Here is a 54,070-nt window from a genome sequence, read left to right on the forward strand (position 1 = left end):
TGGACGATCTTGACGACCATCTGGCCCGGCTTGATCGACTTCAGGATCTCGGCGCCGACGGCCTTCTCACGCACGCGGTCGGTGAAGGAACGCACGACGTCGAGCGCGACGTCGGCCTCCAGCAGCGCACGGCGAACCTCGCGCAGCGCTGCGGAAACATCGGCTTCCGAAAGCGCGCCACGGCCTGTCAGTCCATTCAGAATGGATCCAAGACGGTCCTGGAGGTTTTCAAACATCGGCTCTTCCTTGATACGTTTCGGGCGGGTTGGATGCCCGGAAACGTCGTGCTTTTCCGTGACGAAAACAAGACGCAAAGCCAAAAAGCACCCGAGGGCGCATCGCGCTGTCGGGTGTTGACCTCCGGGATCTCGAAGTCCCGGTCGGCGGCTCGGAGTCTTGCGGCTCGTCGCGGATTGGGCGCGATAAACAGGAAAGTGGCGGGAAAGTCAAGGCGGACGCATGGAATGACTACATGGCGGACGGTCCGGAAGCCTGTGTGACGCGCATCGCCAGTCAAAATTCCGGCTGGCGGCCTGAATTCGCTGGAGGAGCCAGTTGCAAAATATTCCACTTATGATTCTACTTTCTACTTAAGTGCATCCTGTGAAATGATTCGTAAATATCCTTGATGCCGGATGATCCGGCGGAGATATCGAATGATAAGTCATGATATTGAGAGCTGGGCACTGGCACGGGCCCACCATATTGTCCTGAACGAAGGCCTTAGTCTTGCCAAGGCGGCACAGGATCTTGATCGCAAACGGTCCCGCTCGCTGGTCTACGAGCTGAGAAAGGTCATCACCGCCGCCATCGTCGAGGCGCATGCGGCGTCTTTCGCTTCCGACGGCGCTGAGCGGTAAAGCCGGACCGGCTCGAAGCAAGCGTCTGCCCGGCACCCACTGGTAATTCCTTCGCGTTTCCGCCATATACAGCGGAAAGACGGACGGAATGATATCATGAGCGCAACGGTCGAATTCGCAAGGATGAATGGGCTTGGCAACAAGATCCTGGTCGTCGATATGCGCGGCCGGCCTGATAAGGTGACGCCCGCGGCGGCAATCGCGCTCAATGCCGATCCGCAGACCGAGTTCGATCAGATCATGGCGATCCACGATCCGAAGGCCGATGGTACCGATGCCTTCATCGATATCCTGAATTCCGACGGCTCGAAGGCGCAGGCTTGTGGCAACGGCACGCGCTGCGTCGTGCAGGCCCTTGCCGCCGAGACCGGCCGCAAGGCTTTTACCTTCCAGACGGTCGCCGGCATCCTCAACGCTGTCGAGCATGAAGACGGGACGATATCCGTCGATATGGGCCGACCGGTCTTCGACTGGGACAAGATCCCGCTGGTGGAAGAATTTCACGACACCAGCCGCATCGAACTGCAGATCGGCCCGATCGACAATCCGGTGCTGCATTCGCCCTCGGCAATGTCGATGGGCAATCCGCATGCGATCTTCTGGGTGGACCGGGATGTGATGTCTTACGATCTCGCCCGCTTCGGCCCGCTGCTCGAAAACCATCCGATGTTTCCCGAGCGCGCCAATATCACCCTGGCGCAGGTGACCTCGCCGACATCGATGACGACGCGCACCTGGGAGCGCGGCGCCGGACTGACGCTTGCCTGCGGCTCGGCTGCCTGTTCTGCCGCGGTCAGTGCTGCACGCACCGGCCGCACCGGCAGGATGGTGACGATCAATGTGGCGAGCGCCAAGCCGCCGGCGACACTTTCGATCGAATGGCGCGAGCGTGACGATCACGTTATCATGACCGGCCCGGCCGAATGGAAATGGTCGGGCAGGCTCGATCCGTCGACCGGTCTCTGGTCGCGCGATGGTACCCAAGAGGCGGGGGCGCGGTGAGCGGCGTCGAGGTCATTACCTGCGGCTGCCGCCTCAACACATATGAATCCGAAGTGATGAAGGCGCAGGCTGAAAAGGCCGGGCTCAACAATGCCATCCTGGTCAATACCTGTGCGGTGACCGGCGAGGCCGTGCGTCAGGCCCGCCAGGCAATCCGGCGGGCACGGCGCGATAATCCGCATGCCCGCATCATCGTCACCGGTTGTGCCGCGCAGACGGAAAAACAGACCTTCGCGGCGATGGCGGAGGTCGACGCGGTGCTCGGCAACGAGGAGAAGCTTTCGAGCGCCTCCTATCGCAGCCTGCCGGATTTCGGCGTTTCGGCCGAAGAGAAGCTCCGCGTCAACGACATTATGAGCGTCAAGGCGACGGCGCCGCAGATGGTCCGGCACATCGACGGCCATGTGCGCGCCTTCATCCAGGTACAGAACGGCTGTGATCATCGCTGCACTTTCTGCATCATCCCCTATGGCCGCGGCAATTCCCGCTCCGTCCCGATGGGAGCGGTCGTCGACCAGGCGCGCAAACTCGTCGACAGCGGCTATCGAGAAATCGTGCTGACGGGCGTCGACGCCACCAGCTATGGCGGCGATCTGCCGGGCGCGCCGACGCTCGGGCTTCTGGCGAAGACGCTCCTGAAGCAGCTCCCCGATATCCGCCGCCTCCGGCTTTCCTCGATCGACAGCATCGAGGCCGATGCCCATCTGATGGATCTGATCGCCGATGAGCCGCGCTTCATGCCGCATCTGCATCTGTCGCTGCAGCATGGCGACGACATGATCCTGAAACGCATGAAGCGCCGGCATTCGCGCGCCGATGCGCTGCATTTCATCGAGGATGCACGCCGGCTTCGCCCGGAGATGAGCTTCGGCGCCGATATGATCGCCGGTTTTCCCACCGAAACCGAAGAGATGTTCGACAATGCCGTCCGGCTCGCCGAACAGGCTGGCATCGCGCATCTGCACGTCTTTCCCTATAGCCCGCGTCCGGGCACGCCCGCTGCCCGCATGCCGCAGCTCGACCGGTCGCTGGTCAAGGATCGCGCGGCAAGGCTGCGCGCCACTGGCCATAGGCTGCATCAATCCCATCTCGACGGCATGATCGGCACCCGGCAATGGCTGCTTGTTGAAAACAACGGCCTGGCGCATACGGAAAACTTCACGCTGGCCGCAGCCCCCGGCCTTTGTCCCGGCGAACTTGTGCCGGCCACGATCACCGGCCACAATGGCAAGCATCTCGACATGCAATTGACTGCCGCAGCCGCGGCCTGACTTTCACGGAATCCCCATGGCGCTCAGTTTCATCAAAAAGGTCTTCACCTTCGGCAAGCCGGCTGAACAGCCTGTGCCTGTGGCCGTGGAAAAGGAGCTGGAGCCACGCTCGCGCGATGAAGATCTGCCGGTCGCCGACGATCCTGTTCTTCCCGAGGAAATGGAGACGGCCGGCGGCCCTGCGGCTGATATTGACGAGGACGACCTTGAGGAGGTTGTCGAAGCAGAGGATGTGGAATCACAGGTTCTGCCAGCTGCGGACCAGTTGAGCGAAATGGGCATCGTGCCACTTTCATTGCTGGAGGCCGAGGCTGTCGCGGAAGTGCAGGCCGAAATCCAGACGCCCGTTGAAACGGTTGCGGAAATATCCCCCTCTGTCCCTCCGGGACATCTCCCCCGGGGAGATCGTTCGGAGCTCGAGGCGCCGGCTTCGATCGAGGAGACCGCGGAAGCCGCAGACGCACTTCCGGGAGAGATTTCGCCTGAGCTTGATGTGGAGCACGAGATCGCCGTTCAGCTGATCTCCCCCCCTGTGGGGGAGATGCCCGGCAGGGCAGAGGGGGGTATCACACCCGCCGAGCCTGCCGAGACGACCGCGGAACGGCCGAAACCTGAATCTCCCATCCTCCCCAAAGGCTTCGCCACCGGCCCTGCGATCGTCGAAGCGCAGCCCATTGTCCCGCAGCCGAGGCTCAGCTGGTTCCAGCGCCTGCGCAATGGTCTCGCGCGCACTTCCTCGCAGCTGACCGGCCAGATCACCGCGCTCTTCACCAAGCGCAAGCTCGATGACGAGACGCTGCAGGAGCTCGAAGACCTGCTGATCCAGGCCGATCTTGGGGTTGAGACTGCGTTGCGCGTCACCGATACGCTCGCTTCCGAGCGCTACGGCAAGGATGTCACCGGCGAGGATGTCAGCCGGATCATGGCGTCCGAAATCGCCAAGGTTTTGAAGCCCGTCGCCAAGCCGCTGCAACTCGACCTCTCGCACAAACCGCATGTCATCCTCGTCGTCGGCGTCAACGGCACCGGCAAGACGACGACGATCGGCAAGCTGGCGGCCAAGCTTTCCGGCGCCGGGCTGAAGGTAATGCTGGCCGCCGGCGATACGTTCCGCGCCGCGGCGATCGAGCAGCTGAAAATCTGGGCCGAGCGGACCGATTCCGAATTCATCGGCACCAAGCTCGGCGCCGATGCCGCCGGCCTTGCCTATGATGCCTTCGAACAGGCGAAGGCCCGCAAATGCGACGTGCTGATCGTCGATACCGCCGGACGCCTGCAGAACAAGGCCGAGCTGATGGCTGAGCTCGAAAAGATCGTGCGCGTGCTCGGCAAGCTCGATCCCGATGCGCCGCATACCGTGCTGCAGACGCTCGACGCGACGACGGGACAGAATGCACTGAGCCAGGTCGAGATCTTCCGCAATGTCGCCGGTGTCAACGGCCTGATCATGACCAAGCTCGACGGCACGGCACGCGGCGGCATCCTCGTCGCCATTTCCGCCAAGCACAGACTGCCGGTCTATTTCATCGGTGTCGGCGAGGGGGTCGACGATCTCGAGCCGTTCGAGGCCGAGGATTTTGCGCACGCCATTGCCGGGCTTCCCCAATGATGCCACAGATAAGCCGCCGAAGCCTGCAAGGCGCGGCCGGCATGCAGGTTTCCAGTAGAACAGGTTTGAAGAAGGCATGAGCACCGAAAGCGATATCACCCCATCCGCGGCCGACCGGCATCATCCGCTGCTGAAGCTGGCGTTGGAACTCGGGCCGCTGTTAATCTTCTTCTTTGCCAATCTGCGCGGTCCGTGGCTAGTGGAGAAGTTTCCGGCTCTTTCCGAGCTCGGCGGTCCGCTGTTCGTCGCAACCGGGCTGTTCATGGCGGCGACGATCCTTTCGCTTGTCGTTTCGAAGATCGTGCTCGGTCATCTGCCGATCATGCCCTTCGTCTCCGGCATCGTCGTTCTGATCTTCGGCTCGCTGTCGATCTGGCTGCAGAACGAGACCTTCATCAAGATGAAGCCGACCATCGTCAATGCGCTCTTCGGGGTGACGCTGCTCGGCGGGCTCGCCTTCGGCCGGTCGCTGCTCGGCTATGTCTTCAACGCCGCCTTCCAGCTCGATGCCGAGGGCTGGCGCAAGCTCACCATCCGCTGGGGCATCTTCTTCCTCTTCCTCGCGGTGCTGAACGAAGTCGTCTGGCGCAATTTTTCGGACGATACCTGGGTCGCCTTCAAGGTCTGGGGCACGATGCCGATCACCATCATCTTCACGCTGGCGCAGATGCCGCTGGTGCTCAAGCATAGCGTCAACCTGGAAACGGACGGCGAGAAGTGAGTGCTGCGGACGTCGAATATCGTGTGAGACACCAGACCTACTGGTTTATCGCCTGCCTTGCGGTGCTGGTCGCCCAGATCGTCGCCGAATATCTGATGGGGCGCGTGCCGATCTGCGCCTGCGGTTATGTCAAACTGTGGGAGGGCGGGGTCAATACCAGCGGCAATTCGCAGCATCTGTCGGACTGGTACACGCCGTCGCATATCATCCACGGTTTCCTGTTCTACGGGCTCGGTCATCTCGTGCTGCGCCGCAAGCCGATGGCGGCACGGCTGCTTCTGGCGCTCATCATCGAATCCGGCTGGGAGCTGCTGGAGAACTCGCCTCTGATCATCGACCGCTACCGCACGGCGACGATCGCGCTCGACTATTACGGCGACAGCATCCTGAACTCGGCGATGGACACCGTCTTCATGTGTGTCGGCTTCTTCTTCGCATCGCGTGCGCCGGTGGCGCTGACCGTGGCGATCGCCCTCTTCTTCGAGATTTTCACCGGCTATGTGATCCGCGATAATCTGACGCTGAACGTGGTGATGCTGATCTGGCCGGTCGAGGCGATCAAGGTCTGGCAGGGCGGGCTTTAGACTTATGAAGCCGGCTTGCCCAGCGCCTTTTCCATCGCCGGAAACAGGCCTTCCTTCAGGCTGATATCGTCGAAGGGGCCGACGCGCTTGTAGAGGATGGTGCCGTCGGGACCGACCAGGTAACTTTCCGGAATGCCGTAGACACCCCAGTCGATTGCCGCTTTGCCGTTCGGATCGATGCCGATCGCCTGAAAGGGATTGCCGAGCTCGCCGAGGAAACGCAGGGCGTTGTCGTTCTGGTCCTTGTAGTTGATGGCGACGATGTTCAGCCGCCCGTCTTTTGCCAGTTCTTTCAAAACAGGATGTTCGTCCCGGCAGGGGACGCACCAGGAGGCGAAGACATTGACGAGAGTCAGCTTGCCCTTGATCGCCGCATCGGTCAGCGCCGGCAGGTTGGCGCCGTCGAGCGGCGGCAGGTTCAGCGCCGGCGCCTTGGTGCCGATCAAGGCGGAAGGAATTTCGGTGATGTTCTTGCCGTGAAAATCCTGGTCGTAGAGCATCTTTGCGGCGGTTGCCGCAATGCCCCCGAAGACGATCAGCGGCAGAAGCGCCAGCACGTAGCTGCCGCGCCCACGCAGCTTGGTGGTCGTGGTTTCCGGCGCCTCGCTCATTCGCCATCCCTCGTGCGTGCCGAGCGGCGGCGAATGCCGGCAGCTTCAAGGCTCGCGAGTTCTCGCCGGCGCGCCCGGCCGTCAGCCCAGGTCCAGAGCGTGACGGCGACCGTCACGAGGGCAGCGAAACCATAGGAGGCGTAGACGTAGAAGGCATGCGTCATCACCTATTCCTCGCGGCTGGCCATGCGGGCGGCGAGACGGCGTTGGGCGGCGATGCGGCGCCGCCAGATTTCGTTCCTCATCGCCATGATGTGCAGGGTGAAGAAGAGCAGGGTGAAGGCAATCGCCATCACGAAGAGCGGCCGCAGGAATTCCGGATCGATCGCCGGGCCGTCGAGGCGCATCACGCTTGCCGACTGATGCAGCGTGTTCCACCATTCCACCGAGAATTTGATGATCGGGATATTGACGAAGCCGACGAGGATGAGCACGGCGCTGACGCGCGCGGCCTTCGACGGATCGTCGATGGCGCGGTTGAGCGCAATCAGCCCGAGATACATCAGGAAGAGAATGAAGACGGAGGTTAGCCGTGCGTCCCAGACCCACCAGGTGCCCCACATCGGCTTGCCCCAGAGCGAGCCGGTGACGAGGGCGAGCAGGGTGAAGGCGGCGCCGAGCGGGGCTGCTGATTTGGCCGAGACGTCGGCCAGTGGATGGCGCCAGACCAGCGTGCCGATCGCCGAAATGCTCATGATTGTGTAGCACATCATCGAAAGCCAGGCCGCGGGCACATGGATATACATGATGCGCACGGTCTCGCCCTGCTGATAATCGCCTTCGGTGGCGAAGCTCAGATAGAGGCCGGCCGCGAAACAGAGGGCGGTGATCCCCGCCAGCCAGGGAATGGCGCGCGCCGCCAGCGCCAGAAACCGGGTCGGGTTGGCGAGATCGCTGAATTTGCTGATGGCAAGGCTCGTTTCGCTCATGACCGCTTCCTTACCTTGATCCGGCTTTTCCCGCAATCGAATGGCCCATCAATCCGCCGTGTTTCGCAGCGCCAGGGCGGCGGCAGCCGGGCCGATGACGGTAAAGAATAGCGTCAGCGCGATCAGGATGAGAAAAGGCGGGAGGAACGGGGCGGGATCCTCGACCGCGGCATAGGTGGCGCTGACGCCGAAGATTAGCACCGGGATGGTCAGCGGCAGCACCAGGATCGAAACCAGCAGGCCGCCGCGGGGTAGCGCCACGGCGACGGCGGCGCCGACGGCGCCGATGAAAGTAATAGCCGGTGATCCGACGAGCAGCGTCAGCGCGGTCGCGCCGATCGCCGTCTCGTCCATATTCATGAACAGGCCGAGCAGCGGTGAGGCGATGACCAGCGGCAGGCTGGTGGCCGTCCAGTGGGCAAAACATTTGACCAGCACAGTGAGGACGAGCGGCGTTTCCTGCATCAGCATCAGGTCGAGCGATCCGTCGTCGCGCTCGGCCTGGAACAGGCGGTCGAGGCCGAGAAGGGCGGCCAGCAGCGCGCCGATCCAGACGATGGCGGGACCGATGCGGGAGAGAAGCTTGAGATCGGGACCGACGCCGAAGGGGATGACGGCGACGATCGTGAGGAAGAACAGCACGCCGATCAACGCGCCGCCGCCGGCGCGGATCGAGAGTTTCAGGTCGCGGAGGAAGAGGGCGGTCATGCGGGGCGGCTCTCTGCATGGGCGGTGGACGGGGCGATACCCCCCTCTGCCCTGCCGGGCATCTCCCCCACAAGGGGGGAGATCGGCTGGGGGGACCCTCTTGCCCAAATCAAACACCGCAGGTGATCTAGGCCGCTCGGCGCACGTCCAAGATTTCGGGAGGCGGGCGCGTCTTGCCGATCTCCCCCCTTGTGGGGGAGATGCCCGGCAGGGCAGAGGGGGGTAGCCACACCACAAACCATCACCCCCACACTCCCTGATCCACGCCGACAAAACCCGTCATCTTCAATTCCTGCACATTCTTCAGCCCCAGTGGTTGATGCGTCGCCGCCAGTACGATTCCGCCCTTGGCCAGGTGCGCCTCGATCAGTCCTGCAAACAGCCGGTCGGCGCTCGCGTCCAGTGCCGCTGTGGGTTCGTCGAGGATCCAGACGGGGCGGTGGGCGACGAGCAGTTTGGCGAAGGCGAAACGGCGCTGCTGGCCGGCGGAGAGATAACCGAAGGGAAGATGGGTGATGCCCGAGAGGCCGATGGCTTCGGCGGCGTCCTCGATGGAGAGGCCGGGGGTGTCCGGACTGCCGAGAAAGCCCCGCCAGAAATCCAGATTTTCTGCAACCGTAAGTTCATTCTTCATTGCATTTTTGTGGCCGAGGTAGTGACTGGCCTCACCGGGATGGCGGCCTTCCCGGCTCTCTCCGTCATGGAAGATGACCGTGCCTTTTTCCGGCCTCAGGAGACCGGCGACAACGCGCAGTAAAGTGGACTTTCCCGATCCATTTCTCCCCGTCAGCACAAGCGCCTCGCCGGCTGCCAAGTGAAAGGAAATATTAGCGAAAATTAAATCCTCACCGCGCCTTGCAGCCAGATTTTCGGCGGTGAGATGCATGCGTCGGCTCTTTCTTGGTTTCGGCTCGCGGGAGGGTCAAAAAATCTCCGGTTTTGACCGTGCTCGGGTATGGCAAGTTTTTAGGAAATTATCTATAAGACCCGCAACCACGCCAGCGGTCGGCGTGAATTTCATCCTTGCGCCGAACTTGGAGCATTCGTTCCACGTGCGGACAGCGGAAATGGCCGTACCCGCATCCTGATGTGCATTAAGTGCATAGGCGTTCGCACGACTGTGTTGGCTATCAGAAACGGGGTCTCTCGTGTCTAAATCTCTTGACAGTTTCAATTGTCGTTCCACGCTTTCCGTTGGTGGAAAGGACTATGTCTATTACAGCCTGCCCAAGGCTGAAGCAAACGGTCTGCCCGGCGTCTCGAGGCTTCCCTATTCGATGAAGGTGCTGCTGGAAAACCTGCTGCGCTTCGAAGACGGCCAGTCGGTCACCAAGGAGCACATCCTGGCCGTTGCCGAATGGCTGAAGAATAAGGGTGCGGTCGAAAACGAGATCGCCTATCGCCCGGCGCGCGTGCTGATGCAGGACTTCACCGGCGTTCCCGCCGTCGTCGATCTTGCCGCGATGCGCGACGCGATGGTGTCGCTCGGCGGCGACCCCGAGAAGATCAACCCGCTCGTTCCCGTCGACCTCGTCATCGACCACTCGGTCATCGTCGACGAATTCGGCACGCCGCAGGCATTCGCGAGGAACGTCGAGCTGGAATACCAGCGCAACGGTGAACGCTACCGCTTCCTGAAATGGGGCCAGCAGGCCTTCAAGAATTTCCGCGTCGTGCCTCCCGGCACCGGTATCTGTCACCAGGTCAACCTCGAATATCTCGGCCAGACCGTCTGGACAAAGGAAGAGGACGGCGAGACGATCGCCTATCCGGATACATGCGTCGGCACCGACAGCCACACAACGATGATCAACGGTCTCGGCGTTCTCGGCTGGGGCGTGGGCGGTATCGAAGCGGAAGCGGCGATGCTCGGCCAGCCGGTCTCGATGCTGCTGCCTGAAGTCATCGGCTTCAAGCTGACCGGCAAGCTCAAGGAAGGCGTCACCGCGACCGACCTCGTCCTCACCGTCGTGCAGATGCTGCGCAAGAAGGGCGTCGTTTCGAAATTCGTCGAATTCTTCGGGCCCGGCATGGACAACATGCCGCTCGCAGACCGCGCGACGATCGGCAATATGGGCCCGGAATACGGCGCCACCTGCGGCTTCTTCCCGGTCGATGGCGAAACCATCAACTACCTCACCATGTCCGGCCGCACACATGACCGGATTGCTCTCGTGGAAGCCTATTCGAAGGCCCAGGGCATGTGGCGCGACGGCGACGGCTCCGATCTCGTCTTCACCGATACGCTGGAACTCGACCTCGGCGACGTCGTGCCGTCGATGGCCGGTCCGAAGCGTCCGGAAGGCCGTATCGCGCTGGAGAATATCGCTTCCGGTTTCGCCGGTTCGATGGATGCCGATTACAAGAAGCCGGGCCAGATCAACAACCGCTATGCGGTCGAAGGCACGGATTTCGATCTCGGCCATGGCGACGTGGCGATCGCCGCCATCACCTCCTGCACCAACACCTCCAATCCGTCGGTGCTGATCGCTGCCGGCCTTCTCGCCCGAAACGCCGTTGCCAAGGGCCTGAAGACCAAGCCGTGGGTCAAGACCTCGCTGGCACCGGGATCCCAGGTCGTCGGCGAATATCTTGCCAAATCGGGCCTGCAGGCCGATCTCGACAAGCTTGGCTTCAACCTCGTCGGCTTCGGCTGCACCACCTGCATCGGCAATTCCGGCCCGCTGCCGGCGCCGATCTCGAAGACGATCAACGACAAGGGCCTGATCGTATCGGGCGTACTCTCGGGCAACCGTAACTTCGAAGGCCGTATTTCTCCGGATGTTCAGGCGAACTATCTGGCTTCGCCGCCGCTCGTCGTCGCCTACGCGCTTGCCGGCACGGTGCAGACGGATCTGACCAAGGAGCCGATCGGTGAAGACCAGAACGGCAACCCGGTCTATCTCAAGGATATCTGGCCGACCTCGCACGAGGTGCAGGAGTTCATCCAGAAATACGTCACTCGCGAACTTTACGAGAGCAAGTATGCCGACGTCTTCAAGGGCGACGTCAACTGGCAGGCCGTGCAGGTTCCCCCGGGACAGACCTATGCCTGGGACGACGATTCGACCTATGTTCAGAACCCGCCCTACTTCGTCGGCATGGGCAAGAAGGGCACCGGCGTTTCCGACATCAAGGGCGCCCGCGTCCTTGGCCTGTTCGGCGACAAGATCACCACCGACCACATTTCCCCGGCCGGTTCGATCAAGGCGGCTTCGCCGGCTGGCGCCTATCTGATCGACCACGCCGTCGCCGTGGCCGACTTCAACCAGTACGGCACGCGTCGCGGCAACCATGAAGTGATGATGCGCGGCACCTTTGCCAATATCCGCATCCGCAACCACATGCTTGGCCCGAACGGCAAGGAAGGTGGCTACACCATCCACTACCCGTCGAAGGAAGAGACCTCGATCTACGACGCCGCCATGCAGTACAAGGCCGAAGGCGTGCCGCTCGTCATCTTCGCCGGTGTCGAATATGGCAATGGCTCCTCCCGCGACTGGGCTGCCAAGGGCACCAACCTGCTCGGCGTCAAGGCCGTGGTCGCCCAGTCCTTCGAGCGTATCCATCGCTCGAACCTGGTCGGCATGGGTGTCATCCCCTTCGTCTTCGAAGAGGGCACGACCTGGCAGAGCCTCGGCTTGAAGGGCGACGAGCTCGTCACCATCGAAGGCCTCGACAAGATCAAGCCGCGTGAGAAGAAGATCGCCAGGATCACCTATAGCGACGGCACCGTGAAGGACGTTCCGCTGCTGTCGCGCGTCGATACGCTCGACGAGGTGGTCTACCTCAACAATGGCGGCATCCTGCAGACGGTTCTGCGCGACCTCGCTGCCTGATTGTTAATAGCCTCGCATGATAATGGCCGCCGGAGAGCAATTTCCGGCGGCTTTTCTTTACGGGCGACGGTTTCGAGGGGCTCACGATGATTTGTTTTCCGCGCCTTCCGATGGCGCTGCGTCTCACCCGTTCGTGACTTTTCGTTTGGACCCGGAAGGATTATTCGTACGTTCATATGTCAGAGCTTCCGTTCCAACCCGCCGGCGGCGCTGAAAAAGAGGTGCAGGTGAATGTCCCCCCGTTTCTTGATTCCGCTGATCGCCGGTGTTGTTCTCGCAGGCTCGTTGCAGGCCGAAGACGGCACGCCGAAAGGCGTCGTCGAACTCTTCACCGCGCAGGGCTGCTCTTCCTGTCCTCCTGCTGACGCCGCTTTCCGCAAGCTGGTGAGCCAAGGCGATGTGATCGCGCTTGCCTACCATGTCGATTACTGGAACTACCTCGGCTGGGCCGATACGCTGAGCTCCAAGGAAAATACCGAGCGGCAATACGGCTATGCCAGAACGATGGGCCGCAGCAACGTCTATACGCCGCAGGCGATCGTCAACGGCCGCGGCCATCTGGCCGGCGCCGATCTCAGCGGCATCAACGGCAAGATCGATACTTATAGCGGCGAAGGCAACGGGCTGACCGTTCCGATCAGCGCGGCGATGCGCGGTGACGAGCTGGAGATCAAGATCGGCGCGGGACAGGGCAAAGCCAATGTGGTGATGGTCTATTTCGACAAGGAAAAGACGATCGAGGTCGAAAAAGGCGAGAACAGCGGAAAGAAGCTATCCTATCTGCACAGCGTCACTAATGTCGAAACGGTCGGCATGTGGGACGGCAAAGCGACCAGCCTGACACTTCCGGCCAGCGTGTTGCAGCGGCCGCAACTCGAGGGCTGCGCGATCCTGCTGCAATCGGCGACCGACAATGGTGATCCGGCTGCGATCCTTGGCGCGACCGTTGTGATGGCTGGAAAAAATATCTGAGATTTCATCCGCTTGCGGATGAAGTACCGGGCGGCCCGGCTGAGCGTATTCGGGGCTGGGGTTAAGGTCGATACGCTCCGCCGGGCCCTTTGGCGCGCTGGCGCCAAACCGGGATTCATAATTCCCCTGCAAATGAGGCGCTGTTTTGACTGAAATGCGGCGTTGCCGAGAAAGCGTCAGCGCTCCTCTGGGCATTGTACGATGCGCAGATTCAAAGTGCCGCAGCATCCTTTGCGCGCCTCGGCAGACGCGCGGCGCTGTCAGGCGCGGCCGAATGTAACGGCCGGCACTCTTGCAATTTGCGGCGGCTCGGGCACACTGTCACCCTCCTGTCACACGCAGAGGCCTTGGAGACTGAATGACAGATCAGCCGGATTTACGACACGGCGAAAGCCGTTCCGTCGACAAGAATTCTTCAGTCGTCGTCGATCTCAGGGAATACAAGCAGAGCAAGGACCCGCTTCCGGTGACCTTTCATCGGCGCGAACTGGATGCGATCCTCTGGATCTACGGCCGTATGGTCGGTGACGGCGAATGGCGCGACTATGCCATCGATCACCTGAAAGACAGGGCGGTCTTCTCTGTGTTCAAACGCTCCGGTGAAATGCCACTCTTCCGCATCGAGAAAAATCCCAAGCTCGCCGCCAAACAGGGCGCCTATTCTGTGATCAACGTCCACGGCACCATCCTGAAGCGCGGTCACGAGTTGAACCAGGTGCTGAAGGTGTTCGACAAGGCGCTGAAGCTCGTCGACAAGTAGGCCCTATCGGCCGTTAGAGCGCCGCGCGTCTAGCAAGACGCGCTGAGGACGCTCTAATACTTTGAATTTGCGCGTAGTCCTTTCCGAAAATCGATTCCGATTTGTCGGTTATGCGCTAAACAGCGTGCCGGGATAGGCGGAGGGATCCGGATCGGTCGTCATGCCGTCGCCGAGGGTGCGCTGCATGAGCATCGTATCCAGCCAGCGGCCGTGTTTGTAGCCGGCGCCCCTCATCAAACCGACCTCCACAAAGCCCGCCTTGAGATGAAGCGCGATCGAGGCGGGGCTGGCGCCGCCGATGACGGCGATCATCTGGCGAAAACCGAGACCGGTGCAGCGGTCGATCAACTCGGTCATCAGCGCTTTGCCGATGCCGCGGCCGCGGGCCTCGGGCGCCAGATAGATCGAATCCTCGACCATCCATCGATAGGCCGGGCGGACGCGAAAGGCCGAGGCATAGGCATAGCCGAGCAGGCCTCCATCCGCACCGGCTGCAGTGATATAGGGATAGCGCTGGCTGACGATTGCCGAAAAACGCTGCGCCATCTCGGCCTCGGAGGGCGGCGTGATCTCGTAGCTCGAGGTGCCGTTCAGGACGGATTCCCGGTAGATACCGGTAATGGCGGGAATATCGGCTTCAGAGCCATCGCGCAGGAGAAAGGACATTTCGGCGGCGGGTCCATCAGGAGGCAAGCCCCTCTAAAACCATCTGAAGAAAATCAGCGCAATAAAAAAGGCGGCCGAAGCCGCCTTTTCGATCTCAGTCCGTCCTGTTATTTGCGGTTGCCCATGAACTGCAGCAGGAACATGAAGAGGTTGATGAAGTCGAGATAGAGCGTCAGCGCACCCATGATCGCCTTGCGGCCGGCCACGGCGACGTCATCGGCTTCCAGGTACAGTTCCTTGATCCGCTGCGTGTCGTAGGCGGTGAGGCCGGCGAAGATCAGAACGCCGATCACCGAGATCGCAAACTGCATGGCCGACGAAGCCAGGAAGATGTTGACGATCGAAGCGATGATCAGGCCGAAAAGACCCATGATCAGGAACGAGCCCATCGCCGACAGGTCACGCTTCGTCGTGTAGCCGTAAAGCGACAGCGCGCCGAAGGAGGCGGCGGTGACGAAGAAGGTCTGAACGACGCTCTGGCCGGTGTAGACCAGGAAGATCGACGAGAGCGACAGGCCGACCAGTGCGGCATAGACCCAGAAGGTCGTCTGTGCGGCGGCCACGCTCATGCTATTGATGCGGAAGCTCAGGAAGAAGACGGCCGCAAGGGGCGCAAGGATGACGACCCAGCGCAAGGGCGACTGGAACAGGAGTACGCCGAACTGGGTGAGTTGGCCGTCCTGAACAGCGAAGTTGAATCCGAGATATGCGGCCACACCGGTGATCGCCAGACCCAGCGCCATCAGGTTGTAAACCTTGAGCATATAAGCGCGCAGGCCTTGATCAATCATCTCGCCGGTCTGAGCGCGGCTTTGATAGTTACGAAGGTCAGCCATAGTTTCCTCTTACAAGCTCCGATGGAGATACGGTGTCGGGGTTTTCGACCCGGGCGCCGCTGCGGAGCTCCAGCATGCCTGCAAACAATATGAGGCTTTCGCCTCTTGCAAACAAGAGGGTTGCGAAGGCCCGGCCGGTTAAATCGCCGTAAGGTGAAGGGTTTGAGCGCCGTTCTCCGGTCAAAGCTCGCGCAGGACGGGCGCGGCCTTCTGCCCGAGGATGCGCCAGGTGCCGATCAGGCCGATGCCGACGGTCAGCACGAGGGCGGTCAACAGCGTCAGCCCCGCCACATCGGGCAAGAAGGTCGAGGGCAGGCGCATGATGCGGGCGACGATGAACCAGGCGGCGACACCGCCGGCGATCAGCGCGAAGATGGCGGTCGCCAGCCCCAGGATCAGATATTCGTAGCTGAAGGCGCGAATCAGCATGGCGCGGGTGGCGCCGAGCGTCTTCAGCACCACGGCATCATGGGTGCGCGCCCGGTTTCCGGCAGCAAGCGCCCCGGCGAGGACGAGGATCGAGGCGATGAGGGCGACGGAAGCGGCGGCGCGGATTGCGGTCGCCAGCTGCGCAACCAGCTGGTTGACGATGTCGATCGCGTCCTTGACGCGGACACTGGTGATCGTCGGATAGGTGTTGGTGACGGATTTCAGGATCGCCGCATCTTCGGCCGGTGTCGAGAAGGGATCCGTCAGCGTCGCCAGCCATGCATGCGGGGCGCCGCTGAAGGTGTTCGGCGAAAAGACCATGACGAAATTGATCGATAGCGATTCCCATTGGACGCGGCGGAGATTGGCGATCTTTGCGGTGATGTTGCGGCCGAGCACGTTGACGGTGACCTTGTCGCCGATCTTCAGGCCGAGTTCGTGCGCCTCTTCCGAGGAAAAGGAGACGAGCGGCTCGCCGCTGTAATCCTTGTCCCACCAGCTGCCTTCGGTAAGGGCGGCATTTTCCGGCAGGGTATCGGCATAGGTGATGCCGCGGTCGCCGTTCAGCACCCAGCGGCCGGCGGCCGGCACGTTCATTTTGCTGACGTCCTCACCGTTAAAAGCGACGATCCGGCCGCGCAGCATCGGCACTTCCATGAGCTTGCCCTTCGGCGCCTGCGCCTGGACGAGAGCACGGAAAGCATCGACCTCGGCGCTCTGGATATCGACGAAGAAGAAGTTCGGCGCGCCCTCGTTCATGCGGCCGGTGAGCTGCCGGCGCAGGTTTCCGTCGATCAGGGTCAAAGTTACCAACAATGCCAGGCCGAGGCCGAGCGAGAGCACGACCGAGGGCGTCAGCGCGCCGGGGCGGTGGATGTTGCCGATCGCAAGCCGCAATGCCGGCGAGTTGACGCGCGGGCTGCGGCGCGCAAGCCAGGCGATCAACGCCGCGACGAGGCGCAGCACGACGAAGGCGAAGACGATCGCACCGACGAAGACGACGGCGATGAACCGGTCATAGGCGGTGACGACGGCAAGGCCGGCAAGGGCCGCCATGAACAGCGCGGCCAGCAGGATGTAGGGCCAGGAGGGAAGGCGGCGGGCCTCGAAGCCCTGTTCGCGGAAGAGTGCGGTGGCGGGCACTTCGCGGGCATGGCCGAGCGGCAGGATGGCGAAGGCGAGTGTCGTCAGGATGCCGAACAGCGTCGCCAGCAGCAAGGCGCCGGGATAAAGCGTCGGCGTCGTCGAGACCGGCAGGAATTGCGCTAGGAACTGGGCGGCGAAGATCGGCGACAGGGCGCCGATAACGAGGCCGATCAGGATCCCGCCAAGGGCGATGATGGCGATCTGGAAGAGATAGATCAGAACGACGACCTGCGCCGGTGCGCCGAGACATTTGAAGGTGGCGATTGTGGTGCGCTTGCCGTCGAGGAAGGCGCGAACGGCATTGGCGACGCCGACGCCGCCGACGATCAGTGCGGTTAGGCCGACCAGCGTCAGAAACTGCGAGAATCGGGTGATGTTTTCGGTGAGCGAGGGCGCAGCGCGGTCGCTGGTGCGAACGGCCCAGCCGGCGGAGGGAAATTCCTTGGTCGCGCGCGCTTGGATGCCCGACATCGCACCCTTGTCTTCCAGCCGGATCTTGTAGGCATGCTCGACCAGGCTTCCCGTCTGGATCAATCCGGAGGCTTCCAGTGCCCGGCGGCTGACAAGCAGACGCGGCGCAAAGCCGAAACCTTCCGACAGCGCGTCCGGCTCGGTTTTGACGGTGCCGGTGATGCTGAGCTTAACATTGCCGAGCAGCAATTCATCGCCGACCGCAAGCCCGAGCCGATCGAGAAGCAGCGGGGCTGCGACGGCGCCATAGGTGCCGCCCTGGCCTGAAAGCAGGGCTGCGAGCGGGTAATCCGGCTTGGCCACGAAGCTGCCGTAGAGCGGGTAGGCATCGTCGACGGCCTTGACCTCGACCAGCGCCTGATCGGAACCGTCAGGCTTGCGCGCCATCGAACGCAGGCCCGTCGACACCGAAACGCTGCCCAGGCCTTCGAGGAAACTCATTTCCTCAGGCGTCGCTTCGCGGTTGTTAAGTTCGAAGCGGACGTCGCCGGCCAGCAGTTCCTGCCCCTGCGTGGCGATCGTATCGGTGATCGACTGCGAAACGGAATTGACGGCGGCAATCGCACCGGTGCCGAGGGCGATGCAGGCGAGAAAAATGTAGAAGCCGCGGATGCCACCGCGCAGCTCGCGCAGCGCCAGGCGAAAAGCGAGCGAGACGCGCGGCGTGATCACCCTCATGCGATCGCCGCCTCGCTGTGACGGGCGGCGCTGTCGCCTTCGATCCTGCCGGAACGGACACGGATCTGGCGCGAGCAGCGATTGGCCAGCGAGACGTCATGGGTGACGAGAAGCAGGGTCATGCCGCGTTCGGCCTGCTTGGAAAACAAGAGGTCGGCGATCTGGCGGCCGGTCTCGGTATCGAGATTGCCTGTGGGTTCGTCGGCGATCAACAGGGCGGGCGAGGGAGCGAGCGCCCTTGCGATCGCCACGCGCTGCTGTTCGCCCCCGGAAAGCTGGCCGGGATAGTGGTTCAGCCGTTCGCCGAGGCCGACCGATTTCAGCTCGCGATGGGCAATCTCGAAGGCGTTGGGAACATTGGCGAGTTCGAGCGGCACGGCGACGTTTTCCAGCGCCGTCATGTTGGCGATCAGGTGGAAGGACTGGAAGACGATGCCGATGTTGCGGCCGCGGAAATCGGCCACCTGATCCTCGCTCAGCGCGTGGATCGGCGTGTCGTTGATATTGATTTCGCCGCTGTCGAGCTTCTCCAGCCCGGCAAGCACCATCAGCAGGGTCGACTTGCCGGACCCGGACGGGCCGACAATGCCGACGGATTCGCCGGCATCGATATCGAGATCGATCCCCTTCAGCACGTGCACGGAAGCGGCCGCACTGCCAAGGGTCAGATCGGCGCCCTTCAACTCGATGATGGTTTTTGCCAACAGAAATCGCCCTATATAAATCCATAATCGAATGGCCGCATCACGGCACTTCGCCAATCTAGGGAAGCCAGAATGAGATTTAAAGTTGCCGCGCTTCAATTCACCGTCATTGCCGTCTCACTGATCTTTACCGCCGCAGCGAATGCCCGGACGATCAATCTCGTCGGTTTCGGGGACAGTTTGATGGCGGGCTATCAATTGCCTCCCGGCGACGGCTTTCCGGAAAAGCTGCAGTCGGCCCTCAAGGCGAAGGGGCTCGACGTCGCCGTCGCCAATGCCGGGGTGTCCGGCGACACGACGACAGGGGGGCTTGCGCGGATCGACTGGTCGGTGCCCGACGGTACCGACGGCGTCATTCTGGAGCTCGGCGCCAACGACGCGCTGCGCGGCATCCCGCCGGAGGTGAGCGAGAAGAACCTCGATCAGATGATTGCCCGGCTGAAGCAGCGTGGCATCGATGTGCTGCTCGTCGGCATGATGGCGCCGCCCAATATGGGGGCGGATTATGCCGCACGCTTCAATCCGATTTACCGGAAACTTTCTGAGAAACACGGAGTTCGGCTTTATGCCTTCTTCCTGGACGGCGTGGCGCTCGATGCGGCGCTGAAACTCGAGGACGGCATGCATCCCAATGCGAAAGGCGTCGACATTATGGTCGGGAAGATGGAAGCCGATGTCACAAATTTCGTCGGAACGATTTCTACTGTGAAGAAATAGGGACTTGCGCGCTCATTGATTGCGTGATTCCGTGTAAGCACCTGCAAAAGATTCGGGGAGTGCTCGTTATGCCGAGACTGTTTACCGCCCTCGAAATTCCGCGCAATGCGGCGATGAGCCTTTCATTGCTGCGCGGTGGCCTCCCCGGAGCACGATGGATCGATGTGGAAAATTACCACATCACCCTGCGCTTCATTGGCGATGTCGACGGCCGCACGGCCGATGAAATCGTAGAACGTCTCGACCGCATCGACCGGCCGGAATTCCAGTTCCGGCTCGAAGGCATCGGTTCCTTCGGCTCGAAGAAACCGCATTCGGTCTGGGCCGGCGTTTCGCAATCGCCTGAAATGTACGCCCTGCAGGGCGAGATCGAGCGCATCTGCCAGCGTATCGGCCTGCCGCCGGATCCGCGCAAATTCATGCCACATGTGACGCTGGCGCGGCTCAAATCGTCGCGGCTCGACGATGTCGTGCAATATCTGGCCGGGCGCGGCAACTTCCACACATCGACCTTCACGGCGCCGCGCTTCGTGCTGCTGTCGTCGCGCGAATCGGTCGGCGGCGGGCCTTACCTCACCGAGGAAGTGTTCCCGCTGCATGAGGCACGCTCGACGCCCAGCGTTTCGAGCAAGCTGCTGCAGCCGGTCAAGAGCCTGGTATAGACCAGCTCGAAACCGTCCGGGCCGCCATAATAGGGATCGGGGATATCCTCTCCGGTTCTGAGTGCGGCATCGCCGAAAAGACGGATGTTCGCCTCGGGCGGCGCGATTTCGGCGAGCGCCGCCACATTGTCGCGGTCCATGGCGAGGACGAGGTCGAAACCCCTGAAATCTCCCGGTCGGATGCGGCGGGCACGCTGTGCCGATATATCGATGCCGTGGCGTTGCGCGGTGGCGATCGAACGCCGGTCGGGCGGCTCGCCCTCGTGCCAGCCGCCGGTGCCGGCCGAATCGACCGTAAACTGGCCAGTCAAACCCGCCTCGGCGACGAGGTGACGAAGAATTCCCTCCGCGAGCGGAGAACGGCATATATTGCCCATGCAGACGAAGAGGATGCTGATGCGTTTCATCGGTAGACCTGTCGACAGATGAAAGGACGATCGCATGAAAATGGAAAAACTGGAACGGACGGCGGTCGAGGCGCAACTGGCCGGGCTTGCGGGCTGGACACTGAATGAGGCGGCCTCCGCGATATCGAAGACATTCAAGTTTTCGAATTTCATCGAGGCGTTCGGCTTCATGACGGAGGCAGCGATCACGGCCGAGAAGCTCAACCACCATCCCGAATGGTTCAACGTCTATTCCCGGGTGGATGTGACGCTGAACACGCATGATGCCGGCGGGCTGACGGAGCTGGATTTCAAGCTCGCCAAGGCCATGGAGAAGGCTGCGGCGCGACGTATGGTTTGAAAGCGGGGCCATTTGAAAGGCGGGCCGCCATCACCATATGTTCGCTTGGACAAAAGGGATGCAGGGATGGATGAGGTCAAATTCGGGGAAATCCTGTTGCCGGGCGACGAGGACACCCAGAGCCGACGGGAAAAGACCGTAAGGCAGAAATTCTGGCCGACCTTCCGGCGGGCTGTGCGGCAAATTCCCTTCTCCCGCGATGTCGTCGCCGGTTTTTATTGCGCGCTCGACCCGCAGACGCCGACGAAGGTGCGCGGCGTGCTTCTCGCAGCGCTCGCCTATTTCGTCATGCCGATCGACATGATCCCGGATGTCTTCGCCGTCATCGGCTTTTCCGACGATATCGCCGTCCTGTCAGCCGCGTTCGCCATGGTGCGCGGCCATATCCGCCCAGGCCATTATGAGGCCGCCGATCGCGTTCTCGCCGACTCGTCTGAGGAAACGATGAAGACGATTTAGGCGGTTTCGCGCTCCAGCACCTTCCTCAGTTTGCCAAAGGCAAGCCGAATGCGCGATTTCACCGTGCCGAGCGGCAGCCCGGTCGATTCGGCGATTTCCGAATGCGATTGACCGAGGAAGAAGGCGGCGCGCAGCATGTCGCGCTGCTCCTCCGGCAATTGGCCGACGGCGGCGCGGATCTTGGCATCGCGATCGTCATTGGCGATGATGTCTTCCGCGCCGATCTCGGCCGGCGGCTGCAGGGCCGGGTCGGTCTCATCGAAGATGCGGGTATTGATGCGGCGCTGCAGGTCGATGCGGCGGTTGCGGGCAATGCGGAAAAGCCAGGTGGAGAGCGAAGATCGCGTGGAATCGTAGAGATCCGCCTTATGCCAAAGCACGATCATGATCTCCTGGACCAGTTCCTCGGCCTCGCCTGATGTCATCTTCTGGCGCATCAGCCAAGCCTTCAGCCGGGGTGCGAAATAGTCGAACAGGATGGAAAAGGCCTGCTGGTCGCGATCCCTGGCGACGGCCTTTGCGAGGGCAGCGAAACGCTGTCTTTCCTCGGCATCCATGTCCCCTCACGAGCCCCCTGCGGCGAAATTTTCGGACCGAATTTCCAAGCTTTACTGAGGTACAACGGAATTCTGAAAGGTCAAACTCTTGCCTGAATCTTTGTGTCTTAAATTCAGCCGAACGGACGGCCGGTGCCATCGGGTCACGGTGTCACGGCCATTACCGTCAAAGGGCGAAAATTGTTACCCGAGCTGAAATGACACAGGCAGATACAAATCGCAGCCATTGTTGACCATTTGGTAACCTGAATTAAGTCAAAATAAAGCAGATCGTGATTATGCGGCGCCCGCAATGATCGCTTCGGGCCTTGATCGCAAGAACCGGCAGGAATCCATGTTTGTAAAAAGTATCGTATCCGCTCTCGCACTCACCCTTGTCATGGCCGGAGTTGCGGCAGCGCAGCAGGCCGCGCCGAACCGCATCCAGCAGTTCCAGGCATGGGGCGCCTATTCCTACAAGTCGGGCAACAGCACCGTCTGCTATGTGCTGTCGGTTCCGACGGCAAAGCAGCCGGCAAGCGTCGACCATGGCGACAACTTCTTCATCGTCTCGCAACGTCCGGGCCAGAACATCTCCTATGAGCCGCAGGCGATGATGGGCTACACGGTGAAGGAAAATTCGAAGATCAACGTCGTCATCGACAACAAGACCTTCGTGATGTTCACCAAGGACAAGGCCGGCTGGGTCGAGAATGCGGCGCAGGAGCCCGCTCTGGTCGCGGCGATGAAGACCGGTCATTCGATGACGGTCAATGCCGTCTCGCGCAAGGGTACCGGCACCTCTTATAGCTATTCGCTCTCGGGCATCTCGGCTGCGCTGAAGCAGATCGAAAGCTGCAAGTAAGCGGCTTTTCGCCCGCAAAAATCTCACGGGCCGGCCTTGCGCCGGCCTTTGTCGTTTCCATCTCCAAGCGTATCGCATCACGCAACACGCTTGGATCTTTGACGTTATGCATGTCGTTGTCCCAAAACCGCTGCACACTTTCGGGCGACATGCATTAGTGACGCGCGGGCAAAATGATGCTAAAGGCCGCGCCAACAGCGGACAGATCGCGATATCAATCGCCGCTCCGCCATTCAATTTCTGCCCATGTGCCGCCATGTGCTCGCAAGTCTTCCGGTCTGTCCTGAAGTCCGCGGGCTTGTAGGGCGGTTATATGTTCGAATTCGGGATGAATGCCTATGTCCGTCATGGAAGCGATAGATGTCACCAAGCCGCAGGCGCGCACGTCCACCAGCCTCGAAAAGCCGTCCTTGATCGGGCTGTCGCGCGAGGAGATGGCGGCGGCACTCCGGGATAAGGGCGTAGCCGAGAAGCAGATCAAGATGCGCGTCGCGCAGCTCTGGAACTGGATCTACGTGCGCGGCGTCTCCGATTTCGACCATATGACCAACGTCGCCAAGGACATGCGCGAGATGCTGAAGCAGCATTTCACCATCGCGCGTCCGGAGATCGTCGAGGAGCAGGTTTCGAATGACGGTACGCGCAAATGGCTGCTGCGGTTTCCGCCGCGCGGCGCCGGCCGCCCGGTCGAGATCGAAGCCGTCTACATTCCGGAAGAGGGCCGCGGCACGCTCTGCATCTCCAGCCAGGTCGGCTGCACGCTGACCTGTTCCTTCTGTCATACCGGTACGCAGCGCCTGGTGCGCAACCTGACGGCGGAGGAAATCCTGTCGCAGCTGCTGCTTGCTCGCGACCGGCTCGGCGACTTCCCGGATCGCGAAGCGCCGCAGGGCACGATCATGCCTGCTGAGGGCCGCAAGGTCAGCAATATCGTGATGATGGGCATGGGCGAGCCGCTCTACAATTTCGATGCCGTCAAGCAGGCCTTGCTGATCGCCACGGATGGCGACGGCCTATCGCTCTCCAGGCGCCGGGTGACGCTTTCGACCTCCGGCGTCGTGCCGGAGATTTTCCGCACCGGCGAGGAGATCGGCGTCATGCTGGCTATTTCGCTGCATGCGGTGCGCGACGATCTGCGCGACATTCTGGTGCCGATCAACAAGAAGTATCCGCTGAAGGAATTAATCGAGGCGTGCAAGGCCTATCCCGGCCTTTCCAATGCGCGGCGCATCACCTTCGAATATGTGATGCTGAAGGACGTCAACGACAGTTTGGAGGACGCCAAGGGGCTGATCAAGCTCCTGAAGGGCGTGCCGGCGAAGATCAACCTCATTCCCTTCAACCCCTGGCCCGGCACCAATTACCAATGTTCCGACTGGGAGCAGATCGAGAAGTTCGCCGATTTCATCAACTCGGCAGGCTACGCCTCGCCGATCCGCACGCCGCGCGGCCGCGATATTCTGGCAGCCTGCGGCCAGCTGAAATCGGAATCCGAACGTATGCGCAAGACCGAGCGCCTGGCCTTCGAGGCGATGATGATCGCCAATCACGGCGCCGACGACTGATCAGCAAGTTTGATCCTCGCTACAATTCTCCTGCATTGATTTAAGCATGCGCTTTTCCTAATAGTGCCGCCAAAATCAATCAGGAGGATATAATGCGCCCGATTCTGCTCGCTCTTGCCGCCACTTTGGCGCTTTCGCTGCCTGCAAAGGCCGATGACGTGACCGTTGCCGTGACGGCGATCGTCGAGCACCCGGCGCTGGACGCTGCCCGCAAGGGCGTTCTCGATGCGCTGACGGCCGCCGGCTACAAGGAAGGCGAGAACCTGAAATTCGTGTTCGAGTCGGCGCAGGGCAATCCGGCGACCGCAGCCCAGATCGCCCGCCAGTTCGCCGGCGACGAGCCGGATGTGATCGTGCCGATCTCCACACCCTCGGCTCAGGCCGTCGTCTCCTCGACGCGCGACATTCCCGTCGTCTTCACTGCGGTCTCCGATCCGCTCGGCGCTCAGCTTGTCAAGAACATGGACAAGCCCGGCGGTAACGTCACCGGCCTTTCCGACATGTCACCGGTCGCCGAGCACCTGGCGCTGATCAAGGAAATCCTGCCTGATGTGAAAACCGTTGGCTATCTCTACAACTCAGGCGAGGCCAACTCCGTTTCGCTCCTCGCCGTGCTGAAGGCCGAGGCCGAAAAGGCCGGCCTGAAGGTGGTGGAATCCGCCGCCACAAAATCGGCCGAGGTCCAGGGTGCGGCTCGCGCCCTCGTCGGCCGTGCCGATGCGATCTATATCCCGACCGACAACACGATCATCTCTGCGCTCGAAGGCGCCGTTGCCGTTGCCGAAGAGAGCAAGCTGCCGCTCTTCACCGCCGATACCGATTCGGTTTCGCGCGGTTCCATCGCTGCCCTCGGATTCAACTATTACGATGTCGGCAAGCAGACGGGCGACATTGTCGTGCGTGTGCTGAAGGGCGAGAACCCGGGCGATATCGCAGTCAAGACCGCCGCCGGCAGCGATCTCGTCGTCAACAAGGCGGCGGCTGCCAAGATGGGCGTCACCTTGCCGCAGAGCGTGCTTTCGCGCGCCAACAAAGTCATCGAATAGACAGCGCGGCTGCCGCCGCCGGTCAAGTTTTACAGCCGCTCTCGTTCCACACGAGGGCGGCTGATGCTATTGGAAGCCTAAATGTTTCGCAGGCATGCGGAACGGAAACGGAAAAAGGGGCTGAAAGCCTTGAGCCAAATCGCATTCTGGGGGGCCGTCGAACTCGGACTGGTCTATTCCTTCGTCGCCCTTGGGGTCTATCTCGCCTTCCGCATTCTCGACTTTCCCGATCTGACGGTCGACGGCTCCTTTCCGCTCGGTGCGGCGGTGACCGCCGTGCTGATCATTGCCGGCGTCAATGCCTGGCTTGCAGCTCTGATCGCGATGGCTGCCGGCGCGGGCGCGGGCATGGTGACGGCGCTGCTCAACGTGCGCTTCAAAATCCTCAATCTGCTCGCCTCGATCCTGACGATGATTGCGCTGTTTTCGGTCAATCTCAGGGTGATGGGCAAACCGAATGTCGCTCTCATCAATGCCGATACGATGATCAGCCCGTTCTTCGGCCATGGCCTTCGCGATTTCTATGTGCGGCCGCTCTTCGTCGGCGTTCTTGTGATCGTCGCCCTCATCCTGGTCTGGCGCTTCCTCGAAAGCGATGCCGGGCTGGCCATGCGCGCGACCGGCGCCAATGCGCGAATGGCGCGCGCCCAGGGCGTCGATACCAGCCGGCAGATCTATCTCGGCATGGCGATCTCGAATGCGCTGGTGGCATTCGGCGGCGCGCTGTTTGCCCAGACGAACGGCTTTGCCGACGTCACTTCAGGCGTCGGCACGATCGTCGTCGGGCTTGCCGCCGTCATCATCGGCGAGACGCTGCTCGGGCGCCGCGGTCTGCTGATCGCACTGATCGGCTGCGTGCTCGGCTCGATCCTCTACCGCATCGCGATCCAGTTGGCGCTGTCGAGCGACGTCATCGGCCTACAGGCTTCCGACCTCAATTTCGTGACGGCGGTGCTGGTAACCGTGGCGCTCATCCTTCCCCGTCTTCGCGGAGGTGCCGCATCGTGATCAGCGTTAAGGATATCAAGGTTGTTTTCGGGCGCGGCACGCCGCTGCAGAAGCAGGCGCTGAACGGCGTCAGCCTGACCATCGAACAAGGCTCCTTCGTCACCGTCATCGGCTCCAACGGCGCCGGCAAATCGACGCTGCTCGGTGTGCTCGCCGGCGACGTCCTGCCGAGCGAGGGACAGGTGCTGATCGGCAAGAGCGATGTGACGCGCAAGTCGACGGCATCACGCGCAGGTCTGGTAGCGCGGGTGTTCCAGGATCCGCTGACGGGAAGCTGCGGTTCGCTGTCGATCGAAGAAAATCTTGCTCTGGCTGCCCGCCGGGGCGAAAAGCGCGGGCTTGCGCCGGCATTAGGCGGCAAACGTCGGGATTATTTCAAGGAGCGGATCGCGGAGCTGAATCTCGGGCTGGAAAACCGGCTGAAGGACCGCATGGATCTGCTCTCCGGCGGGCAGCGGCAGGCCGTGTCGCTTGTGATGGCAACGCTTGCCGGTTCCGAAGTGCTGCTGCTCGACGAACATACGGCCGCCCTTGATCCCGGCATGGCCGAGTTCGTGATGAACCTGACGCAGAAGATCGTTGCCGAGCGCAAATTGACGACGATGATGGTGACGCATTCCATGCGCCAGGCGCTGGATTACGGCCACCGCACCATCATGCTGCATGGCGGCGAGATCGTTCTCGACGTGGCGGGCGACAACCGAAAGAACCTGCAAGTCGAGGACCTGATCGCCATGTTCCGCAAGATGCGCGGCCAGACGCTCGACGACGATGCTTTGCTGATTGGCTAAGGCAACAGCGTGCTGATCGGTTAACCGACAGCGGATCCGCTGATCATCTGGCCTGGGTGAGCAGGATCTTCGCGGCGAAGATCGAGAAGACGCCGGCGAAGGTATAGTCCATGCCGCGCAGCACCTTCCTGTTGTTCTGCAGCCAGGAGGCCAGCCAGTCGGCAGCAAGGACCACGCCGGCATTGACCGGCATGCCGAACAGGATGAAGCAGAAGCCCAGGAAAAGCAGCTTCTGCGTCACGGCCGGGTCGCCGGCGCTGACGAATTGCGGCAGGAAGGTCATGAAGAAGATAATGACCTTCGGGTTCAGAAGATTGACCCAGAAGCCCGACGAGATGTTCGCAAGCGCCGTGCCCTTCTGCGCCTCGACCCTGGCGACAGTGAGCTTCGAACCGAAGCGGATCGCCTGCACCGCCAGCCAGAGCAGATAGGCGGCGCCGCCGGTCTTCAGGAACAGGAAGGCGGTCGGCGAGGCCGTGATCAGCGCCGAAATTCCGAAGGCGACCAGCATGGTGTGGACGACGATGCCGAGGCTGGTGCCGATGACGACGAAAAGAGCCGCTTTCTTGCCCTGGGCTAGCGCACGGCTGATCGACAGCGTCATGTCGGGACCCGGCGTCGCGGCGAGCAGCAGGGTCGCGGCGGCAAAGGCCAAAAGAGTCGACAGGCTGGGCAGGAAATCCATGACACGCTCTGAAAGCCGGGAAGATCGGAGGATTTTTTACCCGGCTTTCAGAAAATTACCAATCAAACCTTCGAATGCGCGTCGCATTAAACTTGATCCATGCCACGCTCATTCGCTGTTGTTTTATGCATGTCATTATCCCGGAACCGCTGCACACTTCCGGGCGACATGCATGAGTGCCATTATTTCTGTTCGAGGAAGGCCTTGAACTTGTCGGCATAGTCCTCGTGCCAGCGTGACAGCGGCGGGCGATTCTCGATGATGTCGCCAGCAGCCCAGGCCATGCGGCGCTCGTCGACCGGGCGGGCCACGTCATTGTCGGGGCACAGGATATAGAAATCGCCGCGCTTGAGGCTCTCGACCATGAAATCCACAGTCTGCTCCGGCGTCCAGGCGCCGGCCGGCTTTTCCGCGCGGTCGCCCTTGGTGAGGCCGGTGAAGACGAAGCCGGGGATCAGAAGATGCGCGGAGATTTTCGCGCCTTCGATGTTGCGAAGCTCGTGCTCGAGCGCTTCGGTAAAGACCTTCACCCCGGCCTTTGAGATATTGTAGGCGGGATTACCGGGCGGCGTGGTGATACCCTGCTTCGAGCCGGTGTTGATGATCAGCCCAGGCTCGCCATGCGACAGCATCTTCGGGCCGAAGGTGCGCGTACCATTGATCACCCCCATCAGGTTGACGGCGAAGATATGGTCCCAATTCGCCTGCGGGCTGAAGATCGAGGTTTCCGGGCCGATGCCGGCATTGTTCATTAGCACATGGACGCGGCCGAAACGCTGGAGCACGGCGCGTTCGAGCGCCTCGAGGGAGTCCCGGCTGGCGACGTCGGTCTCGACCGCCATCACCTCTTCCTCGCCGGCAATGGCCTTGAGTTCGTCTGCGGCGCCCGCCAGCCGGTCGCCGCCGAGATCGGCGATGACCACGCTCATGCCGGCCTTGGCAAAGTGTCTTGCGGCAGCCAGGCCGATGCCGGACGCGCCGCCGGTGACGACTGCAACATTGGATTTCTTGAAAATGTCTTGAATATTCGTCACGGGGAGCCCCTCCTCGGTCGTTGCTCTGACGTTGGCGAATATGGGCTCCGCTTTCGCGCTGTCAACGCTATCGCGCCGGCGGTGCCGCACTTGCCCTTGCGTCACGCGTCAATCTCGCTAAAAGTGCCGCGATACCGGGTTTTCGCCGGCCTTTTATGCAACGGACCTCATCATCATGGCATCATATAAAGACGTGAAGAAAGTCGTGCTCGCCTATTCCGGCGGCCTCGACACCTCGATCATCCTGAAGTGGCTGCAGACCGAGCTCGGCGCCGAAGTCGTCACCTTCACCGCCGATCTCGGCCAGGGCGAAGAGCTGGAGCCGGCGCGCAAGAAGGCCGAGATGCTCGGCATCAAGGAGATCTATATCGAGGACGTGCGCGAGGAATTTGTGCGCGATTTCGTTTTTCCGATGTTCCGCGCCAATGCCGTCTATGAGGGTGTCTATCTGCTCGGCACCTCGATCGCCCGGCCGCTGATTTCCAAGCATCTGATCGATATCGCCCGCAAGACGGGCGCCGATGCGATCGCCCATGGCGCGACCGGCAAGGGCAACGACCAGGTTCGTTTCGAATTGTCCGCCTATGCTTTGAACCCCGACATCAAGATCATCGCGCCGTGGCGCGACTGGGCGTTCAAGAGCCGCACCGACCTGCTCGCCTTTGCCGAACAGCACCAGATCCCGGTTGCCAAGGACAAGAAGGGCGAGGCGCCGTTCTCCGTCGACGCCAACCTTCTGCATTCTTCTTCCGAGGGCAAGGTTCTCGAGGACCCTGCTCAGGAGGCGCCGGAATATGTGCATATGCGCACGATCTCGCCTGAGGCTGCGCCCGACAAGGCGACGGTGATCAAGGTCGGCTTCCGCAAGGGCGACGCCGTCTCGATCAACGGTGTCGAGATGTCGCCGGCGACGCTGCTCGCGACCCTCAACAATTACGGACGCGATAACGGCATCGGCCGTCTCGACCTCGTCGAGAACCGTTTCGTCGGCATGAAGTCGCGCGGCGTCTACGAGACGCCCGGCGGCACGATCCTGCTTTCGGCGCACCGCGCCATCGAATCGATCACGCTCGACCGGGGTGCGGCCCATCTCAAGGACGAGATCATGCCGCGTTACGCCGAGCTGATCTATTACGGCTTCTGGTTCTCGCCGGAGCGCGAGATGCTGCAGGCGCTGATCGACAAGAGCCAGGAGCATGTCGAAGGCGAAGTGACGCTGAAGCTCTACAAGGGCAATGTCATGGTCATCGGCCGTGAAAGCGAAAAGTCGCTCTATTCCGACAAGCTCGTCACCTTCGAGGACGACCAGGGTGCCTACGACCAGAAGGATGCGGCCGGCTTCATCAAGCTCAATGCGCTGCGCCTGCGCACGCTCGGCAAGCGCAACCTCGTCAAGTAATCACGCTTCGCTTTTCGAGTTGAATAGGAGCCCGCCGGCATTGCCGCGCGGGCTCTTTTTTTGCCGTGGCTCACGCGGCGGCTGCATCCATACGCAGCCTGACATCGCCGCGACGCGGTCCCCAGCTTTCGGCCCAGAGCGGCAGGCCGGCAAGATCGGCTATCTCGGACGCCGCTTCGGCAGGATCAAGCCGGATGGCCTCGCCGTGATCCGTGATGGCAAACCCATCTTCGGCCTGATCTAGACAGGTGACGGCCAGTCCGCCTCTGATTGTTATGCCGCCGCGATCCAACGTCAGATCGCGGGCAATGGCCTGGCGCAACGTGTCGAGATCGAGCGGAGCGAGCCGCAGAGTACCTTGCCACTCGTTCGGTGCGTTGGTGGGGTCGACGATATTGATGCCTGATAGTGCGGGAACTTCCCCCTTGAGGGGACCTGCGCCGTGCCGGGTGGTGTAGCAGCGCGTCGCATATGTCGCGGCCAGCTCTGTGATGCCGGCCTCGACTGAGATCGCGAGCATGTTCGCGAGCCCGGTATTCGAACGGGTGACGTGGGGAAACACGCCGCGGTCCTGATCAAGCTCCAGACCCTGTGCCGCTTCGAAGATGACAGGGCCGCGTTCGCACAGCCGCCGGTCGGGCCAGAGCGCGGCGCGGTCGAGATAGGCGGCGCAATCGGCTTCGAAGCGGGCGGTGGTGATGTCGTCAGCCAGTGCGGCGGCCAGTTCCGCGGGCAGGGCGGTGATGCCGAGCGCGGCCAGCCGGACGGGCACCCAGGCATCGCGAATGGAAACAAGCCGGGCATGCAGATCGGGGCGAAACAGATCCTTCGTCGAGAGAGCGAATTCCGGGCGCAGATTGCGCTCGATGGTCTCGCCGAAGCCGAGGCCGCAACTGCCGTGACGGGCAGTGCCGCGCGCCAGCTCCAAGGCCTGGTTGATGATGACGTCGAAGGGTGTGGTGACCGGGGCACGCGGGTCGCTGCTGATCTCGGGCTCCACACCCAGCTGGCCGAGGGCGGTCAATTCATCGAGCAGCAGCATCGGATGGGCGACGAAGAAGCGGCTGAAATGGGTGGCAGCGCCGGCAAAGCTGCCCGCGCCAATGTGGTGAAAGACATGGCGCACCCCGGCGGGATCGACCACGGTATGGCCGGCCTGAGCACCGCCATTGCTGCGAACCACCACGGCTCCCGGCGTGGCTGCAGCGAGCCGATCGACCATCAGCCCCTTGCCTTCGTCGCCATAAAGCGCGCCGATCACGGCTTGTGCCTGGGTGCTCATGTTCTGCTCCTCAAAATGGGTCCCGGAGGGCGCCGGGGCTTTTGTACTGGAAGATATGGGCAGAGCGGTTCAGCTCTTTATGGCAGCTCAGAACCGCTCCAACCTTTGGTTTTAAATAACCGGGGAAAGCGCGCAGCACTGTCCTGGATTAGAAGAACGGCAGCAGGTGCCGCTTCGGGCGTTCGCCGATGGCTTTGGCGACGACTGCAGCCGCCGAACCCGGCCAACTGGCGGCTACGTCGTCGGCGTCACGACCCTCGGTGATTTCGATGATTGAACCACCAGCTCGGCAATGCGCCTGTGATCATCGAGCACGAAGGTGCGACCGGGCAGCAGCGGCTGCCAGCTTTCGAGCACCCGGCCGAGCCTCCTGGCCGCATAGCCCTCGCGGATGACGATGTGGAAGACCTCATAGGATCTTTGCGCCATCGCCAGGCATTCCCGGGCGCTCAGACCGCGCGGCGGTGCGATGCCGAAGATGCGGGCAATCTGAGGGGCGGTCAGGCCATTGTGAACCGGCTCGTCGCCGATGGTGAAGAGATAGCCCTTGCGGCCGCGTCTTTCGAAGGCATCGGTCGAGGTTTTGAGCGCTGCCAGAAGGTGGGCGGCGCTGTAGCTCTCGCCGTCATTGCCACCGCCATTGCCTTCCAGCCACAAGGCGCGGATCTGGCTGGCAAGCGAGATGTCGGCCTCGAACTGGGTAGCCTGCAACGGTGCCACATCAGTATCCGCATCTCCGACCGCCGCCACCATGATATGCGGATCGGATACCGGACGGCGGTCGTAGATCTCCGATGTCAGGGTGATGAGCCCGCCACGCATCAGTTCGTGGGCGATCATGCCCATCGAGCCGGTCACATCCGAGGCCAGAATAATCGGGGTCGATTGTGGATTGTAGGGGCTGTCGCGGCTCTCGCGGGTGGAAAAGCGCGCCGGGTCCAACTGCGGATCGATGCCGGTGGCCCCGAATACTTCCGACCGGCTGCGGCCATCCACATGGCGTGCATTGTAGGCCGCCCAGTCGGTTGTGCTGAAACGTCCCATACCCATGGTTTCACTCCTTTGCTGTTGCCTTGGCGATCAGGCTCAGGCGTTTGCCTACTGCCCTTCGTCATCACCTATATAGACTTGCAAAGTGCATGTTGCAAGTTGCTATTTGCAAATTGTCATTTTTTCCGATGGCGCGTATGAGAGCCGGAGAACGCGAAAGCGCGTTGTGTCGCCAACCCGGAATCGCTGCACATTTCCGGGTGTGCATTAACCAGGAAGATGCTGATGGCAGAGGCTGAATTCGCACGGCCGATCGTGACGGTCGACATCGTCCTGCTGACGCTGCACGAAGGACGATTGTGCACCGCGCTGCTGCCTCGGTCCGCCGAGCCGTTTGCCGGCGTTCCGGCGCTGATCGGCGGCTATCTGCACATCGATGAGGACGCCGATGCCGAGGCGGCGGTGCGGCGTATCCTCAGCGTCAAGGCGGGGCTCGGCGGCATATTCTTCGAACAACTCGCAACCTTCGCTTCGGCGCGGCGCGACCCCCGCGACTGGTCGGTATCGATTGCGTATTTTGCGCTGGTCCCACAGGGAGCCTTGGAGGGCGGCACAAGTCCTCTGGAATTGCGGCCGGCCGAGGCCGCCGGCAAACTGCCTTTCGACCACAATGAGATCCTCAAAGCGGCGCTGGAGCGGTTGCGCGGCAAGGGCGCCTATTCGACCATTCCGGCAAGGCTGCTTCCCGAGATCTTCACAATGTCCGAACTTCAGGCCATCTATGAAACGGTGATGGGCGAGCGACTGGACCAGAGCGCCTTTCGCCGCAAGATCAACGATCTTGAGCTGCTCGAAGTCGTCGAGGGCGAAAAACGGCAGACCGAGCGGGCCCGGCGACCGACGACGCTCTATCGGCTGAAGACGCCGGTGGCTGTGTTCGATCGGCGAATTTGAGCGACCAGAAGGACGCGCCTCTTCCTGGCTCTGCATTCGGCAGATCATTCGTGCGCAAGCAATGTCTTTCCCGATGCAAATTGGCGATCATAGAAAATCCGCACTGACAGAACGACGCCGGCGATCAGGACAACCACGCCAGCGACTTCGATCGGGGTTGGCCAACGAGCATGCACGACAAGTCCCCCAATGACACCGAAGGCTGTTTCCGAAACGATCAGTTGCGCCGCCAGGGCGACGGGCAGGCTCCGTGACGCAATGTTCCAGGCCCAGACGCCGCCTACGGTTGCCAGCAGCGCGAACGATGCACCCCAGATATACAGGTTGCCGGCGGCACTCCAGCCGAACCCCAATGCTGGAAGCTGGAAGAGGCCGATCTCGGCACCGACGGGATAGAAGGCCAGCATCAAGACACCACCTCCGACCAATATCAGCGCCGACCACACACTGGAGGGCATGTCTGGTCGGGCGGCGAGTGCAGCCTGATTGGCGAGCGCGAACGAGACCCAAAGCCCCACGGCAGCAAGCGCTAGCGGCACGCCAACCCACAATGATTCGACGGAGCTCAATCCTTCAACCGTGAATGCCGTGCCATTGACGAGAACAAGGCCGACCAGCACCAGCGCCAAAGGCATCATCAGGGATCGCCACGGCAATGATCCCTGACGCTGGTTGCCAATGACCATCAATACGATCGGTACCAGACCGAGAAAGGCCGGAGCGATTACCGGGCCGGCAAAGACGGCCGCTCCGGTCACCGTCAGGAAGTAGCCGACATATCCGACGAAGGCGAGCCAGATGGCCTGCAAACAGTTCCGAAGCGTGACGTGGCGCATTACACGCTTCTCCGAAAACAGAATGTAGAACCCCACCAGACCCGAGACAACATGACGGATGAGGGCAAAATCAAAGGTGGAATAGTCACCGATGATGAAGGGCACAACAAAGTTGAGCGAAAAGGCAAAGGCCGCAAAGAGAGCGGCTGACACGCCAACATGGAAGAGTCTGTCCATAATGTTCACCCTCTTGAAGTTGCGTCGCTGAGCCTTGACTCCGGTGACGCCGACAGTCGGTTCGCTATCAAGGGAAACCCTTGATCGAATGGGCGAAAGTTACTTGCCGAAAGCCCTGACCGGTAGCCAGCGAAAATGAGAACCACCCTCTCGACGCTCATCCAGGCAATCGCCAATCAGTTCTGCTCCGAAGCCGAGTTGAACGGCAGGAGGCCTATCCGGCGCGATGATGGTGCAATGCCCCGACCATTGCTCCCCGCTTCTCGAGCGTCGCCTGCAGCGATGTGGCCGCGACACTTCTGGGGCAACCGCGCTGTGCCGCCTATTCACCGGAAGCGATTCCTCATATCCTCAAATATCAAGGCTTCTAATTGTCGGGGCGTTATGGATCGGCTTGATGCAATGCGGGTTCTGCTTGCCGTAGTTGACGCCGGGAGCTTGTCGGCGGGCAGCCGGAAGCTGAACGCACCGCTGCCGAGCGTCAGCCGCAAGGTTGCCGATCTGGAGCGATATTTCGGCACAAACCTTATCATCCGAACAAGCCGCAACCTGCAACTCACCGATGCCGGTCGCGACTATGTCGACGCGGCGCGCAAGATTATTGCCGATCTGGAGGAGGTCGAACGCAGGGCGTCAGGTGAGTATCAGACGCCGCGGGGATTGCTGACCGTCACGATGCCGATCGAGTTTGGCCACCGGTATGTCCTGCCGATTGCACTCGACTTCATGGACAAGCATCCGGAGGTGATATTGAACGTGCTTTCACTCGACCGCTCTGTCCATCTCGTCAATGAACAGGTCGATGTCGCCATCCGGCTTGGTGATTTGGTCGACAGTTCGCTCCACGCCGTCAAGGCCGGCGAGTTTCGTCTGTTGACCTGCGCGAGCCCGGCCTATCTGGAACGGCATGGCGTTCCCCAACATCCCACCGAGCTTATCAATCACGATGGGATCATGTTCCACAACCGGTCGTTCTTTTGGAGTTTCGAGATCGACGGGAAGTCCGTCGAACTGTTGCCCCAGAGCCGGATCGAGGTGAACACGGCCGCCAGTTGCGTCGCCGCCGCGCTCAATGGAGCCGGCGTCGCCCGGCTCTTCGACTATCAAGTTCCGGAGGAAGTGTCCTCGGGCGCGCTCGTGCAGATTTTGAAGGACTATGGCGGCGAGTCCAAGCCGATCAACATCGTCTATTCGCGTCAGGGCTTACTCGCCCTCAAGGTGCGTGCCTTCGTCGATTGGGCGCTGCCCCGGCTTCGCGCGGCTTGCAGCAACTATGGCGATATGCCGTAGTCGCCCATCATTGTCATCTCGGTGGCTCCTCTTTCGCCTCAACGAACGACGCGATCGACCTGCGCCTGAAGGCGGGGACCGACCAGCAGGATGGCGGGAATGACGATGAGATAGGCGATGCTCCACGAGCGGAGCCATGTCAGGGCGAATCCTTTCGAAAAGCCCAGATTGAGCGCAATCAGCGTGAAGGAAATCAGCTCTGTCGTTACGATGCCCATCGACAGAGCGAAGACGACGTTTGAAATCCGTGTTCATGTCGGTCTCCCGGCTGGATGTGAAAGCGGGATCGCTTCAGCGGTTGCGACCCCGGGTTGGCGCTGTGACGATCGCGCAATTCCGGCATCGGCGGTAGCGAGAGAACCCGAGAGCCAGCCTCTTGAATCCTGAAAGGTCTCAACGGCCGGGAAACCGTGAGATCGGTCGAGAAGCGACAAACTCCCCTGTCGCCAACGCGCCCCAAGCTCCACCACTCATGCACCCAGTGTGACTGGCCTTGTCTACGCCGATCGCCTGGCGCGCTGCGGATATGATCTTTGCTGCTCACATGCCGATCGAAAATGAGAGGCTCACTCTCGTTTCAGCTCACTACTGGGCCGGACTTGCGACGCTCATCTTCTCGTCATCGCGCGGCCCCCTTGATCCTGGGCGGCGTTCGTCAAACCAACAAGGAGTATCTGAATGTCGAGTCATCTACACTGGCACCACCAACACCATCGGCGGGCGTGATGGCGCGTCTCGCAGTTCCGATGGGCGCCTCGACGTGAAATTGTCCCCGCCCGGTTCCGCGGGCTCGGGCACCAATCCCGAGCAGCTCTTCGCTGCGGGCTGGTCCGCCTGTTTCCTCGGTGCGATCGGGAGAGCGGCCGCCGAGCGCCAGCTGCGCGTCCCCGCCGACGCCGCCATCAATACCGAGATCGACCTGGTTTCGAATGACGACGGCTATGTGCTGCAGGCGCGGCTTAATGTGAGGCTGCCGGGCATCGCGGCGGACCTCGCCAAGTCCCTGATCGAAAGTGCTCACCAGCTCTGCCCTTATTCCAAGGCCACCCGGGGCAACATCGCCGTCGAACTGAACGTCGCTTGATCGGTCTCCGATCAAGCGCTCTCCACCCCAACATTGCGCCGGCGTCCCGACAGTCGTCGGTCATAACCGGCGCACTACGCAGGATTTTGTCATGACCGTGATCGCAAGAGCTCTCGCAACGGCAGGTCTTCTGTTTGCCGCCAGCACACCCGTCTACGCGCAAACACCGCATCCCGCAGCCACGCAGTTTCTTCCCATCAAGGACGAGCCTGCGCCCCAATTGTTCGTGGATCAGCCCCTTCCGGGACCACTGGCGAGCAGAGCGGTGGTCATCATTCCCTATCGAACCGAGAATTTCCGCATCCTGCCAATCTTTGGCGCCAGCGCCAGCGACGTCTCGCCAAGGGCCGGCCATCTCCATGTCAGCATCGACGACCTGCCTTGGCGGTGGGCTGATGCGGGTGGTACCGGCGCTGTAGTCCTGACAGGCTTGCCGCCAGGCGAACACAAGGTGCTGATCGAAATCGCCACGCCGGAACACGAGGTGCTTGGCGGAAAGGCTGTGAAGTTCACTGTCCCGGCGATCGACAGCGCGCACCATTAGAGGTCACTCCGACATAGTGGCTCAATTCGGCTGCGTCCGCTTCGTGCCGGCAGCTGCCGCCAGCGGCGTTTGCTACCTCATCCCCTTTTCATCGGCATTCGCCGCCCTTGACGGATGCCCGGGATGGCTTACTCTGCCGCGATCATCCTCCGGAGCATCTCCATGACGCAGTCCCTGGTCTTCGGCGCCTTTCTGGCGGCGCTCTTTTACGTGCTCATTCCGGGGCCCGCCTTCTTGCAGCTGCTCGGCATCGGTGCCGGGCAGGGCCGCAAGGCTGGCGCCTTCTTCATGATGGGGCATCTGGTCGGGGATCTGATCTGGTCGTCGCTGGCGCTGATCGCGATCGTTGGCGCGAAGACGATCGGAACCTTCGTCTTCGACCTGCTCGGCCTTGCCTGCGGTTTCTATCTCGCCTGGATCGGCTGGAGCGCCGTCAATGCCAAGCCGAAAGCCGAGGGACAGGCTCTCATGGTGGTCGAGCGGCCGTTTCGTCGCGGGCTGATCTTCGGCGTCACCAATCCGAAGGGCTATCCCGTGGCCCTCGCCACCTTCACCGCACTGGTTGCGGGCTCGGCCGGGGCGCTTGATTTCGAGGCATTGCCGATGCTTCTCGGCGTGTCCTTCGTCGGCTTCGTGACGGCAGACATCATCCTGATCGGCGTCATCGGCGCCGGCGCGGTGCGGCGCTTCTATCGCGCGCATGAACGGCTGATTGTGCGCTGCTCCGGCGTGCTTTTCATGGGGTTTGCTGCCCAGGCACTCTGGCACGCAACCCCCGGCCTCATCGGCTGGCGCAAGGCTTAATTCAACTATCCAGGAAATTGACGATCGATTTCAGCGTCTGGACCTCATCGGGATCGCCGATCGACATGGCGATCTGCAACTGATTTTTGTAATAATCGAGAAAATTGAAGCTGGTGCCGTCGGTGACACTGGAAAGATCGATGACATTGCCGAGCGGATCGATCGCATGCATCGGCAGCGGCTCGGAGATCGCGGCGTAGGTGCTCTGGTCGATCAGGCCGCTGTCGAAACTCTGACGCGCGTAATTGCGCAATTCGCCAGGGCTGACCGCGGTGAAATCCGGCCCTTCGTCGAGATTGTCGTCGAGCTGGAATGAGGCCGGGGCGGAAGCTCTGGTCTCGATTTCAATATCAGAGGTCTTCGAACTTTTTGCGTTATTAGGATTGTTTTTAAATAGCAAACTCTGAGAAGACCGCACAGAAAAAATTTCCATGGCGCATGTCCCCGGACAAGAAGAAACATGGGGAAACTAGCGCTCGGCCCTGATTCGCGTCAATCGTTAACGGTTGGTTAATTCTAGCGCGTCAATTTTTGTCCACCAGATTTTGCAGGCGAGGCAAATGGCCCTGCCCGCATACCAATTCTACGACAGCTCTCCTATATTGACGAACCCGTGCATGCCAAAAAGGAATTCTTCGATGCCTTCTCCCCTTGATTTCAATCCGGCGCTGGTCAACTGGGACGGTCTACACGGCCTGCCACGTTTCGATGCTGTCGATGACGGCGATTTCGCCGCCGCCTTCGAAGCGGCGCTTGCCGCCCATGAACGGGAGATCGACGAGATCGCCGGAAATGGCGAGGCGCCGACATTCGACAATACGGTCACGGCGCTGGAGATCGCCGGCGATGCACTGTCGCGCGTCTCGGCGCTGTTTTGGAACAAGGCGGGCGCCCATACCAATGATGTGATCCAGGCGCTGGAGCGGGAAATCTCCCCGAAGATGTCGCGCCACTATTCGAAGATCGGCATGAATGCCGCACTTTTCGCACGCATCGACACGCTTTGGGAAAAACGCGAAAGCCTCGGCCTGACGCTCGAACAGACACGCGTGCTCGAGCGCCACTGGAAAGGCTTCGTCAAGTCAGGCGCCAAGCTCGAGAAGGCCGAGCAGGAGAAACTCGCAGCGATCAATGAAAAGCTTGCCGGACTCAGCACGCAATTCGGCCAGAACTTGCTGGCCGACGAGAAAGCCTGGGCACTGGTGCTCTCTGATGGAGCCGAGCTCGACGGGCTGCCGGAATTCCTGCGCGACGCAATGGCCGCAGCTGCGCGCGAACGCGGCGAGGAGGGCAAATATGCGGTGACGCTGTCACGCTCGATCATCGAGCCATTCCTGACCTTTTCGGAGCGCCGTGACCTGCGCGAGCAGGCTTTCAAGGCGTGGGTGGCGCGCGGCGAGAATGACGGCGAGACGGACAATCGCGCCGTCATCAAGGAAACGCTGGCACTGCGCCATCAGGTGGCGAGCCTGCTTGGTTACGGCAATTTCGCCGAGCTGAAGCTCGACAACACAATGGCGAAAACGGCGGAGGCGGTGAATGACCTGCTGAAAGCGGTCTGGGCGCGGGCGGTCAAACGCGCCGGCGAGGAGGAGGTCGATATATCGGCGCTGATCGCCGAGGAGGGGCGTAACCACGAGGTGATGCCCTGGGACTGGCGGCACTACGCCGAAAAGATCCGGGCGCGGAAATTCGATTTCTCCGAGGCTGAACTCAAGCCCTATCTGCAGCTCGAGAAGATCATCGAGGCCTGCTTCGATGTGGCCGGCCGGCTGTTCGGTATCCGCGCCGTCGAGAAGAAAGGCGTGGCGGTCTATCATCCGGATGTCAGGGTATTCGAAATCAGGGACCGCGAAGACCGGCTGGTGGCGCTGTTCCTCGGCGATTATTTCGCCCGCGGCTCGAAACGATCGGGCGCATGGATGAGTTCGCTGCAATCGCAGCACAGACTGGAGCTGAAGAACGGCCGCCATGGCGAGCTGCCGATCATCTACAATGTCTGCAACTTCGCCAAACCGGCCGAGGGCAAGCCGGCGCTGCTGTCGCTCGATGATGCGCGCACACTGTTCCACGAATTCGGCCACGCGCTGCACGGCATGCTCTCGAATGTCACCTACCCCTCGGTCTCCGGCACCGGCGTTTCGCGCGATTTCGTAGAGCTGCCATCGCAGCTGTACGAGCATTGGCTGACGGTGCCCGCTATTCTGAAGCGCTATGCCGTGCATGTCGAAACCGGCGAGCCGATGCCGCAGGCGCTGCTCGACAAGGTGCTGGCCGCCCGCACCTTCAATGCCGGTTTCAACACCGTCGAGTTCACCTCATCGGCGCTTGTCGACATGGCGTTCCACACGAGAACGGCCGTCGAGGATCCAATGGCGGTGCAGGCCGAAGTGCTGGCCGAGATCGGCATGCCGAAATCGATCGTCATGCGCCACGCGACGCCGCACTTCCAGCACATTTTCTCCGGCGGGTATTCGGCCGGCTACTACTCCTATATGTGGTCGGAGGTGCTCGATGCCGACGCCTTTGCCGCCTTCGAGGAAACGGGCGACGCCTTCAACGGCGAGATGGCGCGCAAGCTCAGGGAAAACATCTATTCCGTCGGCGGCTCGATTGATCCGGAGGACGCCTACAAGGCCTTCCGCGGCAAGCTGCCGAGCCCGGATGCGATGCTAGTGAAAAAGGGGCTTTCGACCTTCGAGGAATTGACAGGCAGCGACGCCTAAGACAATTTGATGACACGCTTCGATGCGGCATGGCGGCGGCCATGCCGCAGCTTTTGCGCGTTCCCCTCTTTCGCAAACGCAAAAAAAACTGTATGGACGCCCCAAACCAATAGGCGCGTCCTCAAGAGCGTGCGCCGCAGCCTCAGAGATTTCACATATGGCACTTCGCAATATCGCGATCATCGCGCACGTTGACCATGGCAAGACGACCCTGGTGGATGAGCTTCTCAAGCAGTCCGGCTCGTTCCGCGAAAATCAGCGTGTCGCTGAACGCGTGATGGACTCGAACGATCTCGAAAAAGAACGCGGCATCACCATTCTCGCCAAGGCAACCTCGGTCGAGTGGAAGGGTGTCCGTATCAACATCGTCGATACACCCGGCCACGCCGACTTCGGCGGTGAGGTCGAGCGTATTCTCTCGATGGTGGATGGCGCGATCGTTCTCGTCGACTCCTCCGAAGGGCCGATGCCGCAGACCAAGTTCGTCGTCTCCAAGGCGCTGAAGGTCGGCCTTCGCCCGATCGTCGCGATCAACAAGATCGACCGTCCCGATGGCCGCCACGAAGAAGTCATCAACGAAGTCTTCGATCTTTTCGCCAATCTCGACGCGACCGACGAGCAGCTCGACTTCCCGATCCTCTACGGTTCGGGCCGCGACGGCTGGATGAACGTCAATCCGGAAGGGCCGAAGGATGAGGGTCTTGCACCGCTTCTCGACCTGGTGCTCAAGCATGTTCCGGAGCCGACGGTCGAAGAAGGCCCGTTCCGCATGATCGGCACGATCCTCGAGGCCAACCCCTTCCTCGGCCGCATCATCACCGGCCGCATCGCATCGGGCTCGATCAAGCCGAACCAGGCCGTCAAGGTTCTCGGCCAGGATGGCAAGCTGATCGAAACCGGTCGCATCTCCAAGATTCTCGCCTTCCGCGGCATTGAGCGCACCGCGATCGAAGAAGCACATGCGGGCGACATCGTCGCGATCGCTGGTCTCTCCAAGGGGACCGTCGCCGACACCTTCTGCGATCCGGCCGTCTCGGAAGCCATGAAGGCGCAGCCGATCGACCCGCCGACGGTGACCATGTCCTTTATCGTCAACGACAGCCCGCTGGCGGGCACCGAAGGCGACAAGGTGACCTCGCGCGTCATCCGCGACCGTCTCTTCAAGGAAGCCGAAGGCAACGTCGCGCTGAAGATCGAAGAAGCCGAAGGCAAGGACTCGTTCTACGTATCTGGCCGCGGCGAACTTCAGCTTGCCGTTCTCATCGAAACCATGCGTCGCGAAGGCTTCGAGCTTGCCGTGTCGCGTCCGCGCGTCGTGATGCACAAGGATGAAAGCGGTCAGCTTCTGGAGCCGATCGAGGAGGTCGTCGTCGACGTCGACGAAGAACATTCCGGCGTCGTTGTGCAAAAGATGTCCGAGCGCAAGGCCGAAATGGTCGAGCTGCGTCCGTCGGGCGGCAACCGTCTTCGCCTGCGTTTCTACGCACCGACCCGTGGCCTGATTGGCTACCAGTCGGAGCTGCTGACGGATACGCGCGGCACGGCGATCATGAACCGCCTGTTCCACGACTACCAGCCCTACAAGGGTGTGATCGGTGGCCGCGTCAACGGCGTTCTGCTCGCCAACGCTTCCGGCGAAGCCGTCGCCTATGCGATGTTCAACCTGGAAGATCGCGGCCCGATGATCATCGAGCCGGGTGAAAAGGTCTATGCCGGCATGATCATCGGCATCCATTCGCGCGACAACGACCTCGAAGTCAACGTGCTGAAGGGCAAGCAGCTCACCAACATCCGCGCCGCCGGCAAGGACGAAGCGGTGAAGCTGACGCCGCCGATCCGCATGACCCTCGATCGCGCGCTCTCCTGGATCCAGGATGACGAGCTGATGGAAGTGACGCCGAAGAATATTCGTCTGCGCAAGATGTATCTCGACGCAAACGATCGCAAGCGTTTCGAAAAGTCCAAAGCGGCTCTCTGAGAGCTTCAAACACCCTTTGAAACCCCGGCCTTCGTGCCGGGGTTTTTTATTGTGCGCCGCGCTGATTCCGACTTGTGACAATCGTTAAAAAAGCGTTAAATTTTATCCGTCGTCCACATATCAAGTCTGTGGGCAATCGATCACGATGCGCTGACCGCATATGGTTAATTGCCTTTGGCGGGACCAGAGTAAACGTTATGAAGACGTTGTCGATCGATGTTCGGCGGGCCGAACCACACGATGCCCGAGCCATATCGGAAACGCACAGGCTTGCCTGGCAGCACACTTACGCAGGCATTATCCCACATCGGGCGCTGACGCAGATGATCGAGCGGCGCGGTGAAAACTGGTGGCGCAAGGCGACGCGCGGACCGGCGACGCTGCTGGTTCTCGATGTCGCCGGAACGGTTGCCGGCTACGCGACTCTCGGCCTCAACCGCGCCCGCGCTTTGCCGCAGGAAGGCGAAATCTACGAGCTTTATCTTCGGCCGGAGTATCAGGGCATCGGTCTCGGCCGCATGCTGTTCGGCGAGGCGCGGCGGCTGCTGAAGTCGCTCGGCTGCAACGGGATGGTCGTCTGGTGCCTCGAGGAAAACGAGACCGCCGGCCGTTTCTATCGCCATCACGGCGGTGTCGATTTCTGCGAAGGCATGGAAAATTTCGACCACAAGCAGTTGAAGAAGATCGGCTTCATCTGGAACTGACCGGCTTGGTCAGCAATCGCCTGTTTTCCTATTCGAAAGATTCGAGCTCTCTGCGCCGGCGCCATCACGCATTGGTGATCTCAAATGTTGCGTTGCGACATGAAACTGATTATCTGGCTGCCAGCAATTCAACCTCGCGGGAGTTCCTATGCGCATCGACGCCATTTCCATCGGTAATAATCCACCTGAGGACGTCAACGTTATCGTCGAGGTTCCGGTTGGCGGCCATCCCATCAAGTACGAAATGGACAAGGAAGCCGGCACGCTGGTGGTCGATCGTTTCCTCTATACGCCGATGACCTATCCGGGCAATTACGGTTTCGTGCCGCACACGCTGTCTGAGGATGGCGACCCGATCGACGTTCTGATCGCCAGCACCCGTCCGCTGGTTCCGGGCTGCGTCATCAATGTGCGCCCGATCGGCGTCCTGAAGATGGAAGACAATTCCGGCAAGGACGAGAAGATCATCGCCGTGCCGTCGCCGAAGCTGACGCTGCGCTACGAGAAGGTGAAGGATTACACCGATCTTCCCGAGATCACGCTGAAGCAGATCGAGCACTTTTTCGAGCACTATAAGGATCTGGAGCCGGGCAAGTGGGTGAAGATCTACGGCTGGGGCGATTCCAAGGAAGCCGGCCAGCTCATTCTCGAAGCCGTCGAGCGCGCCAAGACAAAGGGCTGATCGCTCAGCCGAAAAGTGCTTCTAGTTTTTTTGCCAAATCCTCCGGGTCTCCGTCGATCCGGAGGATTTTTTTGCGCGCGGTGTCGCCGGAGACGAGGCTGATGCTGGATTTGGGGATGCGCAGCGATTGCGCGACGAGAAGGATCGGGCCTTGTTGGCCTTACCCTTTTCCGGGACTGATGTGACGCGCGCCTTCAGGTGCGTTTCGCCCTCTCCATCCGCCTCGATGCCATCGATGCCGTCACGCCCGCCATTCGGCGTCAGCCGGACGGCGAGGCGCAGATGATCGCCGAAAAGGCTCCAGGGACGGCTCAAGCGACCAGCGGGTACAGCGTTGTCCAAAGCAAGGTGCGCAGGAAGAAAATGATCAGCAGCAGGATGATCGGCGAAATGTCGATGCCGCCAAGGTTCGGCAAGCGGCTGCGGATCGGCTTCAGCACCGGTTCGGTGACGTTATAGAGGAATGTGCCGACCGAATTGACGAACTGATTGCTGGAGTTGATGACGTTAAAGGCATAGAGCCAGGAAAAAATGGCACTGGCAATCAGGATCCAGGTGTAAATATTCAAAGCCAAATCAATGGTTTGAAACAGCGCAAACATCGTCTTCTCCAATTCGTTGTTGACAGACATGTAGACATTGGTGACTAAACGAGCAAGTGCCGTGTGGGAACGCGCGGTGAATCATGTTTAACGGGCGGCCTTGCAGCTATTCCGGCGCCCGTCTCCTCGGAAAACATCCATGTCGTTTTCGCCCACCGGAGACCGTTTTGCCGCGTTCCGGCATTCGTCCTACACGCGGTTCTTCTTCGCGCGTTTCCTGCTGTCCTTCTCGCAGCAGATCGTCAGCGTCGCCGTCGGCTGGCAGATGTACGACCAGACGGGCAAGGCGATCTATCTCGGCCTGATCGGTCTCGTACAGTTCCTGCCGTCGCTGCTGCTCATGCTCGTCACCGGTTCGGTGGCCGACCGGTACAATCGTCGGGCGATCGCCGCACTCTGCTCGCTGGTGAGTGCGCTCTGCACGCTGGCGCTGCTGGTCATGACCGTCATGGGAACCTTCACGCCGCTGCCGGTTTTCGCCGTGCTTTTGATCTTCGGCATCGAACGCGCCTTCATGTCGCCGGCGGTGCAGTCTCTGGCGCCCAATCTCGTGCCGGAGCACGCACTTTCCAATGCGATTGCCTGGAACTCGTCGTCCTGGCAGCTCGCCGCGATCACCGGGCCGGTGATCGGCGGCCTGCTCTACGGCGTCAGCGCGACGACCGCCTATACGGTGGCGGTGATCTTTTCAGTGCTCGGTGCGGCGCTTCTCTACATGATCCCGAAGCCGGAGCAAAAGACCACGGGCGAGACCAAGAGCTGGGCGATGATCCTCGGCGGCTTCAGCTTCATCCGCGCCGAAAGAGTAGTGCTCGGGGCGATCTCGCTCGATCTCTTCGCCGTGCTGCTCGGGGGGGCGACGGCACTGATGCCGATCTTCGCCCGCGATATCCTGACGCTCGGTCCCTGGGGGCTGGGGCTGCTGCGCGCAGCACCTGGGCTTGGCGCCATCGTCATGGCGATCTTCCTGGCCGCCTATCCGCTCAAACACCGCGCCGGCATCTATATGTTCATCGGCGTCGCCCTGTTCGGCGTTGGAACCATCGTCTTCGGCCTATCGACCAACACCGAAGTCTCGATCGCGGCGCTGGCGCTGATGGGGGCGGCCGACATGGTGTCGGTCTATGTGCGCGAGAGCCTGATTGCGCTCTGGACGCCGGATCAGCTGCGCGGCCGCGTCAACGCGGTCAACATGGTCTTCGTCGGCGCCTCGAACGAACTCGGGGAATTCAGGGCGGGTACGATGGCATCGATCTTCGGCGCGGTGCCGGCGGTTGTTATCGGCGGAATCGGGACTTTGGCGGTGGCGGCGATCTGGGCTTCGAGTTTCCCCAAATTGCGCAGGATCGATACGCTCGACGCGCCCAGTACATAATAGCGCGCGCTGCCAGCGGTGGGGCTCTATGCGGGAAGCGTGATCGGGGATGCGGCCTTTGCCGGCTTGCCTTCGAAGACGATATCCAGGAATTCGTTCAGCCAGGCTTTCAGCGGCGCATCGAACAGCATGCGGCCTTCGAGATGTTCGCGGCCCTGCTGGGCGTTCGGCAGGATGAAGCGGTGCGCGCCATGCACCACCCAGCGATGCATCATCACCCGGGTGAGTTCGGCATGGAACTGCAGGCCCCAGGCGTTGCCGTCATAGCGGAAAGCCTGGTTCGGGTAGGCATCGCCTTCGGCCAGCAGGTCGGCGCCGTGCGGCAGTTCGAAGCCTTCGCGGTGGAAGTGATAGACCATCTTCGGCCAATGCATCAGCAGGCGGCCTTTCTCGGTCGGGTGCAGCGGATACCAGCCGATCTCCGTCGAGCCGTCGGCATTCGACTGCACCTTGCCGCCGAGATGACGCACCAGCATCTGCGCGCCGAGGCAGATACCGAGATAGGGGCGTTTTTCCCGCAACGGAACATCGATCCAGCCGATCTCCTTTTTGACGAAGTCCTCGGGATCATTGGCGCTCATCGGCCCGCCGAAGACGACGACACCGGCATGGTTTTCAAGCGTCGTCGGCAGCACTTCGCCGAGAACCGGGCGGCGGATATCGAGGCGATAACCCTTCTCGACCAGCAATTGGCCGACACGCCCGGGGCTCGACCGCTCCTGGTGCAGGACGATGAGGATCGGGCGCCGGTCGTGGTTCGTGTTTTGCTCAGTCGCTATCATCTTGCGCAACCCGGACATCCGTCACCCTGGCGGCCGCCTCCTGCCGCTTCTGGATGCGCTCGCGTGAGGAGACGCCGAGCAGATCGGCGATTCGCCAGATCACATGGTCTTCCATTTCGCTGCGTTCGCCATCGGCATAGACGATGTCCCAGAGAATGCCGATCAGCTCCAGCCGTTGCTCGGTATTGAGATGGCGTTTCAGGTCGGCGGTGAACCGATAATAATCGACGGCGGTGCTTTCGGCAGCGAGGCCGGCCGCCATCAGGGCATCCAGCTGCTTGCCGTCGAGTGCATATTGCTCCTTCAACAGCTTGCGCAGCCGCTTCTTCTCGCTGGCCTTGATCTGACCGTCGGCCTCCATGACCTGCATGCAGAGGGCTGCCACCGCGATGCGGGGGTCGTCAGGGGCAAAACCTTTCCTGGGGTGGTCGGCGGTGAGCTTCTGGAAGAATGCCTGAAAGCGTTCGAACATGCGGTTTTCGTTCCATTTCAGAAAAGGCGGAGCCGTGTCTTGGGTCCCGGTTCCACCCTGGGGTCGCGAACGCCGGGATCATCCGGCAGGCCGCCAAAGAAAGGTTTCGCTTCGCCCGGTGCAGGCGCTTTATCGCTGACGGGTTCGACGGGCTTCGGTTTCGCCGGTGCCGGTGCCGGCGCCGGGCGCACGGCCTCGGCGATCGTCGCGGCGCGTTCCAGTTCGATGATGCGATGGTCGTTGACCGGACTTTCCGGCCTGACGTCGCGCAGCGGCGGCAAGGTCTTCAGGGCGGTCTCGATCGAGGCCGGCGCCGAACCGTCTTCGAGCGGACCCTCGATCTGACCGAAGGGCGCCTTCCATTCGAAGGCGTCGAGGCGGCCGGTCACGGGCGATACCGGCAGCCATTTGTCGGAGACGAAACCATCAGCCACCCAGGCCGGATCACGCGGGGCTTTGAGCGCCTGGGCCAGCCAGTGGCGCACCCGGCCCTGGTCTCCGGTCTCGGCTTCTTCGATGTCGGCCAACAGCAGGAAGGCGGCTTCCCGCGGCTGCATGCGCGCTGCCGCTTCCGCCTTGGCGCGGGCCTTGGCGAATTCCTGCGCGTCGAGTGCGGCCTGGGCGACGACGAGAAGGGATTCGACATTATTCGGGCGCAGCCCCTCCAGTCGTTCGGCGCGCTTCAGCCGGTCGAGCGTGGAATCGCCGCTGCGGGCCCTGACATAGGCCTGGCCGATCTCGGGATGCGGCGCCGATTTCCATGCCTGTTCGAGGATCGAGGCGGCCTTGCGCACGCCGCCCTCGCGAAACAACGCCTTTGCGGCAATGAGGGCTGCCGGAATGAAATCGGCGGCGAGCTTCAGTGCCTGCTGCGCGTCGTCGCGGGCGCCGGTCGGGTTGCCTTCCAGCTTTTCGCCGGCCCGCGCCGTCAAGAGGACCGCGTGCAGACGGTTGGCCTCGGCCTTTTCGACGACGCGGGCGGCCTTTTGCTGTTCGAGCAGGCGGATCGCATCGTCCCAGCGGCCGGACTGGCTGCGATATTCGAGCGTTGCCTGTGCGGCCCAGGGCAGATAAGGCGCGCTGTCGGCAGCCTTCTCGGCATATTGGCGGGCGGCCTCGTTGGCGCCGAGGCGGCGGGCTTCCAGATACAGGCCGCGCAGACCGAGTTCGCGTGTTTCTGGATCGTTGGCCATGGCCTCGAACTTGGCGCGCGCCTCGTCATAGCGGCCTTCGATGAGGGCGGCCTGGGCCTCGAGCAAATTGATCAGCGGCTCCTGGTCGGCGCGGATGAGACCGCGCGAGCGGGCTGCCATCTTGCGGGCGAGCAGCGCATTGCCGGCGCCGGCAGCGATCAGGCCGGTCGACAGCGCCTGATAACCGCGGTCGCGCTTGCGGGCGCGGAAATAACGAGTGACCGAATGCGGCGAGGTCCAGACCAGGCGGATGAACCACCAGGTGATCATCACGGCGGCGACCAGAGCGATGATGGCGCTGGCGGCGACGATCAGCTTCGTCTGATAGATCTGGCCCTCCCAGATCAGCGAGAGGTCGCCGGGACGATCGGCAAGCCAGGAGAAACCATAGGCGAGGGCCAACACGAAGAGGGCGAAGGCGACAAGACGGATCAGCATGGTCTTATCCTTCCTTGCCGGTGCCGGAAACCGCTTTCGACAGCGCGCCCCCGACCAGTTCCTCGACGCGGATGCGCGCTTCGAGCGACTGCTTGAAGGCGGTGGAAGCCTGCTTGCCGGGAGCCGGCAGCTTGTTCCATTCGGCGGAAGCGCCCGGCAGATCGCCGCTCTTCACCTTATCCTCCATGCGGGCGGCGATGGCTTCGACGCTGTCGCCTTCGATATTGCCGACGGGGCGGACCGATACCAGCGACTTGGCGCTCGACATCAGCCGGTCCGACCAGCTCTCATTCGGATCCGGCTGGTTGACGGCTTCGACGATCGCGGTGGCGACATCGGGAACCTGACGCATGAGTTCGGCGCGTGAGGGAATGCCGGTTTCGGCAAAGCCGCGCAGGTCGGCGACGGTGGGATCGTCGGCTGCGACGCCGGCGAAGGTATCGAGCTCGGCCAGGAACGGCCCGCCGCGATCGATCGCCGCCTTGAGGGCGGCCGCGGCGATCGCCTTGGCGACGGCGACATCCTCGCGCGGCTCGTTCAGCTTCTTTTCGGCCTCGGCGAGGCGCTTGGCGATATCGGCGCCGCTGCTCGTCTGCTCTTCGGAGGACTGGGCCAGGGTCGAGCGCAACTGGTCGAGCTGACCGCTCAGCTCGGCAATCTTCTTGTTGAGCGTCTCGACATTTGCCGAATCGGCCGGGGCGGCTGCCGGCGCCTTGGCAGCCGTTTCCAGCGCGGCGAGGCGCTTTTCAATCTCACCATCATCTGCGCTCGCCGGATTGGCGGCGAGGTTGGCGACGGTCTGTTTCAGGCCGTCGATCTCGCCTGAGAGATCGGCGACATCAGGCGAGGTCGCCTGCGGCGCGGGGGAACCGGAGAGATAGCCGGCATATTGAATGGCGCCGGCGCCAAGCAGCGCCACGAGGCCGCCGAAGATGCCGGCGGCGATGAGACCGGAGGTGGCGGCGCGGCGCGGCTGTTCGGGAGGAGGCATGAAGTCAGGCTCGGGGGCTGCCGGCTCCTCGGGCACCGCAGGCCGGTCCTGGTGTTCGGCTTGTTCGTGTTCGGCGTCTTCCTGCTCGGCCCGTCCCTGTTCCAACTGCGGCGCAGCCTCGGTTTCGGGCGTCACGCCGGCGCCGGCGGCGCTGTTGGCGGCGTCGCCGACATCATTCTCCACCGGCTTTTCGGTATCGGCTGCAGAGGCGAAATCCTGTGCTTCGAGGTCGATCGTGACCGGCTCGTCGGCGCTCTTCGAATGGCGTGGCGGGTTTCCCGATACCATGAGGTCCTCTTTATCCTGCATTGCAACGAAACTAGACAGTGATGCCAATTAAGGGAAGAGGTTAGATCAAATTTGGGCGGCTAAAGCATTCAAAGCAGCGACAAAAGACTTTTCTCATCCGGCATCGGCGCAATCGCCGCGTTTTTTTTCAAGGCTGCCGGAACGGCTTCAGCCACCGCTTCGCTGAGGCAGAGAAGGCGGATTCCGCTTTCCTCCGGCAGGGCCGAGCGAAGTTCCGCTACGCCAAAAAAATCGTCGGCCGTCTGCCGGGAATAGAAGAGAACCGCATCCGGCCGACCGCCCGCAAAAACCGCTTCGATCTCGGCCGGGCCGGGGGCAATCGGCTGCATGCGATAGCATTCTCCAATCGAAAAGCGGATGCCGCGTTGACGTAATCCTGCTTCGAAGGTTTCGGCGCGCGGCAAGCCGGCAAGATAGAGCAAATCATCGATCCCCCGTGCGGCGACGAGATCGGCGAGATCGCCGCCATTGCCCGAGGAAGAGGCGACCGACTGGAATCCGAGGCTACGGGCTGCTTCCGCCGTCATCTCGCCGACCGCGAAAAGCGGGCGGGCAAGATGCGCACGGAGTGTTTCGCCAAGAACGGAGATGACCCTGACGGCTTCGGCGCTGGTCACGGCGATCGCGCCGCTGGTTCTTGCAAGCGCGGCTGCGGCTGCGGCGCTGTCATGCACCGGCCGGCGCAGCGCCAGCAGCAGCGGCTCGTGGCCCATATCGCGCAGACGTTGTGCGGTTTTCGTCGCCGAATGCGCGGGGCGGGTGACGAGCACGCGCATGGCGGCCTCAGTGCCAGTCGTCGAAGAAGGCGCTGCCGGCCCTGGCGCGCACGTCCTGGCCGGCGCGGGTGCCGAGTGCGGCCGCATCGCGGCGGTGGCCGTCTGTTGTTACCGCATGCTGGCTGCGGCCATCGGGGGTGATGATGAGGCCGGAGAAGCGGATCAGGTCGCCTTCGCAGACGGCATAACCGCCGATCGGCGTGCGGCAGGAGCCGTCAAGGGCGGCGAGGAAGGCTCGTTCGCAGGAGACGGTGTCGAAGGTCGCGGCATCGTTGACCGGCGCCAGCAGATCGTCGATCCCAGTGTCGCCGATGCGGCTTTCGATGCAGATCGCCCCTTGCGCCGGCGCCGGGGGGAAGGTGTCGGGGTCGAGGATATCGGTAATCACCTCGACCTTGCCGAGGCGTTTCAGGCCGGCGAGCGCCAGCAGGGTCGCGTCGACCTGGCCCTCTTCGAGCTTGCGCAGGCGCGTTTCCACCAGGCCGCGGAAAGTCACGACGTTGATATCCGGCCGCATGCGGCGGATCAGCGCCTGGCGGCGCAGTGACGAGGAACCGACGGTGGCGCCATGCGGCAGGTCGATCAGTTTGCGCGCAGTGCGGCCGATGACGGCGTCGCGAATATCCTCGCGCGGCAGATAGGCGGAAAGATGAAGGCCGTCCGGCAGGTGGGTCGGCATGTCCTTGGCGGAGTGCACGGCAAAATCCAGCTCGCCTGATGCAAGCTGCTGTTCGAGCTCCTCTGTGAACAGGCCCTTGCCGCCGATCTCGGAGAGCGACCGGTCGGTGATGCGATCGCCCTTGGTCGTCAGCACGACGATCTCGAACATTTCCTCAGGCAGATGGTGCGCCGCCATCAGCCTGTCGCGGGCCTCGTGCGCCTGAGCGAGCGCCAGCGGGCTGCCGCGCGTGCCGATCCGGAAAGGTTTTGTTTGCATCCGCTCAGTTCCGTTGTTACCGGAGTTCTCGTAAACGGGTTTCCATCCCATCGCAATCAACGAACAGGCCTCATGGTTCCCTTTCTGCGCATCCTTGGCATCGAAACGAGCTGCGACGAGACCGCGGCCGCCGTCGTCGAGCGTGATGCGGAGGGGCATTCCAAGGTGCTGTCCGACGTGGTGCTGTCCCAGCTCGACGAGCATAGCGCCTATGGCGGCGTGGTGCCGGAGATTGCTGCGCGCGCCCATGTCGAGGCGCTGGACGAGCTGATCGAGGAGGCGCTGCAGCGCGCCAATGTGTCGCTCAACGAGGTCGACGCCATCGCCGCCACATCAGGGCCGGGGCTGATCGGCGGGCTGCTCGTGGGGTTGATGACCGGCAAGGCGATCGCGAGAGCCGCCGGCAAACCGCTTTATGCGGTCAACCACCTCGAAGGCCATGCGCTGACGGCGCGGCTGACGGACGGGCTTTCCTTTCCCTATTTGATGCTGCTCGTCTCCGGCGGCCATACCCAGCTCATCCTGGTGCGCGGTGTCGGAGATTATCAACGCTGGGGCACGACGATCGACGATGCGCTCGGCGAGGCCTTCGACAAGACGGCAAAGCTGCTTGGTCTGCCCTATCCCGGCGGCCCGGCGGTGGAACGGATGGCGCGGGACGGCAATGCCGATCGCTTCGCGTTTCCGCGGCCGCTGGTCGGCGAGGCGCGGCTCGACTTCTCCTTCTCCGGCCTGAAGACGGCGGTGCGGCAGGCGGCGCAGGATATCGCGCCGCTCAGCGATCAGGACGTGGCCGATATCTGCGCGTCGTTCCAGAAGGCGGTTTCGCGGACGCTGAAGGACCGGATCGGCCGCGGCCTGCAGCGGTTCAAGACGGAATTTGCCGCGACATTTCCAGCGGCTGCCCCGGCGACTGGCGAAAAGCCGGCGCTTGTCGTTGCCGGCGGTGTCGCCGCCAATCTCGAATTGCGCGGCACGCTGCAGACACTATGCGACAAAAACGGCTTCCGCTTCATCGCGCCGCCGCTGCACCTCTGCACCGACAATGCCGTGATGATCGCCTGGGCGGGGCTGGAGCGGATGGCGACGGGTGCCGCGCCTGATCCGCTCGACGTCCAGCCGCGTTCGCGCTGGCCGCTTGATTCCAATGCGGAAACGCTGATCGGATTCGGAAAGAGAGGGGCCAAGGCATGAGCGAAAATATCGCCGTTGTCGGATCGGGGGCTTTCGGAACGGCGCTTGCCGCCGTCATCGCGCTTGCCGGCCGCAGCGCGGTGACGCTTGTCGGGCGCAATCCGTCGCTGATATCAGATCTGAAGGCCGAACGCCTGCATGATGCAGCGCTGCCCGGCATTCTCCTGCCCGATACGCTGGAATTTGCCGCCGAGGCGGAAGCAGTCGCCGACGCCTCCATCGTGCTTTTTGCGATGCCGTCGCAGGCGCAGGCCGATGCGGCCCGGCAATACGGCCCCTATCTCTCGAAGGACGCCATTGTCGTCACTTGCGCCAAGGGCATCGAGCGCGCGACGGGCAATCTTCTGACCGACATGCTGGAACGGGAACTGCCCGACCATGCCGTTGCTGTGCTCTCCGGCCCGGGTTTTGCCGCCGATATCGCCAAGGGCCTGCCGACGGCGATGGCGATCGCGGCAGCTGACCTGGAGACTGCGGAGCGGCTCGCCCAGGCGATATCAGGCCGAACCTTTCGGCTCTACGCCTCGAGCGACCGCATCGGCGTTCAGCTCGGCGGCGCGTTGAAGAATGTGCTGGCGATCGCCTGCGGCATCGTCGAAGGCGGCGGCATCGGCGATTCCGCCCGTGCGGCGCTAATTGC

The 54,070-nt window shown here is 61.9% G+C and carries 57 protein-coding genes and 1 pseudogene (2 of these 58 running past the window's edge); 31 read left to right on the top strand and 27 right to left on the bottom strand.

Translation table 11 applies throughout. The features are described 5' to 3' along the window. Nucleotides 1–236 carry the beginning of a signal recognition particle protein gene (gene ffh / locus ATY29_RS25720; RefSeq protein ID WP_097533256.1) on the bottom strand. The gene continues 1,339 nt to the left of window position 1, outside the view, so 236 of the gene's 1,575 nt are visible here — the first part of the coding sequence; the start codon lies at nucleotides 234–236; its stop codon lies beyond the left edge, outside the window. A 399-nt stretch (nucleotides 237–635) separates the two neighbouring features. Between ffh and ATY29_RS25730 the strand changes: the two genes are divergently transcribed. From ATY29_RS25730 to ATY29_RS25755, 6 genes are all read left to right on the top strand, one after another. Beyond that, nucleotides 636–860, top strand: coding sequence for a hypothetical protein (locus ATY29_RS25730; RefSeq protein WP_025417289.1), 225 nt, complete (start codon nucleotides 636–638; stop codon nucleotides 858–860). A gap of 96 nt (nucleotides 861–956) precedes the next feature. Next, nucleotides 957–1,862: a diaminopimelate epimerase gene (dapF, locus tag ATY29_RS25735; RefSeq protein ID WP_097533258.1), complete on the top strand. Its 906-nt coding sequence runs from the start codon at nucleotides 957–959 to the stop codon at nucleotides 1,860–1,862. Further along, on the top strand, nucleotides 1,859–3,133 hold the full coding sequence (gene mtaB, locus ATY29_RS25740; RefSeq protein ID WP_097533259.1) for a tRNA (N(6)-L-threonylcarbamoyladenosine(37)-C(2))-methylthiotransferase MtaB: 1,275 nt from the start codon (nucleotides 1,859–1,861) through the stop codon (nucleotides 3,131–3,133). The genes dapF and mtaB overlap by 4 nt, the downstream gene beginning before the upstream one ends. 16 nt (nucleotides 3,134–3,149) lie before the next feature. Then, nucleotides 3,150–4,742 carry a signal recognition particle-docking protein FtsY gene (gene ftsY / locus ATY29_RS25745; protein WP_097533260.1) on the top strand — a complete coding sequence of 531 codons (1,593 nt, stop codon included), beginning with the start codon at nucleotides 3,150–3,152 and terminating at the stop codon, nucleotides 4,740–4,742. 76 nt (nucleotides 4,743–4,818) lie between these two features. Then, nucleotides 4,819–5,463 carry a septation protein A gene (locus ATY29_RS25750; RefSeq protein WP_003567406.1) on the top strand — a complete coding sequence of 215 codons (645 nt, stop codon included), beginning with the start codon at nucleotides 4,819–4,821 and terminating at the stop codon, nucleotides 5,461–5,463. Then, the gene (locus ATY29_RS25755; RefSeq protein ID WP_097533261.1) at nucleotides 5,460–6,047 is read left to right on the top strand and encodes a DUF2585 domain-containing protein; all 588 of its coding nucleotides are present in this window, start codon (nucleotides 5,460–5,462) and stop codon (nucleotides 6,045–6,047) included. The genes ATY29_RS25750 and ATY29_RS25755 overlap by 4 nt, the downstream gene beginning before the upstream one ends. Before the next feature lie 2 nt (nucleotides 6,048–6,049). Here the strand turns inward: ATY29_RS25755 and ATY29_RS25760 are convergent, their stop codons facing one another. From ATY29_RS25760 to ccmA, 5 genes are all read right to left on the bottom strand, one after another. Next, on the bottom strand, nucleotides 6,050–6,658 hold the full coding sequence (locus ATY29_RS25760; protein ID WP_097533262.1) for a DsbE family thiol:disulfide interchange protein: 609 nt from the start codon (nucleotides 6,656–6,658) through the stop codon (nucleotides 6,050–6,052). Continuing rightward, the gene (ccmD, locus tag ATY29_RS25765; protein ID WP_025417285.1) at nucleotides 6,655–6,822 is read right to left on the bottom strand and encodes a heme exporter protein CcmD; all 168 of its coding nucleotides are present in this window, start codon (nucleotides 6,820–6,822) and stop codon (nucleotides 6,655–6,657) included. Before ccmD ends, ATY29_RS25760 begins: the two co-directional genes overlap by 4 nt. A gap of 3 nt (nucleotides 6,823–6,825) precedes the next feature. Beyond that, nucleotides 6,826–7,587 carry a heme ABC transporter permease gene (locus tag ATY29_RS25770; RefSeq protein ID WP_097533263.1) on the bottom strand — a complete coding sequence of 254 codons (762 nt, stop codon included), beginning with the start codon at nucleotides 7,585–7,587 and terminating at the stop codon, nucleotides 6,826–6,828. 48 nt (nucleotides 7,588–7,635) lie between these two features. Continuing rightward, complete coding sequence (ccmB, locus tag ATY29_RS25775) at nucleotides 7,636–8,295, bottom strand: heme exporter protein CcmB (RefSeq protein ID WP_097533264.1); 660 nt, start codon at nucleotides 8,293–8,295, stop codon at nucleotides 7,636–7,638. 241 nt (nucleotides 8,296–8,536) lie between these two features. After that, nucleotides 8,537–9,181, bottom strand: a complete 645-nt coding sequence (ccmA, locus tag ATY29_RS25785) for a heme ABC exporter ATP-binding protein CcmA (RefSeq protein WP_097533265.1) — start codon at nucleotides 9,179–9,181, stop codon at nucleotides 8,537–8,539. A gap of 262 nt (nucleotides 9,182–9,443) precedes the next feature. Here ccmA and acnA point away from each other — a divergent pair, with 262 nt between their 5' ends. The 3 genes from acnA (at nucleotide 9,444) to ATY29_RS25800 (ending at nucleotide 13,866) form a co-directional block, all read left to right on the top strand. Beyond that, entirely contained in the window at nucleotides 9,444–12,134 is a 2,691-nt protein-coding gene (gene acnA / locus ATY29_RS25790) for an aconitate hydratase AcnA (RefSeq protein WP_097533266.1), read from the top strand. Between the two features lie 231 nt (nucleotides 12,135–12,365). Then, on the top strand, nucleotides 12,366–13,106 hold the full coding sequence (locus ATY29_RS25795) for a DUF1223 domain-containing protein (RefSeq protein WP_003567391.1): 741 nt from the start codon (nucleotides 12,366–12,368) through the stop codon (nucleotides 13,104–13,106). Between the two features lie 358 nt (nucleotides 13,107–13,464). Beyond that, complete coding sequence (locus tag ATY29_RS25800; RefSeq protein WP_003567389.1) at nucleotides 13,465–13,866, top strand: DUF2794 domain-containing protein; 402 nt, start codon at nucleotides 13,465–13,467, stop codon at nucleotides 13,864–13,866. 108 nt (nucleotides 13,867–13,974) lie between these two features. Here ATY29_RS25800 and ATY29_RS25805 read toward each other — a convergent pair whose 3' ends face one another. The 4 genes from ATY29_RS25805 to ATY29_RS25820 form a co-directional block, all read right to left on the bottom strand. After that, nucleotides 13,975–14,532 carry a GNAT family N-acetyltransferase gene (locus ATY29_RS25805; RefSeq protein ID WP_003567387.1) on the bottom strand — a complete coding sequence of 186 codons (558 nt, stop codon included), beginning with the start codon at nucleotides 14,530–14,532 and terminating at the stop codon, nucleotides 13,975–13,977. Between the two features lie 107 nt (nucleotides 14,533–14,639). Further along, a complete protein-coding gene (locus ATY29_RS25810) occupies nucleotides 14,640–15,368 on the bottom strand; it encodes a Bax inhibitor-1/YccA family protein (RefSeq protein ID WP_003567385.1) in 729 nt (242 codons plus the stop codon). A 180-nt stretch (nucleotides 15,369–15,548) separates the two neighbouring features. Beyond that, nucleotides 15,549–18,092: an ABC transporter permease gene (locus ATY29_RS25815; protein ID WP_097533267.1), complete on the bottom strand. Its 2,544-nt coding sequence runs from the start codon at nucleotides 18,090–18,092 to the stop codon at nucleotides 15,549–15,551. Beyond that, the gene (locus ATY29_RS25820) at nucleotides 18,089–18,796 is read right to left on the bottom strand and encodes an ABC transporter ATP-binding protein (RefSeq protein ID WP_003567381.1); all 708 of its coding nucleotides are present in this window, start codon (nucleotides 18,794–18,796) and stop codon (nucleotides 18,089–18,091) included. Before ATY29_RS25820 ends, ATY29_RS25815 begins: the two co-directional genes overlap by 4 nt. A gap of 72 nt (nucleotides 18,797–18,868) precedes the next feature. Between ATY29_RS25820 and ATY29_RS25825 the strand changes: the two genes are divergently transcribed. Both ATY29_RS25825 and thpR read left to right on the top strand, forming a co-directional pair. Continuing rightward, entirely contained in the window at nucleotides 18,869–19,513 is a 645-nt protein-coding gene (locus tag ATY29_RS25825) for an arylesterase (RefSeq protein WP_003567379.1), read from the top strand. A 68-nt stretch (nucleotides 19,514–19,581) separates the two neighbouring features. After that, on the top strand, nucleotides 19,582–20,175 hold the full coding sequence (thpR, locus tag ATY29_RS25830; protein ID WP_003567377.1) for an RNA 2',3'-cyclic phosphodiesterase: 594 nt from the start codon (nucleotides 19,582–19,584) through the stop codon (nucleotides 20,173–20,175). Here the strand turns inward: thpR and ATY29_RS25835 are convergent. Beyond that, entirely contained in the window at nucleotides 20,082–20,582 is a 501-nt protein-coding gene (locus ATY29_RS25835) for a low molecular weight protein-tyrosine-phosphatase (RefSeq protein WP_097533268.1), read from the bottom strand. The two genes, thpR and ATY29_RS25835, sit on opposite strands and share 94 nt — an antisense overlap. A 34-nt stretch (nucleotides 20,583–20,616) precedes the next feature. Here ATY29_RS25835 and ATY29_RS25840 point away from each other — a divergent pair, with 34 nt between their 5' ends. Further along, complete coding sequence (locus tag ATY29_RS25840; protein WP_003567373.1) at nucleotides 20,617–20,922, top strand: 4a-hydroxytetrahydrobiopterin dehydratase; 306 nt, start codon at nucleotides 20,617–20,619, stop codon at nucleotides 20,920–20,922. Between the two features lie 66 nt (nucleotides 20,923–20,988). Beyond that, nucleotides 20,989–21,381, top strand: a complete 393-nt coding sequence (locus ATY29_RS25845; RefSeq protein ID WP_003567371.1) for a YkvA family protein — start codon at nucleotides 20,989–20,991, stop codon at nucleotides 21,379–21,381. Here ATY29_RS25845 and ATY29_RS25850 read toward each other — a convergent pair. Then, a complete protein-coding gene (locus tag ATY29_RS25850; RefSeq protein ID WP_003567370.1) occupies nucleotides 21,378–21,938 on the bottom strand; it encodes a sigma-70 family RNA polymerase sigma factor in 561 nt (186 codons plus the stop codon). The genes ATY29_RS25845 and ATY29_RS25850 overlap by 4 nt on opposite strands. Nucleotides 21,939–22,272: 334 nt before the next feature. Here ATY29_RS25850 and ATY29_RS25860 point away from each other — a divergent pair, with 334 nt between their 5' ends. From ATY29_RS25860 to ATY29_RS25880, 5 genes are all read left to right on the top strand, one after another. Next, nucleotides 22,273–22,782 carry an invasion associated locus B family protein gene (locus ATY29_RS25860; protein WP_003567368.1) on the top strand — a complete coding sequence of 170 codons (510 nt, stop codon included), beginning with the start codon at nucleotides 22,273–22,275 and terminating at the stop codon, nucleotides 22,780–22,782. A 338-nt stretch (nucleotides 22,783–23,120) separates the two neighbouring features. Next, nucleotides 23,121–24,347 (top strand): dual-specificity RNA methyltransferase RlmN, encoded by a 1,227-nt coding sequence (gene rlmN / locus ATY29_RS25865; RefSeq protein WP_097533269.1) that lies wholly within the window; start codon nucleotides 23,121–23,123, stop codon nucleotides 24,345–24,347. A gap of 92 nt (nucleotides 24,348–24,439) precedes the next feature. Next, entirely contained in the window at nucleotides 24,440–25,393 is a 954-nt protein-coding gene (locus ATY29_RS25870) for an ABC transporter substrate-binding protein (protein WP_097533270.1), read from the top strand. A gap of 129 nt (nucleotides 25,394–25,522) precedes the next feature. Continuing rightward, nucleotides 25,523–26,401: an ABC transporter permease gene (locus tag ATY29_RS25875; protein WP_097533393.1), complete on the top strand. Its 879-nt coding sequence runs from the start codon at nucleotides 25,523–25,525 to the stop codon at nucleotides 26,399–26,401. Next, nucleotides 26,398–27,192, top strand: coding sequence for an ABC transporter ATP-binding protein (locus ATY29_RS25880; protein ID WP_003567360.1), 795 nt, complete (start codon nucleotides 26,398–26,400; stop codon nucleotides 27,190–27,192). The genes ATY29_RS25875 and ATY29_RS25880 overlap by 4 nt, the downstream gene beginning before the upstream one ends. A 43-nt stretch (nucleotides 27,193–27,235) precedes the next feature. Here ATY29_RS25880 and ATY29_RS25885 read toward each other — a convergent pair whose 3' ends face one another. Both ATY29_RS25885 and ATY29_RS25890 read right to left on the bottom strand, forming a co-directional pair. Next, on the bottom strand, nucleotides 27,236–27,877 hold the full coding sequence (locus ATY29_RS25885) for a LysE family translocator (protein WP_097533271.1): 642 nt from the start codon (nucleotides 27,875–27,877) through the stop codon (nucleotides 27,236–27,238). Between the two features lie 182 nt (nucleotides 27,878–28,059). Continuing rightward, nucleotides 28,060–28,911, bottom strand: a complete 852-nt coding sequence (locus tag ATY29_RS25890; protein ID WP_003567355.1) for an SDR family NAD(P)-dependent oxidoreductase — start codon at nucleotides 28,909–28,911, stop codon at nucleotides 28,060–28,062. Between the two features lie 175 nt (nucleotides 28,912–29,086). Here ATY29_RS25890 and ATY29_RS25895 point away from each other — a divergent pair, with 175 nt between their 5' ends. Further along, complete coding sequence (locus ATY29_RS25895; protein ID WP_003567353.1) at nucleotides 29,087–30,310, top strand: argininosuccinate synthase; 1,224 nt, start codon at nucleotides 29,087–29,089, stop codon at nucleotides 30,308–30,310. A gap of 70 nt (nucleotides 30,311–30,380) precedes the next feature. On the opposite strand, the gene ATY29_RS25900 is transcribed toward ATY29_RS25895, so the two are convergent. Together ATY29_RS25900 and ATY29_RS25905 are read right to left on the bottom strand one after the other, a co-directional pair. Further along, nucleotides 30,381–31,592, bottom strand: a complete 1,212-nt coding sequence (locus ATY29_RS25900) for an adenylosuccinate synthetase (RefSeq protein WP_025417270.1) — start codon at nucleotides 31,590–31,592, stop codon at nucleotides 30,381–30,383. 234 nt (nucleotides 31,593–31,826) lie between these two features. Then, nucleotides 31,827–32,642, bottom strand: coding sequence for a vWA domain-containing protein (locus tag ATY29_RS25905; RefSeq protein ID WP_244597448.1), 816 nt, complete (start codon nucleotides 32,640–32,642; stop codon nucleotides 31,827–31,829). A gap of 225 nt (nucleotides 32,643–32,867) precedes the next feature. Here ATY29_RS25905 and ATY29_RS25910 point away from each other — a divergent pair, with 225 nt between their 5' ends. Continuing rightward, nucleotides 32,868–33,536, top strand: coding sequence for an NUDIX hydrolase (locus ATY29_RS25910; protein ID WP_097533272.1), 669 nt, complete (start codon nucleotides 32,868–32,870; stop codon nucleotides 33,534–33,536). Between the two features lie 44 nt (nucleotides 33,537–33,580). On the opposite strand, the gene ATY29_RS25915 is transcribed toward ATY29_RS25910, so the two are convergent. After that, on the bottom strand, nucleotides 33,581–34,549 hold the full coding sequence (locus ATY29_RS25915) for a DMT family transporter (protein WP_103671220.1): 969 nt from the start codon (nucleotides 34,547–34,549) through the stop codon (nucleotides 33,581–33,583). 384 nt (nucleotides 34,550–34,933) lie between these two features. Between ATY29_RS25915 and ATY29_RS25920 the strand changes: the two genes are divergently transcribed. Then, nucleotides 34,934–35,839 (top strand): LysR family transcriptional regulator, encoded by a 906-nt coding sequence (locus ATY29_RS25920; RefSeq protein ID WP_097533273.1) that lies wholly within the window; start codon nucleotides 34,934–34,936, stop codon nucleotides 35,837–35,839. A 38-nt stretch (nucleotides 35,840–35,877) separates the two neighbouring features. On the opposite strand, the gene ATY29_RS25925 is transcribed toward ATY29_RS25920, so the two are convergent. Continuing rightward, nucleotides 35,878–36,057, bottom strand: coding sequence for a DUF2798 domain-containing protein (locus ATY29_RS25925; RefSeq protein ID WP_103671221.1), 180 nt, complete (start codon nucleotides 36,055–36,057; stop codon nucleotides 35,878–35,880). A gap of 470 nt (nucleotides 36,058–36,527) precedes the next feature. On the opposite strand from ATY29_RS25925, the gene ATY29_RS25930 reads away from it, so the two are divergent. From ATY29_RS25930 to ATY29_RS25940, 3 genes are all read left to right on the top strand, one after another. Beyond that, nucleotides 36,528–36,923 (top strand): organic hydroperoxide resistance protein, encoded by a 396-nt coding sequence (locus ATY29_RS25930; protein ID WP_097533395.1) that lies wholly within the window; start codon nucleotides 36,528–36,530, stop codon nucleotides 36,921–36,923. 91 nt (nucleotides 36,924–37,014) lie between these two features. Further along, nucleotides 37,015–37,467, top strand: a complete 453-nt coding sequence (locus ATY29_RS25935; protein ID WP_097533274.1) for a DUF6130 family protein — start codon at nucleotides 37,015–37,017, stop codon at nucleotides 37,465–37,467. A 162-nt stretch (nucleotides 37,468–37,629) separates the two neighbouring features. Continuing rightward, the gene (locus ATY29_RS25940) at nucleotides 37,630–38,271 is read left to right on the top strand and encodes a LysE family translocator (RefSeq protein WP_003567336.1); all 642 of its coding nucleotides are present in this window, start codon (nucleotides 37,630–37,632) and stop codon (nucleotides 38,269–38,271) included. Nucleotide 38,272: 1 nt separating this feature from the next. Here ATY29_RS25940 and ATY29_RS25945 read toward each other — a convergent pair whose 3' ends face one another. Beyond that, nucleotides 38,273–38,704 (bottom strand): hypothetical protein, encoded by a 432-nt coding sequence (locus ATY29_RS25945; RefSeq protein ID WP_003567334.1) that lies wholly within the window; start codon nucleotides 38,702–38,704, stop codon nucleotides 38,273–38,275. Between the two features lie 205 nt (nucleotides 38,705–38,909). Between ATY29_RS25945 and ATY29_RS25950 the strand changes: the two genes are divergently transcribed. From ATY29_RS25950 to ppa, 4 genes are all read left to right on the top strand, one after another. After that, nucleotides 38,910–40,997, top strand: a complete 2,088-nt coding sequence (locus ATY29_RS25950) for a M3 family metallopeptidase (RefSeq protein WP_097533275.1) — start codon at nucleotides 38,910–38,912, stop codon at nucleotides 40,995–40,997. Nucleotides 40,998–41,154: 157 nt separating this feature from the next. After that, nucleotides 41,155–42,975 (top strand): translational GTPase TypA, encoded by a 1,821-nt coding sequence (typA, locus tag ATY29_RS25955; protein WP_003567330.1) that lies wholly within the window; start codon nucleotides 41,155–41,157, stop codon nucleotides 42,973–42,975. Between the two features lie 197 nt (nucleotides 42,976–43,172). Continuing rightward, a complete protein-coding gene (locus tag ATY29_RS25960; protein WP_003567329.1) occupies nucleotides 43,173–43,679 on the top strand; it encodes a GNAT family N-acetyltransferase in 507 nt (168 codons plus the stop codon). 148 nt (nucleotides 43,680–43,827) lie between these two features. Next, a complete protein-coding gene (gene ppa, locus ATY29_RS25965) occupies nucleotides 43,828–44,361 on the top strand; it encodes an inorganic diphosphatase (protein ID WP_003567327.1) in 534 nt (177 codons plus the stop codon). Nucleotides 44,362–44,365: 4 nt separating this feature from the next. On the opposite strand, the pseudogene ATY29_RS25970 reads toward ppa, so the two are convergent. Then, nucleotides 44,366–44,676, bottom strand: a pseudogene (locus ATY29_RS25970) (DUF167 domain-containing protein). Further along, nucleotides 44,673–44,963, bottom strand: coding sequence for a YggT family protein (locus ATY29_RS25975; protein WP_003543619.1), 291 nt, complete (start codon nucleotides 44,961–44,963; stop codon nucleotides 44,673–44,675). Before ATY29_RS25975 ends, ATY29_RS25970 begins: the two are co-directional and overlap by 4 nt. A 139-nt stretch (nucleotides 44,964–45,102) precedes the next feature. On the opposite strand from ATY29_RS25975, the gene ATY29_RS25980 reads away from it, so the two are divergent. After that, nucleotides 45,103–46,338 (top strand): MFS transporter, encoded by a 1,236-nt coding sequence (locus ATY29_RS25980; RefSeq protein ID WP_003567323.1) that lies wholly within the window; start codon nucleotides 45,103–45,105, stop codon nucleotides 46,336–46,338. Nucleotides 46,339–46,364: 26 nt separating this feature from the next. On the opposite strand, the gene ATY29_RS25985 is transcribed toward ATY29_RS25980, so the two are convergent. The 6 genes from ATY29_RS25985 to hemC form a co-directional block, all read right to left on the bottom strand. Next, entirely contained in the window at nucleotides 46,365–47,138 is a 774-nt protein-coding gene (locus ATY29_RS25985; protein WP_003567321.1) for a glutamine amidotransferase, read from the bottom strand. Next, nucleotides 47,107–47,592, bottom strand: coding sequence for a tellurite resistance TerB family protein (locus tag ATY29_RS25990; RefSeq protein WP_097533276.1), 486 nt, complete (start codon nucleotides 47,590–47,592; stop codon nucleotides 47,107–47,109). Before ATY29_RS25990 ends, ATY29_RS25985 begins: the two co-directional genes overlap by 32 nt. Nucleotides 47,593–47,609: 17 nt before the next feature. Further along, on the bottom strand, nucleotides 47,610–49,223 hold the full coding sequence (locus ATY29_RS25995) for a heme biosynthesis protein HemY (RefSeq protein ID WP_097533277.1): 1,614 nt from the start codon (nucleotides 49,221–49,223) through the stop codon (nucleotides 47,610–47,612). A gap of 4 nt (nucleotides 49,224–49,227) precedes the next feature. Further along, nucleotides 49,228–50,523, bottom strand: a complete 1,296-nt coding sequence (locus tag ATY29_RS26000; protein ID WP_193550374.1) for a COG4223 family protein — start codon at nucleotides 50,521–50,523, stop codon at nucleotides 49,228–49,230. Between the two features lie 68 nt (nucleotides 50,524–50,591). Next, nucleotides 50,592–51,299: a uroporphyrinogen-III synthase gene (locus ATY29_RS26005; protein WP_025417261.1), complete on the bottom strand. Its 708-nt coding sequence runs from the start codon at nucleotides 51,297–51,299 to the stop codon at nucleotides 50,592–50,594. A 7-nt stretch (nucleotides 51,300–51,306) separates the two neighbouring features. After that, nucleotides 51,307–52,236 (bottom strand): hydroxymethylbilane synthase, encoded by a 930-nt coding sequence (gene hemC / locus ATY29_RS26010; protein ID WP_025417260.1) that lies wholly within the window; start codon nucleotides 52,234–52,236, stop codon nucleotides 51,307–51,309. Between the two features lie 72 nt (nucleotides 52,237–52,308). On the opposite strand from hemC, the gene tsaD reads away from it, so the two are divergent. Both tsaD and ATY29_RS26020 read left to right on the top strand, forming a co-directional pair. Continuing rightward, a complete protein-coding gene (gene tsaD / locus ATY29_RS26015; RefSeq protein ID WP_097533279.1) occupies nucleotides 52,309–53,430 on the top strand; it encodes a tRNA (adenosine(37)-N6)-threonylcarbamoyltransferase complex transferase subunit TsaD in 1,122 nt (373 codons plus the stop codon). After that, nucleotides 53,427–54,070, top strand: partial view of an NAD(P)H-dependent glycerol-3-phosphate dehydrogenase gene (locus tag ATY29_RS26020; RefSeq protein WP_003567308.1) — the 5' portion only. Its footprint extends 340 nt past the window's final position; 644 of the gene's 984 nt are visible here — the first part of the coding sequence; it begins with the start codon at nucleotides 53,427–53,429; the stop codon falls past the right edge of the window. The genes tsaD and ATY29_RS26020 overlap by 4 nt, the downstream gene beginning before the upstream one ends.

This window comes from Rhizobium hidalgonense (assembly GCF_002914525.1).
In the GTDB taxonomy this organism is placed as follows: Bacteria; Pseudomonadota; Alphaproteobacteria; order Rhizobiales; family Rhizobiaceae; genus Rhizobium; species Rhizobium hidalgonense.

What these genes read in the sequence shown, in the direction of transcription:
- ATY29_RS25805 (WP_003567387.1), bottom strand. Translation starts at nt 14,532, where the DNA reads ATGTCCTTTCTCCTGCGCGATGGCTCTGAAGCCGATATTCCCGCCATT.
- ATY29_RS25840 (WP_003567373.1), top strand. Translation starts at nt 20,617, where the DNA reads ATGAAAATGGAAAAACTGGAACGGACGGCGGTCGAGGCGCAACTGGCC.
- ATY29_RS25760 (WP_097533262.1), bottom strand. Translation starts at nt 6,658, where the DNA reads ATGAGCGAGGCGCCGGAAACCACGACCACCAAGCTGCGTGGGCGCGGC.
- ATY29_RS25770 (WP_097533263.1), bottom strand. Translation starts at nt 7,587, where the DNA reads ATGAGCGAAACGAGCCTTGCCATCAGCAAATTCAGCGATCTCGCCAAC.
- ATY29_RS25730 (WP_025417289.1), top strand. Translation starts at nt 636, where the DNA reads ATGATCCGGCGGAGATATCGAATGATAAGTCATGATATTGAGAGCTGG.
- ATY29_RS25915 (WP_103671220.1), bottom strand. Translation starts at nt 34,549, where the DNA reads ATGGACAGACTCTTCCATGTTGGCGTGTCAGCCGCTCTCTTTGCGGCC.
- ATY29_RS25990 (WP_097533276.1), bottom strand. Translation starts at nt 47,592, where the DNA reads ATGTTCGAACGCTTTCAGGCATTCTTCCAGAAGCTCACCGCCGACCAC.
- ATY29_RS25910 (WP_097533272.1), top strand. Translation starts at nt 32,868, where the DNA reads ATGGCAGAGGCTGAATTCGCACGGCCGATCGTGACGGTCGACATCGTC.
- ATY29_RS25845 (WP_003567371.1), top strand. Translation starts at nt 20,989, where the DNA reads ATGGATGAGGTCAAATTCGGGGAAATCCTGTTGCCGGGCGACGAGGAC.
- ATY29_RS25795 (WP_003567391.1), top strand. Translation starts at nt 12,366, where the DNA reads ATGTCCCCCCGTTTCTTGATTCCGCTGATCGCCGGTGTTGTTCTCGCA.
- hemC (WP_025417260.1), bottom strand. Translation starts at nt 52,236, where the DNA reads ATGCAAACAAAACCTTTCCGGATCGGCACGCGCGGCAGCCCGCTGGCG.
- ATY29_RS25905 (WP_244597448.1), bottom strand. Translation starts at nt 32,642, where the DNA reads ATGGGTATGGGACGTTTCAGCACAACCGACTGGGCGGCCTACAATGCA.
- ATY29_RS25870 (WP_097533270.1), top strand. Translation starts at nt 24,440, where the DNA reads ATGCGCCCGATTCTGCTCGCTCTTGCCGCCACTTTGGCGCTTTCGCTG.
- ATY29_RS25995 (WP_097533277.1), bottom strand. Translation starts at nt 49,223, where the DNA reads ATGCTGATCCGTCTTGTCGCCTTCGCCCTCTTCGTGTTGGCCCTCGCC.
- ATY29_RS25945 (WP_003567334.1), bottom strand. Translation starts at nt 38,704, where the DNA reads ATGGAAATTTTTTCTGTGCGGTCTTCTCAGAGTTTGCTATTTAAAAAC.
- thpR (WP_003567377.1), top strand. Translation starts at nt 19,582, where the DNA reads ATGCCGAGACTGTTTACCGCCCTCGAAATTCCGCGCAATGCGGCGATG.
- ATY29_RS25895 (WP_003567353.1), top strand. Translation starts at nt 29,087, where the DNA reads ATGGCATCATATAAAGACGTGAAGAAAGTCGTGCTCGCCTATTCCGGC.
- ATY29_RS25835 (WP_097533268.1), bottom strand. Translation starts at nt 20,582, where the DNA reads ATGAAACGCATCAGCATCCTCTTCGTCTGCATGGGCAATATATGCCGT.
- ATY29_RS25810 (WP_003567385.1), bottom strand. Translation starts at nt 15,368, where the DNA reads ATGGCTGACCTTCGTAACTATCAAAGCCGCGCTCAGACCGGCGAGATG.
- ATY29_RS25850 (WP_003567370.1), bottom strand. Translation starts at nt 21,938, where the DNA reads ATGGATGCCGAGGAAAGACAGCGTTTCGCTGCCCTCGCAAAGGCCGTC.
- ppa (WP_003567327.1), top strand. Translation starts at nt 43,828, where the DNA reads ATGCGCATCGACGCCATTTCCATCGGTAATAATCCACCTGAGGACGTC.
- ATY29_RS26005 (WP_025417261.1), bottom strand. Translation starts at nt 51,299, where the DNA reads ATGCGCGTGCTCGTCACCCGCCCCGCGCATTCGGCGACGAAAACCGCA.
- ATY29_RS25940 (WP_003567336.1), top strand. Translation starts at nt 37,630, where the DNA reads ATGACGCAGTCCCTGGTCTTCGGCGCCTTTCTGGCGGCGCTCTTTTAC.
- ATY29_RS25750 (WP_003567406.1), top strand. Translation starts at nt 4,819, where the DNA reads ATGAGCACCGAAAGCGATATCACCCCATCCGCGGCCGACCGGCATCAT.
- ATY29_RS25935 (WP_097533274.1), top strand. Translation starts at nt 37,015, where the DNA reads ATGACCGTGATCGCAAGAGCTCTCGCAACGGCAGGTCTTCTGTTTGCC.
- ATY29_RS25920 (WP_097533273.1), top strand. Translation starts at nt 34,934, where the DNA reads ATGGATCGGCTTGATGCAATGCGGGTTCTGCTTGCCGTAGTTGACGCC.
- ATY29_RS25900 (WP_025417270.1), bottom strand. Translation starts at nt 31,592, where the DNA reads ATGAGCACCCAGGCACAAGCCGTGATCGGCGCGCTTTATGGCGACGAA.
- ftsY (WP_097533260.1), top strand. Translation starts at nt 3,150, where the DNA reads ATGGCGCTCAGTTTCATCAAAAAGGTCTTCACCTTCGGCAAGCCGGCT.
- ATY29_RS25975 (WP_003543619.1), bottom strand. Translation starts at nt 44,963, where the DNA reads ATGTTTGCGCTGTTTCAAACCATTGATTTGGCTTTGAATATTTACACC.
- ATY29_RS26000 (WP_193550374.1), bottom strand. Translation starts at nt 50,523, where the DNA reads ATGCAGGATAAAGAGGACCTCATGGTATCGGGAAACCCGCCACGCCAT.
- ccmD (WP_025417285.1), bottom strand. Translation starts at nt 6,822, where the DNA reads ATGACGCATGCCTTCTACGTCTACGCCTCCTATGGTTTCGCTGCCCTC.
- ATY29_RS25860 (WP_003567368.1), top strand. Translation starts at nt 22,273, where the DNA reads ATGTTTGTAAAAAGTATCGTATCCGCTCTCGCACTCACCCTTGTCATG.
- ATY29_RS25960 (WP_003567329.1), top strand. Translation starts at nt 43,173, where the DNA reads ATGAAGACGTTGTCGATCGATGTTCGGCGGGCCGAACCACACGATGCC.
- rlmN (WP_097533269.1), top strand. Translation starts at nt 23,121, where the DNA reads ATGTCCGTCATGGAAGCGATAGATGTCACCAAGCCGCAGGCGCGCACG.
- typA (WP_003567330.1), top strand. Translation starts at nt 41,155, where the DNA reads ATGGCACTTCGCAATATCGCGATCATCGCGCACGTTGACCATGGCAAG.
- dapF (WP_097533258.1), top strand. Translation starts at nt 957, where the DNA reads ATGAGCGCAACGGTCGAATTCGCAAGGATGAATGGGCTTGGCAACAAG.
- ATY29_RS25815 (WP_097533267.1), bottom strand. Translation starts at nt 18,092, where the DNA reads ATGAGGGTGATCACGCCGCGCGTCTCGCTCGCTTTTCGCCTGGCGCTG.
- ATY29_RS25985 (WP_003567321.1), bottom strand. Translation starts at nt 47,138, where the DNA reads ATGTCCGGGTTGCGCAAGATGATAGCGACTGAGCAAAACACGAACCAC.
- ccmA (WP_097533265.1), bottom strand. Translation starts at nt 9,181, where the DNA reads ATGCATCTCACCGCCGAAAATCTGGCTGCAAGGCGCGGTGAGGATTTA.
- ATY29_RS25800 (WP_003567389.1), top strand. Translation starts at nt 13,465, where the DNA reads ATGACAGATCAGCCGGATTTACGACACGGCGAAAGCCGTTCCGTCGAC.
- ATY29_RS25925 (WP_103671221.1), bottom strand. Translation starts at nt 36,057, where the DNA reads ATGGGCATCGTAACGACAGAGCTGATTTCCTTCACGCTGATTGCGCTC.
- ATY29_RS25950 (WP_097533275.1), top strand. Translation starts at nt 38,910, where the DNA reads ATGCCTTCTCCCCTTGATTTCAATCCGGCGCTGGTCAACTGGGACGGT.
- ATY29_RS25825 (WP_003567379.1), top strand. Translation starts at nt 18,869, where the DNA reads ATGAGATTTAAAGTTGCCGCGCTTCAATTCACCGTCATTGCCGTCTCA.
- ATY29_RS25885 (WP_097533271.1), bottom strand. Translation starts at nt 27,877, where the DNA reads ATGGATTTCCTGCCCAGCCTGTCGACTCTTTTGGCCTTTGCCGCCGCG.
- ccmB (WP_097533264.1), bottom strand. Translation starts at nt 8,295, where the DNA reads ATGACCGCCCTCTTCCTCCGCGACCTGAAACTCTCGATCCGCGCCGGC.
- tsaD (WP_097533279.1), top strand. Translation starts at nt 52,309, where the DNA reads ATGGTTCCCTTTCTGCGCATCCTTGGCATCGAAACGAGCTGCGACGAG.
- ATY29_RS25980 (WP_003567323.1), top strand. Translation starts at nt 45,103, where the DNA reads ATGTCGTTTTCGCCCACCGGAGACCGTTTTGCCGCGTTCCGGCATTCG.